Genomic DNA, 56,711 nt, shown 5'->3' with positions numbered 1-56,711 from the left:
GCCGCTCCAGCGCCGGTGGCGTTGACGACGGTTCCGTTCTTGATGAGAGTCTTCATCGTCTTCTCCTCTGTGTCGTTTCCCGTGTGGGGCTGGCGCTACGGCTTGGGGATGGACGTGTAGGACTCCGGGCGACGGTCACGGTAGAACTGCCAGTCGTCGCGCACCTGGCGGATCATGTCGAGATCGAGGTCGCGGATGACGATTTCTTCGCTGTCTCCGCTGCCGTATTCACCCACGATGTTGCCCTGCGGGTCGGCGAACTGACTGTTGCCATAGAAGGTGACGGCGAGATCGCCGTACTCGTTGTCTTCCGTGCCCACCCGGTTGGGGGCTGCGACGAAGTAGCCGTTGGCCGCGGCTGCGGCCGGCTGCTCGAGCTGCCAGAGCCGGTTGGACAGGCCGGGCTTCGTCGCGTTCGGGTTGAACACGATCTGCGCGCCGTTCAGGCCGAGCTCGCGCCAGCCTTCCGGGAAGTGGCGGTCGTAACAGATGTAGACGCCGATCGGTCCGACGGCCGTCTCAAAGACCGGGTAGCCCATGTTGCCCGGGCGGAAGTAGAACTTCTCCCAGAACTTGTCGAGGTGCGGGATGTGGTGCTTGCGGTACTGACCGAGGATGCTGCCATCGGCATCGACCACAACGGCGGTGTTGTAGTAGACACCCGGCATGTCTTCCTCGTAGATCGGAAGAACCATCACGAGGTTCAGCTCCTTGGCGAGCGCGGCGAAGCGCTGCACGATGGGCCCGTCGGCCGGCTCCGCGTAGTCGTAGTACTTCTTGTCCTGCGTGATGCCGAAATATGGGCCGTAAAAAAGCTCCTGGAAGCAGATGATCTGGGCCCCGTCGGCCGCAGCATCTCGAGCGAACTGCTCGTGCTTGACGATCATCGATTCTTTGTCACCCGTCCACGTGGTCTGGGTGATGGCGGTTCGTACTACGGTCATGTGTTGTCTCCACTTCGTGCTCGGCGCTGAGCGAGTGCAGTATGCAGGTTGCAGTGCAGCGCCGAAATTAGTTGAGTCGAACCGAACTGCGTTGTCCGGTTTTGTTATTATTCGACGTAAACATTTCTGATGTGTTTCTGTGTATGACGCACGCGTTAATCATCCTGTCGAGCAGAACAGGTAAGAGCAAGAGAATATGCAGACTTTCCTCGACGAGATCGAGCACCGCACGCCGGCAGGGATTGCCGCGGCACTCGGCCGACTCATCGCCGCTGGCCGTCTGGCACCTGGCGACCGTTTGCCGACGGTCCGCGAACTGGCCGCGGCCCTCGGCGTGAGCCCAGCCACCATCAGCCACGCGTGGCAGGCACTCGCCTCCGTCGGGCTGATCGAATCGAAGGGGCGCAGCGGCACCTTCGTGCGCGACCTGACGCCGCACTGGCTGCCGGCGAGGAGCCAGTCGATGGCCGGGCACCAGCAACAGACCCGCATCGACCTGTCGAGGGGAACCCCTGATCCAGAACTGTTGCCACCGCTCGGGCCTGCGCTGTCACGGGTCTCAGAGCGCGCGGCCACCCCGACCTATCAGGACCTGCCGGTCATTCCGGAGCTGCTCGACCTGCTGACCACGTCGTGGCCGTACCCGGTGGAGTCCATCACCGTCGTCGACGGCGCCCTTGACGCGATCTCGCGGAGCCTTGAGGCCGTTACCCGCTTCGGCGACAAGGTGATTGTCGAGAGCCCCGGCTTCCCGCCGTTCTTCGATCTGCTCGACCAGCTCGGCCTGGAGCGCATCCCGGTCGAGGTCGACGAGTTCGGGATCGTGCCAGCCTCCTTCAAAGCTGCGCTCTCGGCGTCACCGACGGCCATCATCCTGCAGCCACGCGCCCACAACCCGACAGGGGCGTCGATGACGCCAGAGCGGGCAGAGCAGCTGGCGCAACTACTCACGGCGAACAAGCGCAATGCCACGACCGTCGTGATCGAAGACGACCACTCCGGCGCAATCAGCATCTCGCCAGACGTGAGCCTTGGCCAGTGGCTGCCTGAACGCACCCTGCATGTGCGCAGCTTCTCGAAATCGCACGGACCTGACCTGCGGATCGCAGCCCTCGGCGGCCCGTCTGCCCTGGTCGACCCCATCGTGGCCAGGCGGATGCTCGGCCCCGGCTGGACCAGCCGGATGCTGCAGAAGATCCTCTACGACCTCCTCACCAACACCGACTCGATCGAGCAGATCAACGACGCCATGCGCATCTACTACGCGAGGCAAAAGGCGCTGGCAGATGCGCTCTCTGGGCTCGGAATCGACGTCGTGCAGGGCGATGGCATCAACATGTGGCTCCCCGTCGACGACGAGCGTGACGCGATTGTGCAGCTGGCGGCATCGGGCATTCGTGTCTCTGCCGGCTCCCCCTTCTGCGCCACCGACCCAGCCCAGCCCCACGTTCGCGTGACGGTGGGGGCGCTGGCCGACGACATCGGCCCTGTCGCCCAGGCGCTGGCGAGCGCGGCTGCCGGACCCCGCCCCGGCGTTCACACGTTGGAAACGAGATGGGCCTAGGCTGGAAGAAGACCACCGGTTAGATCTGACCGGATGAGCAATCCCGGATTTGGGTAGCGGGTCACGTTGTTAGCCGCCTCTTCTGCGGCATCCGTACCTGCCGGCGTGCCCGGCCCCACCCCGTCACTGTCGGGCAGCACGGCGCATGCATGTCCCGCCGGCACCCCGTCACAGACCGACCATCATCCAGAGGACTCATGAAGCGTCGTCACATCGTTAGCCTGGCTGCAGCATCCGCTCTGCTTCCCGCGCTCCTTTTCAGCGGATGCGCATCGACCGCCGCGCCAGGGCCTGACTCGGCGGCCCCAGCCACGGCGCCCGCAACCGCGAGCTATCCGGTCACCGTTGACAACTGCGGCACTGACGTGACAGTCACGGCCGCGCCGAAGCGAATTCTGACGGTGAAGTCGACGACCACCGAGCTGTTGCTGGCGCTCGGGCTCGGCGACAACATCGTGGGAGCAGCCTTCCTCGACGGGCCCCTGCCCGACGCGCTGGCCGACATGCCAGGCGGCTCATCGCTCAACGTCGTGAGCGATTTCCTGCCGAGCCAGGAGGCCGCACTCGCGCTCACCCCCGACTTCATCTACGGCGGCTGGGAGTCGAACTTCAGCGCGGACGGCGTCGGAGAGCGCGACCAGCTGGCCAGCATGAATGTTGGCACGTACGTGTCACCTTCCGCGTGCAAGGAAGAGGGCTACGCTCCAGACCCGCTCACGTTCGACACGGTCTTCGCAGAGATCACGGAGGCCGGCGCCCTGTTCGGGGCAACGGATGCCGCGGCCGCGCTCGTCGCCGACCAGGAGGCACAGCTGGCCGCACTGGAGCCGGCCGCCGACAGCCCGACAGCCCTCTGGTACTCGAGCGGGACCGACACCCCCTACGTCGGGGCAGGCACCGGTGCCCCCGCCATGATCATGAACGCCGCCGGACTCACCAACATCTTCGGCGACGTGCACGACAGCTGGACGTCGGTGGGCTGGGAATCGATCGTCGCAGCAGACCCGAGCGTGATCGTGCTCGTCGACGCCACCTGGAACACCGCCGCGTCGAAGATCGCCTCGCTGGAGTCGAACCCGGCGACCTCTGGCCTGTCGGCCGTGCAGAACAAGCGCTACATCGTGCTGCCGTTCGCCGCGACCGAAGCCGGCACGCGCAATGTGGAGGCTGCGGCATCCGTTATCGACCAGCTGAACGAGCTCGACGGCGAATGATGACCCACAACGCCGAGAGTCGCCCGTACGACCGAGAATCGCCGTTGCACCAGCGATTCTCGGCGGAAACGGCGACTCTCGGCGGTGAGCGCGGGGCCGCTGGCACTGGCACTGGCAGGGGCACGGGCACCGGCCGACGCGGCGGCTTCGGCTGGTTGCTGGCTGCAGGGGTCGCCCTGCTGCTGCTGGTGATCGGCGTTGCCGTCACCATCGGCCCGGCCGACATTTCACTGGCGGATGTCTGGGGCAGCGTTGCCGGACACCTTGGATTGCCGAATGCCGCCGCTGGGATCCCGCCGCTGACCGACTCGATCGTCTGGCAGCTGCGACTGCCGCGGGTGTTGACCGCCGCCGCCGTCGGAGCCGGACTCGCGCTGGCCGGCGCCGTCATGCAGAGCGTGACACGCAACCCGCTGGCCGACCCGTACCTGCTCGGGCTGTCGTCTGGGGCCTCGCTCGGCGCCGTGGCCGTGCTCATTCTCGGCGTCGGCTTCGCCCTGCCAGCCGCCGCCTTCGTTGGGGCACTGCTCGCGCTCGTTGCCACCCTCAGCATCGCGCGAGTCGGCGGCACCATCACGCCAGGGCGGGCCGTGCTCTCCGGGCTCGCCATCGCCCAGCTGGCTGCGGCCGGTACCTCGTTCGTCATTTTCTGGGCGGCGAAGGGTGATTCCTACCGCGAAATCCTGAACTGGCTGCTGGGGTCTGTTGCCGGTGCGTCGTGGCAGAGCGTCGCGATCTCCGTCGGCGCGCTAGTGGTCGTTGGCACCGGCATCCTCTTCACCGCCAGCCGCCTCGACGCCTTCGCATTCGGCGACACGGCCGCGGCGTCGCTCGGCATCAACGTGAATGCCACCCGGTGGGGCCTCCTGACCGCGGTGGCCCTGCTGACCGGCGCCATGGTCTCGGTGAGCGGGGCGATCGGGTTCGTCGGGCTGATCCTGCCGCACCTTGTGCGCGGGCTCACCGGCCCCGGTCATCGCCGCCTGCTTCCGCTCGTGATCGTGGCCGGAGCGATCTTCCTCGTCATCGCGGACACCCTGGCCCGCACGGTGTTCGACCCGCGTGAACTGCCCGTCGGTATCGTGACGGCGTTCATCGGGGTGCCGGTCTTCATCGTGCTGATCAAGCGCAAGCGATCGGCGGCCTGGGCATGAGCGCCGAAACCGTGCGCCACGCACACACCGGCGAGTTCAGAGGCGCGCACGGTGAAGCGGATGCCGCCACGACCGCCACCCGTACCGCCTCCCCTACTGCCGCTGGAACGGCGGTGACCATCGACCGGGTCTCGTTCGCCATCGGCGGCTCCCCTGTGCTGCAGGAGGTCTCTGGACACCTCCCCGCCGGGGCGGTCACCGGTCTGCTCGGCCCGAACGGCGCCGGCAAGTCGACCCTGCTGCGGTTGATCGCCGGCATTGAAACCCCCTCAGCGGGGTCGGTTCTCCTGCAGGATCCGGCCAGCGGCGCTAACGCCGGGGCTGCTGCTGCAGGCGCTGGCGCTGGCATCGCCCTCACGTCCCTCCCGCGCCGCGAGGTGGCCAAGCGCATCGCACTGCTTGAGCAGACAGCCTTTCCGAACGTTGACCTGTCGGTGCTCGAGGTGGTGCTGCTCGGTCGGATCCCGCACCGCTCCCGCCTGCTCGGCAGTTTCGGCGGAGACGACGACCGCCAGCTCGCCCTCGATGCCCTCGCCGCTGTCGGCTCTGTCGATCTGGCCGAGCGCGGCTGGCACACCCTCTCTGGCGGACAGCAGCAACGCGTGCAGATAGCGCGGGCGTTGGCCCAGCAGCCGACGATCCTGCTGCTCGATGAGCCGACCAACCACCTCGACATCAGCGCCCAGCTCTCGCTGCTCGCGCAGGTGCGCGGCCTCGGGCTCACCTCGGTCGCGGCCCTGCACGACCTCAACCTCGCTGCTGCGTACTGCGACCACATACTGCTGTTGCAGGAGGGTCGCGTCGTGGCCGCCGGGCCGCCGGAGGATGTGCTGCGACCGGAGATCATCGCATCCGTTTATGGGGTGGACTGCGATGTGATCCCGCATCCGCGGGGCGGGCACCCGGTGATTGTGTACTCGCCGACCGCTGCGTCGTAGGCGAGCACCCCGCACCCCCCGTGCACCCTTCGAGCGGGTGCTGCTCTGCGTCTGCTCTACTTCTTCGTCAGGTCGAGCAAGAATTCGACGAAGCCGGTGTCTTCGACCTTGACGAAGTTGAGGTTGGGTGCGGTGACGTTGAAGTCGGAGAAGGTGATCGGGATCTGGCCAGCCACCTTCACCGTGTCGCCGTCGAGGGCGGCCGTGATGTCGACCGTCACGTCGCGGCTCACCCCGTTCAGCGTGAGGGTGCCGGTGGCGGAGACCGTCTGCGGCTGACCAGACGTCGGATCGGTCTCCGATGTGATCGGCTCTGTCAACACGAAGGTGGCCGTTGGGTACGTGGCTGTGTCGACGGCCTGGCTGCGGAAGTACGCATCACGCGGCGGCTGGTCGGTGGAGATGGAGGCGACATCCACCTCAACGGATGCGGCCGTGATCTCGGTCGTCGTCGCGCTGGTCGTTGCCGTGACCGTTCCGGTGACGGTTTCGGTGCGGGCGGTGACCGTGACATCCGTGCCGTTCAGTACCTCGTCAACGCGATAGCCGGCATATGACCCTGCGCCCACCGCCCAATCGCCAGTGAGTTCGGCGGCGGTGAGGGTGCTGGGTTCGAGAGTGCCGAGGTCGTCGACAGGATCGGCGGCGGCAGGACCGACGATGACATCACGGTAGAAAGCAGGCCCGAAGACCAGGGCAGCCCCGCCCAGCACGACAATGACCGCCGCGATGCCGGTGAAGACCTTGGCCCTGGTGCTCATGCGCTTCATCGTGTCTTCTCTCTTCGTCTTCACTCTCGGAGGCAGAATGCGAGTGGCGATCATCCAATGTAACCGGCTCGCATATGCATCCGCTATGGATTGGCCATGAGGGTCCGCGAGCAGCGACCCGGCCGCGAAAGCGGATGCCGCCCCGTACGTGAGCGGATGCCGCCCCTCCCGGTGGGAGAATCGACGGCATGCAGAAGATCACGGTTTTGGCCGGCGGCGTTGGCGGGGCGCGGTTCAGCCGCGGGCTGCTGCACCTGCTCGGGGAGCGCACCGAGGCAATCACCGAGGCGGCATCCGTCACGGTCATCGTGAATACCGGCGATGACATGTGGTTGAACGGCCTGCGCGTCTGCCCCGACCTCGACACCGTGATGTACACGCTCGGCGGCGGAATCAACGAGGAGCAGGGCTGGGGGCGGCCAGACGAATCGCGGCGCACCTCAGACGAGATCGCAGCGTATGGCCGCGGCTGGTCGTGGTTCACGCTGGGCGACCTTGACCTGGCCACCCACATCGTGCGCACCGACCTGTTGCGAAGCGGATCGACGCTGACCGAAGCGACCCGATTCTTGTGCGAGCGTTGGCAGCCTGGTGCACGGCTGCTGCCGATGAGCGACCAGCCCGTCGAGACCCACGTTCGCCTGGCCACGGCCATCGATGAGCATGCGGCAGGTGACCTGATCCACTTCGAGGAGTGGTGGGTGCGCTACCGCGCCCACGCCGACGTGACCGAGTTCGTGCAGGTCGGACTCGAGACGGCAACGGCGGCGCCGGGCGTGATCGAGGCGATCCTGGAGGCCGACCTGGTGGTGCTGCCGCCGTCGAACCCCGTGGTGTCCGTGGGCACAATCCTGGCCGTGCCCGGTGTTCGTGCGGCCCTCCTATCGACGAGCGCGCGTGTCGTCGGGGTGTCGCCCATCATCGGCGGCGCCGCCGTGCGCGGCATGGCGGACCACTGCCTGCAGACGATCGGTGTCGAGACGTCGGCCGAGGCCGTCGGGCTGCATTTCGGCTCGCGGGCAGCCGACGGCGTGCTCGATGCCTGGCTTGTGGACGAAACGGATGCCGCAGCCATTCCGGCGTTGGAGGCCGCCGGCATCCGTGCTGCTGCCGTACCGCTGTGGATGCGCGACGTCGCGACGACGGCGGAGATTGCCAGGCAGGTGCTCGCGATCAGCGGGCGAGACTAAGGGTTCGGTAGAGGCGCGATCGCCGGCGCAGTGCTCGCGATGAGCGCACTCGTGTAGCGGCCAACGCCGAGGCGCAGCGCATCGGCCAGGTTCGCCACGGTGTCGACGTCGCGCCGGATCGAGGCGGTGGGCGGCACATCCAGCGGAACGTGTCCTGCCGCTTCGTGGGCCTGACGCGAACCGCCGCCAAAGCGCGGAACCAGCGATTTCCCGGCCAGGGCGAGCAGGGTTGTCGTTCCGGTGCCCTCCTGATCGGGAATCATCGACAGCTCATGCGTCGCGGCCAGGGCAAGGGCGGCTTCGAGATCGGGGACGCTCAGTGCGGGCAGGTCCCCCGTGACGACGAGCAGGTTGAGCTGCGGCCATGCCTCGCGCGCCGCATCCACGCCCTGGCTGATCGCCCAGTTCAGCGGGTCGATGGGCGCGGCATCCCCTGCAGCGGATGCCGCGCGCTGCCTGGCCGCCCGCCCGGAGTCCTCTGGGATGACCATGGCGCCGAGGTGCAGCATCCGAGCGGCCACGACCTCATCGGCCGTGACGACACAGACGCGGGAAACGGAGGGCGCCGCCATCAGCGCGGCGACGGTATCGAGGGCGAAGGCATCGGCAAGGCGGGCCCGCTCTGGATGATCGCCCAGTCGGCTCTTGGGCGCTTCGGAACCGGCAGCGCCCTTCACCGGCACAATGGCAGCCCAGCTCACGCGGGTGCGTCCCCAGACTCAGGCTTGTCACCAGATGCGGGCGAGTCGGCGTCGGTCTCAGCTTCGGGGGCACGGGCGCTGTCGCTCCCTGGCGTCGACGCCTGGCCGAGGCGGGCGCTCGCGCGTGCCGCCGCCATTCCGGCAGTGAACCCCGCGGCCTGGCCCTGGGAGATGCCCTCCTCGAATCCGGCCGCATATCCTTCGGCGTGCGCTTCTGTGCTGCCGAGCCGGAACATGTCCTTCTCACTCGGCCGCTGCAGAATGCGAGCGTCCTGGCCTCCCGCCGTCGCATCGGCAACAACCAGTCGCGCCAGGCCGCGCACCACGGCGACCGGGTTCTGGCTGGTCTTGCCCTTCACGAGGTCGGCGGCTCCTGCGATCTCGTCGCCGGCGGCAGCGGCCGTCACGTCGAGTGGGCGACCGAAGGCATCCGTTGTGCCGCGTAGGTCGTCGAGCACGAGCACGCCGGCCGACCCGATGGCGATGTCGGTCTGACCGTCGCGCCAGGCGCGCCCGGCGGTGTCGGTGATGATCACACCGAGCAGCAGGCCTGTCGACACCCGCAGGGCGTAACAGAGCGCGCGAGCGGAGGCGTTCGGATCCTCCGGCAGCAGCAGCACGGTGCCATCGGCGGTATTGCTGGCGTCGACGCCTGCGGCCGCCATGACGAGCCCCTGCCGATTCTCCACGATGCGCGTGATGCCGTTCGGCGTCGCCCTCGACGCGACGACCCGAACTGTCTCGTCGGTGATCGCCCGTTCACGATCGGCGGCCGCCACAATCCTGCCCTCAGATTTGGACACGATCTTGCTGGTCACGGCGAGAATATCGCCATCACGCAGTACGGTCCTGGCGGCAGTACTTGCAGCGGCAGCACTAGCGCCAGCACCTTCATCGCCCGCCGCAGCGGCACCGAGAATCAGCGCCGCAAGGTCATCCCCCGGTGCCACCTCACCGATACCCGTGAGCACGAAGACCTCAAGTCCCGCAGAACCCGTCATCGCGGTCTCCCCACTCATCAGCGCACCAGCTTTGGCAGCACATCGCTACCGAACACGTCAATCCACTCACGCTGGTTGCGGCCAACGTTGTGCAGGTAGATGCGGTCGAACCCGAGGTCCACATACTTCTGGATATACGCCCGGTGCACATCGGGGTCGGCAGACACCGTTAGGCGCCCGCTGAAATCCTCCGGCCGCACCATCTTGGCCATCTGCTCGAACTCATACGGCGAGCGGATGTCGGACTTCGGAAACCGCATGCCACCGTTCGGCCACTCGTGCATGGCATTGGCCATCGCGAGCTCATCGGTTTCGGCCCAGCTCAGGTGCAGCTGCAGCGCCTTGGGCATGGTCGATGGGTCTTTGCCAGCATCACGCGCGCCCTCGCCGAATTTGGCCAACAGCATTGAGATCTTCTCCGGTGCGGCTTCGACGGTGATCAGGCCGTCGGCCACGCGTCCGGCGCGCTTGGCGGTGAGAGGGCCGGCCGTGGCCACGAGAATCTCCGGTGCCACCGGCGGCATGCTCCACAGCCGGGTCGATTCCAGCTTGTAGTACTGCCCGGAGTGCTTCACGTCTTTGCCGGCGATCGAGGCCGAGAACAGCTTCGAGATGATCTCGATGGCCTCGAACATCCGGTTGATGCGTTCGGGCGCCTCTGGCCAATACGTCGCCATGATGTGCTCGTTCAGCGCCTCGCCGGAGCCGAGGCCGAGCCAGTGCCGGCCTGGGTACATCGAGGCCAGCGTTGCGGATGCCTGCGCCACCATCGCTGGGTGCCACCTGAACGTCGGGGCGGTCACCCCTGGCCCGAAATTGCCTGCGGTGCGCTCTCCCACCGCCGCCAGCACACTCCACACAAACGACGATTCACCCTGCGCTGGGACCCACGGCTGAAAGTGGTCGGTCGCCATCACACCGACGAAACCGTGTGCCTCTGCGTATGCCGACAGCGCCACAGCCTCTGCCGGCGCGAATTGCGCGAGCATGGCGGCGTAACCGATCTCAACGTTGGTCATGTCTCCATTTTCGTACGTATTGACAACCGGTGGTTGAGGAGCGACCGAGGAACGAGGCCGCGTCTCGAAACCGGCAGTTCAGGGCTGGCGTGCTGGGTCTCGAGACGGCCCTGGCGGGCCTCCTCGACCACCGGGGAACTACCCCAGCGCGCGCAGGCGCGGGGCCAGGTCGCGCTCGAACAGGTCGAGGAAGCGCTTCTGGTCTGCACCTGGACCGTGGAACACGAGGTGGTTCAGGCCGGCATCGATGTACGGCTTGATCTGCGCGACAGCCTCGTCGGGGTCTGAGGCGACGATCCAGCGCTTGGCGACCTGTTCGATGGGGAGGGCATCCGCTGCCGCTTCCATTTCGATCGGGTCGTCGATCGAGTGCTTCTGCTCAGGAGTGAGCGACAACGGCGCCCAGAACCGGGTGTTCTCCAGGGCGACGGCGGGATCTGTGTCGTAGGAAAGCTTGATTTCGATCATGCGGTCGATGTCATTGACGTCGCGGCCGGCCTTCTCTGCGCCTTCAGTCACGGCCGGCAGCAGCTGCTCGGTGTAGAGCTCCATGCCCTTGCCGGAGGTGCAGATGAATCCGTCGCCGGCGCGGCCGGCGTACCGGGCAACGACGGGGCCGCCCGCTGCCACGTAGACGGGGATGCCGCCCTCCGGTACGTCGTAGATCGATGCGCCCTTGGTCGTGTAGTACTCCCCCTCGAAGTCGACGCGGTCGCCGTTCCAGAGCTCGCGCATCAGCGTGACGGCTTCGCGCAGCCGGGCGAAGCGTTCCTTGAAGTCGGGCCATTCGCCGACGAAACCGGTGGCGATCTCGTTGAGGGCCTCTCCGGTACCGACGCCGAGCATGATGCGTCCAGGGTAGAGGCAGCCCATGGTCGCGAACGCCTGCGCCACGACGGCGGGGTTGTAGCGGAACGTCGGCGTCATCACCGAGGTGCCGATCTGAATGTTCGAGGTTCGCTCACCGACGGCCGTCATCCAGGCGATCGAGAACGGTGCGTGACCGCCGTTGTGCCGCCACGGCTGGAAGTGATCGCTCACCGTGACGCTGTCGAACCCGTGTTCCTCGGCCATGACACCCAGTTCGACCAGCTCGCGTGGCGCGAACTGCTCTGCCGATGCCTTCACTCCCAATTTCAGCACTTCATGCCTCCGCTTTCGGGACGCCCGGTGTCCCATCCGATTCCTGACTTGTGCCCTGCACGCACTCGCGAACGAGTACAGGTACTACTTTCCCACTCCGAACGCCCGCGCAGAACCGCTACTGGCCGGTGCGCGCCGCGAGGAAGGCGAGCGTCTCGGTGAGCGCGTGCTGCGCTTCATCGAGCCGCAGGTGGAACTGGTACTCGTGCGGCAGGGCCGGCTCGTGACTGGCGGGCCAAAACAGCTCGGTGACATCCACTCCGTTCTGCTTGAGCGCATTCGACATCGGGACCGACTGGATCCACGTGAGGGCGTCACCGTTGCCGCCGCTGATGAATGTGGGCGGAAAAGTCGCAGAAGCGAAGCGGATGCTCGACATCGTCGCGCCCGCATAGGTGGCCGACCATTTCTTGGTGCCGGTGTAGCCCCACAGCGCGATCTTGAATCCCCACGCCTCGATGCCGGTGAGGTCGGCCATGGCCTTGAGGTCATAAACGCCGCAGTGCAGGATGGCCCCTGCCAGCTGCTCAGGCTGGAGCGCCGGCGTGATGCCAAGCAGGTGCGCGTACTCACGGTTGGTGCTGAGGGTGGCGAGTTGGCTGGCCAGCTGGGCTCCGGCGGAGTCACCGGCGATGACGATCCGGCTGCTGTCGATGCCGAGCTCTGCAGCGTTTTCGTTGAGGTAGGCGAGGGCGCTATTCAGCTGGTTGATCGCAACCGGGTAGATCGCTTCGGGAGAAATCGTGTAATTCACGCCCACCGTCGTGTAGCCGTGTGAGGCCAGGATGCGCAGGTACGGGGCGACGTCTTCTTTGGCGCCAGAGATCCACGCTCCGCCGTGAATCCACACCACGGTCGGCAGCGGCACCGTGGCACCGGCGGGGCGGAAGACGTCGAGTGTGGTGTTCTGGGTGCTCTCGCTGCTCGCCGCGTAGCTGAGACCGAGCTTTTCATCGAGAGCGATATCGGGCACGAACGGTTCCATCTCGGCGATCGTCGCCTGTGCCCCCTCCTCGAACACCGAGCGAATGAGCATGGCAGACGGCCTCGGCGTGAACGTCGACAACATGGCGCCGACCAGGCCAGCGGATGCCACGCGCAGCGTTTTGAGGAGGGGCGGACGATTCTCTGAGGTCCGTGGCACGCCGGGGCCAGCATTGGGATTCGGCGACTGCTCGGCATTCGAAACTACGTCGACCATTGGATGACCCTCCCTACGCGTCTACGCGATGGCGCGGGCTGAGGACGCCGCGCGCTGGCTCGCCCATCCTATGACGTTGGCGGACTACTCGTCAGGGAACGGTTGCCGGTTGCCGGTTGCCGGTTGCCGGTTGCCGGTTGCCGGTGCGACCATACGGGCATGGCACTGATTCGGCGCATCCGTCCCCTGGCGATCACATCGAGCGCGGCCGTCACCGAACGCTGGGGACGCTAATGCCGTCCTATGTCGCGTTGCTGCGCGGGCTCAACGTTGGCGGACGCAACCCGGTTGGCATGTCGGACCTGGCTGAGTGCTTCCGCGAGGCCGGATATCAGGACGTGCGCACCTACATCCAGAGCGGAAACGTCCTGTTCACGACGAACAGGACCGCCGGGGCAACACTTGAGGACGCGATTGAGCGGATGCTTGAGGATCGATTCGCGATTCCGATCCTCACCGTGGTCCGGTCGCGCGACGAACTCGCCGCCACGATCGCCGCCGCCCCCGCAACCCATGGTTCCGCTGAGCTGCGCAGCGATGTCTTCTTCCTGAAGCATCCGCTGACGGCTGAAGCGACGTTTGCCGAGCTGCCTGAGCTGCGAGATGGCGTCGATTCGGTGGCGCTCGGGCCTGGCGCGATCTACTTCTCGCGTGTGGCGGTGAATGCCACGAAGACGCGCATCACACGCGTCCTTGGCATGCCTGTCTTTCAACAGATGACCGTGCGCAACTGGCGTACGACCACCCACTTGCTTGAGATGCTTGATGGCAGCTGAGCGATGTGAGCCGACTTCGCGTGGCGGTTAGGGCACTCCGAAAGGACCGACGATGCGCTCGACGCGATCGCCCGCCCTGGCGGTCACCGGGTGAGAGTCATGGCTATCGCCCTGATCTCCGCCAGGACTGCCTTCGCGTTGTTGCGCTCAAGAGTTTCAGGTCGAGCCAGGCAATCGATGTGGCGCCCAAGGCCGGGGTAAGCCAGCGGACGCAGAACTAGCTCCGGGTGGTCGCGGATGTCGGTCGTGTACCGGGGCATGAGCGCGATGCAGCCACTCGCTTCGACAACCGCAGCAGCAACGGAGAACTCGTTGATCCGGTGCATGATGCGCGCCTCACTCCCCCCGATTCCCGCAATCACGGAGAGAGCCTGCTTGAGCGGGAAGCCTTCGTGTACTGCGACCCATGCCTCGTCGTGAAGATCAGCCGGTTCGATCGCGGCTTTCGCCGCGAGTCGGTGATCGCGTCGGACAGCGATATCCAGGGGCTCGTATAAGAGCGGTTCCACACGCACCGACCCCGGCCACGACGGGCTACCGACCAGCCTGTGTGCGAGCACAAGATCATGATCGGCTGTGAGAAGGGGGAAGTCTTCTTGGGCCACATCGAAATCGCTCAGACGGATGTCAGGCCGCTCAGGACTCGTGCACGCGGTTATCAGCGGACCGAAGACGGCCAGGCCCACGCTGTGAAACGCCGCCACTGAAACGGTGCCCAATGGATCGCCTTGGAAAAGTGCCACCGCCTGTCGGGCGCGTTCGAGCGCCACTTCCACGTCGATCGCCGCCATCGCCAGGGCGTGCCCGGCGTCGGTAAGCGCAGTCCGTCGTCCGTCCTTGAACGTCAACGGGGCGGGCGAGTGACGTTGCAGGGCGCTGATCTGCTGCGAGACCGACGAGGGCGTGACGTGCATTGCCGCTGCGACGGCGGCAATACTGCCCCGGTCGCCCAACTCTCTCAATGCGCGTAGCTGACCGAGTTCCATAAGTTCAAACTAAAGCATTCGACAGCAAACTGCTCTCTTGTCTTACGCGATGCCGCGCCGGACCATGGAGGAGTGACTGTTCTTCTGACCCGATTTCGTGTTGATCTTCTGTTGCTCCTGGTTGCCGCATCGTGGGGATCTACGTACCTCGTGGCCAAAGAACTGGTCTCTCCGAGTTCTGTGGTGGCACTCATGGCGGTGCGCATGCTGCTCGCCGCTGCGATCATGGCGGCAATCGTGGCCGCTCGGCGGAACCGCGTGACGACAGCGGAACTGCGCGTGGGTGTGATCCTCGGCATATTGCTGGCTGCTGTGTTCGCTTTCGAAACCTTTGGAATAGCCCACACCTCCGCCACGAACGCCGGACTCATCATCAGCCTGACGATCGTGTTCACTCCAATTCTCGATTCCGTCGCAACCGGGCGGCGGCTGCCCGCCCGGTTTTTCCTCGCGGCCACGATCGCCGTCATCGGGGTCGTACTTCTCGCCGGCAACGGCGCCTTCCAGCCGCCGACGCTGGGAGACCTGCTCATTCTCATTGCCGCAATCGTTCGCGCCATCCACGTCACGTCGATGCACAAGCTCACTGCCGACAGACCGATGGACTCGCTTCACCTCACGACAGTGCAACTGGCCACCTGCGCGGCACTCTTCTCGGCGGCCTCACTGTTCTACGGCGACTCGATACCGCACTTTCTTGCCCAGCTCGACCCCGGACGAGTGGTCCTGTTCCTCTATCTTGTGCTGGCCTGCACAGTCTTCGCCTTCTTGGTGCAAACCTGGGCGGTCCGGCGCACCTCGCCATCGAGAGTGAGCCTCCTCCTCGGAACCGAGCCCATCTGGGCCGCAATCATCGGAGTCTCGATCGCCCATGACAGCGTGACCCTTGCCGGATATTGCGGTATCGCCCTCATCCTCGCCGGAACAGCGTGGGGTCGCTCCGTCGAGCAAAGCCACCGCCTCGCGCCGCACGTCCACCTAACGAGACGATGAACGCTCTTGATGAGATCATTTCCGCGACGAACACCGGCGCATAGGGACAATCGATCGAGCCGCCGGCCATCCACCAAATAGGCTGGCTTCATGCGCATTGCCACCTGGAACGTCAACTCCATCCGTGCCCGATCCGGCCGAGTCGTCGACTGGCTGGTGCGCGAAGACATCGACGTGCTCGCCATGCAGGAGATCAAGTGCAAGCCGGAGCAGTTCCCGGCAGAGCCGTTCGAAGAAGCTGGCTACGAGCTGGTCATCCACGGCCTGAACCAGTGGAACGGCGTCGCGTTTGCCAGCCGCCTCCCCATGACGGATGTCGCCACCAGCTTCCCCGGCATGCCCGGCTTCCTGAAAGGCCAGGAAGGACCAGACCAGCCGCTCGAGGCGCGGGCCATGGGTGTGACCGTTGAAGACATCCGCTTGTGGAGCCTGTATGTGCCGAACGGCCGTGCGCTGGGCGACCCGCACTACGTCTACAAGCTCGACTGGCTGGCCAGGCTCGACGCGCACGCCCGCGACGAGCTCGCCAAGAACCCCGACCTCGCGCTCGCCCTGATGGGTGACTTCAACGTCGCCCCGACGGATGCCGATGCCGGCGACCCCTCGTTCGTGCCTGGGGTGTCCACCCACATTTCTGCGCCGGAGCGCGCCGCGTTCGAGGCCTTTGAGGCCGCAGGACTCACCGATGTCGTGCGGCCGATCGTGCCGGAGGGCTTCACGTTCTGGGACTACAAGCAGCTGCGCTTCCCGCGCAACGAGGGCATGCGCATCGACTTCATCCTGGGCTCGCACGCGTTCGCCGACCTCGTGACGGATGCCAGCATCCACCGCAATGAGCGGAAGGGCGATGCCCCGAGCGACCACGTGCCCGTGGTCGTCGACCTGGCCCTGGATGGCGAGGACGACGACCGCCCGATGATCTTCTAGGTCAGGGCCAGGTCTGGCTTTAGCCCTGGCTCCAGCTCCAGCCTCGGTTGTGCTGCGCCGCGCCGCTTTCTGCATTCGGGAATGCATAACTCCTGCAGATTGCTCGGACCCCGACCGCGGCCCGCGGATTTACGGGGCGCCAGTGAACGAGCCGCACCGAATTGCAGGAGTTATGCATGCGTGCGCCCGGACTCGGCACGATGCGGTGCATCGCATCGTATGGCATCGCGACGCTGCGGCCACGTGGAGAGCGCAATGCGAGGGGCACGACGCGGGAATGGCGAAGTGCGGTTAGCCGCCCAGGCGCTCGTCGAGCTCACGCACGACGTCCCAGGCGCCCTCTTCAGAGTTGCTCAGCACCACGACGTCGAGCCCGGCCTCGTAGTAGTGCCGCAGGATGCCGCTGGCGCCTGACGCGACGCCATCGGTGAAGTATGAGCGCACGGAGTTGTCTTCTTCGAGGTCGAATTCGAAGCCGAAGCCGTACCGGGTGGCCTCATCGAGCTCAACCTGGGGGCTGAAGAACTCCTCGGTGAGCTCCGCGTTCAGCAGTTCACCATTGCGCAGCGCCTGCAGGAACACGATGAGATCGCCCGCGGTGGCGTGCGCGCCCTCGTGCGGGGCGCCGACGGGAAGCGCGCTGTACAGGTTCGAGGTCCACAGCCCGTTCTCGCCCTGGTCCCAGCCCTCTGCGACGTGAGGGGCGACATCCGTTCGCTCATAGAAGGCAGCGTTGGACATGCCGGCGCGCGTGAAGATCTCGTCGTAGACGTACTGGCGGAAGCTCTGGCCGGTGACCTTCTCGAGGGCGAGACCGGCGAGGATGTAGCCCGCATCGGAGTAGTTGCTCTCGACGCCGGGGCCGGAAATCGGCTCCTTGTGCGCGAACAGCGGCAGGAAATCGGCGGTGTTGCGCAGTGTGTAGATGGGGGTCTTCGCCCAGAGCGCCGCGTAGTCTTCGCCGGCTTCCTCGTCGACGATGTCGGCGATACCGCTCGTGTGGGTCAGCAGGTGCAGCAGCTGGACGTCGGTGCCAATCGTCGTGCCCGTGAGGTCGACGTAGTGGTGAATCGACGTTTCGAGGTCGAGACGACCGGCTTCTACCTGCTGCAGCACGGCGACGCTGGTGAAGAGTTTGGTGATCGACGCGATGTCGAAACGGGTGTCAAGCGCGTTCGGGATGCCCCAGCGCTGGGTCGCGAGACCGGCAGCGGCCTCGAAGACGGTCGCGTTGCCCTTCTTGACGAGAACAACCCCCGAAAATTCGTTGTCGGCGAGAAACTCGTTCAATCCTGTTGTATCCACTCCCTAAGTTTACGTAAGTACCAGCCGGGTTAGCATCGTCGGGTGCCCTCGTCCTCGCCGCCCAACTCATTCCGGCCAACGCTGGGCTCGCTCGATGACGTCGTTTCAGTGATCGGGGCGCGGGTCGCGTCGGCCTCCCCGCAGCATTCCCGCGTGATTGTAGGGATCGCCGGGTCGCCGGGTTCGGGGAAATCCACCCTCGGCGCCGACCTCGTGACGCAACTGAACCGGCATGCGGGCGCGCCAGACTCCCCCGGCGCCATCTTGCTGCCCATGGACGGTTTCCATCTGCCGCAGGCCAAGCTCGTCGAACTCGGGCGCCGGGACCGCATGGGAGCACCGGACACCTTCGACGCCCCGGCCCTCGTACGCGTCTTGCTGGCGATCCACGCAGATTCAGGCCCTGTGCTGGCACCCACCTTCGACCGCAGCATCGAGGAGCCGGTAGCGGATGCCATCACCATCGACCCAGCGCATCGGCTCGTCGTTGTCGAAGGCAACTACCTACTGCTCGACAACACCGGTTGGGAGCCCATCGCACCGCTTCTGGACGTGAGCCTGTTCGTGGACGTTGGCTACGACATCCGCTTGGCCAGGCTCGTTGCCCGGCACGAGCGCTACGGCAAGAGCCCAGCGGATGCCCTGGCCTGGGCGACAGGGCCAGACGAGGCCAATGCCAGGGTGATCGAGGCGACGGCGGCGGCCGCGACGTACCGGGTGACGCTGACCTAGCGGGGCCGCACCGACGGAGTGGGGCGAGCCCAAATCACGACAAGGGCAGTGGCGATCGGCCCGAAGAGCAGCCCGAGGACGAACCAGATCCAGCGCCGGCGCCCCTTCGTTTCGGCGAGGCCAGCCGTGACGATGGCGAGCGCAAACCACCAGCCGCTGTTGTCGTAGATCGTCGTTGTATCCATCAGGGCAGCCTACGGTGTCGGCGGACGTCGACTGGATTTCGAGACGCGGCCTCGTTCCTCGGGCGCCCCTCAACCACCGGAGAGGTCCCCGGTGGTTGAGGAGAGAGCGCCAACGAGCGTCTCGAGACCTCGGTTAGGCGCTGCGGCGGCGAAGACGCACGCGGATGAGCACACCGGCGAGTCCGGCCAGGATGAGCGCGCCTGCTGCGCCCAGCCAGGGCACCAGGTTCTGCACACCGGTGGATGCCAGGCCATCTGCCGCGCTGCCCGCAGCGGCAGGCGCGGTGACCGTCACCGCGATTCTGGCAACCTCGACACCGCCGACCGATGCCACGATCGTGTGCAGGCCTGCCGGCGTTGCTGCCGGAATCTGCAGTGTTCCCGTCACGACACCGGCCGCGGAGGCCCTGAGCGAGCCGAGGCTCACCGGGGCGGAGTAGAGGACGAAGTCAACATTGGCACCGGGGGCGAAGCCCCCACCGGAAATGCTCACCCGGCCACCGGCAGCGACGGTTCCCTGTCCGAGCGAGATCGATTCCGGCGCCTCAGTCGGCGTCGGGGTCGGCGTTGCAGTCGGCGTCGGGGTCGGAGTCGCAGTGGGCGCTGGCGTCGGCGTCGGTGTTGCAGCCGGGGTCGGCGTCGGAGTCGGCGTCACCGCGCCGGTACCGAAAATCGCAGCTGCGGTACCGATGTTCAGGAACACCGTCTCACCGGTGGCATCCTTCAGTCCGTCGTTGTCCGTGACGATGTAGACGTTTCCGTCGGCGCCGATGGTCAGGCCTTCGAGCTTCTCCTGGGTCCAGCCGTTCAGGGCACGCAGGGCCCGAAGGGCATCAAAGGCTTGGGTCTTCTTCAACACCTGGAGCGGAGCGCCTGCAACCGGATCGGTTTCTGGCAGCTCGACGGTGTAGATCCGCTTGTTGACGGCGGCAGGACCGTTGAGCTTGTCACGCTCGATCACGGCGAGGGTGTTCGAATCGACGGCGACGATCTCAGAGAGACCGACCCAGTCGGAGGACGTGCTGGGGGCCTCCAGCTGGTAGCCGAACCAGGTCCAGCTCGACGTCGTCACGTCATAGCGGCCGATGCGGGTCACTCCGTCGCCGTCAACCGTCGAGGCAGTGGATGCCGGGTCGGTCCAGAGCGGACGCTGGATGGCGACGAATACCTGCTCGTGTCCGTTTGCATCCGTGATGGCCGTCACACCCTCGTAGCCCCACTTGTTGATGTGGTCAGAGATCTCGGTCGGCAGGTTGACGGTCTCGGCGACGGCGCCGGCGGCATCCGTTCGGTACAGCTTGTTCGCCGCACCGGTCGCGCCCTCTGAGGCGAGCCAGAATCCGCCCTGTGGACGGGCGAAGAGTCCCTCGATGTCGAAGTTCGCCGGCGTTCCGGCCTGCGTCACGACAAGCCCGGTCGTGATGCGGGCGGGCTTCTTTGTGGTGTCAACGGTGAAGATGGTGCTCGGCTTGAGTGCGCTGTCGCTCGCCGTGTACAGGGTGCCTGGCTTGCCGGGCGCTGCGCTGAGGGCGCCGAGGGCGCTCCAGCCGATCGGTGCGCCAGTCGCAGTGCCGTCGACGGTGTCGGAGATGATGGTGGGCGCCTGGGCGACAGCGGATCCCCGCTGGTAGATGGCAACGGATGCGCGCACGCCGACGCTTGCGTCATCGGTCTCGCTGGAGACGACGAGCAGATCCCGCGACGGAATGCTGAGCACGCCCTCAGGGCCATTCGTGGTGAACAGCAGCTGCTGGAACACCGGGTTGACCGGGTTGCTCAGGTCGTAGACGGCGACGAAGTTGCTGCGCTCACTCGCGACGAAACCGTAGCGGACCCCGTTGACCGTCGATACGGCCAGGCCCTCAGGCTCTGAACCCTTCTTTGCTGCCCGGTCGTCGTTGTAAACACCGTGTTGCACGGCGAGGCGCTCGAACGTGTTGCCGGCGTCCCAGCTGACCGTGCCGCTTGTGGCGTCAAAGATGGTCCAGCCCCTGGTGCCGCCCTTCCAGTCGCCCTCATTGGCCGTGGCGACGTGAGTGTCGTCGACCCAGGCGATGGAGTCTGGCTCGCGGGGCGTGGCGGCAATCGAACCTGTCAGGTCGATCTTGCCGTCCTTCTTGCTGTCAATGCCGGAGACGGCAACGGATCCGGCGCTGAACACGTTCTCGATCGCGCGCGTCGCCAGGTCGATCACGACGATGCCGTTGTTCTCCTGGAGCGTGAGCGCCAGCTTGTTCTTGCTGTTGATCGCCACGTATTCCGGCTCTGGGTCGGTGGCCTCGACAATGCCGGCGGTGGTGAATGCCGGCAGCGCGGAGCCGTCGTGCGCGACCAGGTCGATGGGTGTGGCCACCCAGCTGGTCGGGCTGGCGTTCAGGTCGATCACCTGCACGAATCCGGCGGGGAGCTGCGGCAGATCGCCCTTCGCGCGGCCGGCCGGGGTGGCATTCTCGTCGCGCTGGTTCTCGATGGCGATGGCCGCGTACTGCTTGTCTGCGCTAATGGCAATGGAATCTGGCTGGCCGTGCAGGTCGATCGAGGCAACGCGAGTGCGGTCGGAGATCCTCAGCACGTCGAGCCGTCCTGACGGGTTTGCGAAGTCGCCGCCGGATTCGTCGATCACCACGAGCACGTAGTCGCCATAGACAGCGACAGACGTTGGCTGGTCGTCTGCGTGACCGAGGGTGGCCAGGGAGATCGTGCCGAGGCCGGTGGGCGCCGCAGGATCGGTGATGTTGAGGAAGCCGATCCGTTTGCCGAGGGCGTCCGTGTAGATCACCGTGTTGCCGTCATCGGTGACGGCGGAGATCTCGGCGACCGTCGGCAGCGCGGCATCCACACCGGCGGGCACATTCTGGAAAACGGGGTAGGTAGCAACCCTGTTGTAGGCAGATGCGGCCGGCGCGGCCTGGGCGGCATCCGCTCCCTGCCCAGGAATGGTACCGAAGGCCCCGACCACGATCGCCCCGGCCAGGAGCGCGGTGGCTCCTCGGGTGAACGTTGTCTGACGCTGAGATGTGGTGGCAGTGGGTGCGCGCATGCACTCAACGTGGCAATGACGTCCAAACCGGAGCGGGCTCGCAGATGGACGACGGATTGCGTAGAGGTGAACAAGGGGTGTCTGGGGCGTCGGCTGGATTTCGAGACGCGGCCTCGTTCCTCGGTCGCTCCTCAATCAGCGGGAAGCCCGATGATCAGCGCCCGGTGAACTTCTCCATCGAGCGGTAGACACCGAAGACGTTGCCGGCGACGGCATCCCACACCGGCAGCGGAAGGGTGCCACGGAGAGCCTGGGCGAGGCCAACGCTCCAGGGCATCCGCAGCAGTGGACTGCCGGCGAGCATCGACTTCCACACCCGGTTGACCACATATTCGGGCGTCATGATCGGGGTGAGCAGGGGGCCTCGTGCCCCAGCGAACATACCGGTCGAGATGTAGCTCGGGCAGACTGTGGTCACCTTCACGTACTCATGACCCTGCTGCACCAGTTCGAGGCGCAGCGAATCACTCCACGAGATAAGTGCAGCCTTCGAGGCCGCGTACACGCTCATGCGAGGATTCGACAGGGTGCCGGCAGCGGATGCGATGTTCACAATCCGCGATTCCCGGTTCGGGTTCTCCATCATGGCCGGCAGGAACTCACGGGTGATGTACATCGGGGCCAGCGCGTTGATCTGCATGGTCGGGCGGGTGTCTTCGCCGTTGTCGTGTTCCCAGAAGTACTTGCCGCGGATGATGCCGGCGTTGTTGATCACGATGTCGGGGTTGCCGACCTCCATGCGAACGCGCTGGGCAGTCTGGGCGATCGCGCCCATGTCGGCAATGTCGACGACGTATGGGGCGATGCGGGTTCCTGGCCAGGCCAGGTCGTTCAGCTCTGCGGTCGTCGCGGAGAGCGCCGCGGAGTCACGGTCCCAGAGGATGACGGCTTTGGCGCCTTCTGCAACGGCGCGCTCTGCGTAGAGCCGCCCCATTCCCATCGCAGCACCAGTGATCAACACGCGGGCTCCGGCAACGGTTCGAGTCATAGTTCCATCATCCCAACAGTTGCGGGAAACACCGCACCGAGTGCGCTGTTACTTTGCGTTGCACTCCGAGTGGCCAGCACCCAGTGCTGCCGTCATGCTGCTGGAGGAGTCGCCTCTCGATAACACGCGACCGCCTGCACCACACCAGGGATCACGAGGAACATCATCATGACGTCGACCAGCCCGACAATCTCCAGCCTGGCGACCGAGAACCGTCGCTATCCCGCCGATCCCGCGTTTGCCGCCCAGGCCAACGTGGACGCAGGCTGGTGGGAGAGAGCGGATGCCGACCCGGTCGCCTTCTGGGCGGAGCAGGCCAGACGCCTCGACTGGGAAACGCCGTGGCACACCGATCACAGCTGGCGTCCGGCCCGTCAACCGGGCACCGATGGCGTCCGTGCAGACGGTGCCGTCACGCTCGGCATCCCCCGCGCCGAGTGGTTCGCCGGCGGCACCCTCAACGTGGCGGTCAATTGCGTCGATCGGCACGTGGCCGCTGGCAAGGGCGACAAGGTGGCGTTCTACTTCGAGGGTGAGCCGGGCGATCGGCGCACGCTGACCTACAGCGACCTGCAGAGCGAGGTGAACAAAGCAGCCAATGCCCTCACCGCGCTCGGAATCGTGCAGGGCGACCGGGTGGTGCTCTACCTGCCGGTCATCCCAGAGACCATCATCATCACCCTGGCGATCGCGCGCCTCGGCGCCGTGCACTCGCTGGTCTTCGGCGGATTCTCGGCCGAAGCGCTGCGCTTCCGAGTTGAGGACACCGGCGCGAAACTGCTGGTCACCACAGACGGCCAGTTCCGTCGCGGCACTGCGGTGCCGGTGAAGGCAGCCGCCGATGAAGCGGTCGCCAGTGTCGCATCCATCGAGCACGTGCTCGTCGTGCGACGCACCGGCGAACCGGGCGCCCATGTTCCCTGGACCCCGGGCCGCGACGTCTGGTGGCACGACATCGTCGATACAGCCTCGGCGCAGCACGAGCCAGAGTTCTTCGACGCCGAGACGCCGCTTTTCATCATCTACACCTCTGGCACGACCGGGAAACCCAAGGGCCTCGTGCACACCAGCGGCGGCTATCTCACCCACGCCTCCTGGAGCCATTGGGCGATCTTCGACGCGAAAGTCGACGACGTGCACTGGTGCACGGCCGACCTCGCCTGGGTCACCGCGCACACCTACGTGCACTACGGACCGCTTTCGAACGGAACGACGTCGGTCATCTATGAAGGCACCCCGAACACCCCGCATCCGGCCAGACACTTCGAGATCATCGAGCGCTACGGCGTCACGACCTATTACACGGCGCCGACACTCATCCGCACATTCATGACCTGGTTTCCGAACGGGCTGCCGGCCGAACACGACCTGTCGAGCATCCGCTTGCTTGGCTCGGTGGGTGAGGCAATCAACCCGGAGGCCTGGGTGTGGTTCCGCGACACCATCGGAGCGGGAACCGCCCCCATCGTCGACACGTGGTGGCAGTCAGAGACGGGAGCAGCGGTGATGGCGCCGCTGCCCGGCGTGAGCACGCTGAAACCTGGCTCTGCCCTGCGCGCCATCCCCGGCCTCACCACTCGCGTCGTCGACGATGCCGGGGTGCAGGTGCCGAACGGCTCAGGCGGCTACCTCGTCATCGACGGTACCTGGCCGGGCATGGCCCGCACCGTCTGGGGCAACCCTGAGCGCTATCGCGACTCGTACTGGGCGAAATTCGCTGAACAGGGTTACTTCTTCTCCGGCGATGGCGCCAAATATGACGACGACGGCGACATCTGGCTGCTTGGCCGAGTGGATGACGTCATCAACGTCTCAGGCCACCGCCTCTCGACGATCGAGATCGAGTCGGCGCTGGTCTCGCATCCTGCCGTCGGTGAGGCTGCGGCGGTGGGCGTCGCCGATGCCACGACAGGCCAGGCCATTGCGGTGTTCGTGATCCCGACCGATGCGTCGATCCTCGGCCACGCACCGGATTCGGATGCCGCCACCGCGCTGGCCAGGCTGCTGCGGGCTCACGTCACGCGGGAGATCGGGGCGATCGCCAAACCGCGCGACATCTTCTTCGTTTCTGACCTGCCGAAGACCCGATCGGGAAAGATCCTGCGACGCCTGCTCGGTGATCTGGTCGACCAACGCCCCCTCGGCGACGTGACCTCGCTGCAGGACGATACCGTTCCCGGCCACATCGAGGCAGTCGTGGCGGCGTCTCGCGGCGGCATCCGCGGGTAATTTCGGCCGCCACACACCCCGGCACGGCCTCACTTCGGAGTGTTACGCCGGGTTTCGTTGCCCGCAGACGAACTGCCCAGCGCTGGATAACGTCGAAGAATCTTCCAAACCGATTGTTGATTCCCACCATGTCCATTCACACCGCATCTCGTCGGAACGCCGGCGCTGACACGACCGCCGCCGCGCCTGCGTCCGGGTCCGCGTCGAGCGGCACTGACAGCGTCGCCCAGGCCGCCCACCTGAATGGCAGCGGAACAACCACTGCGGCGATCCCGGCCGACAACACCTCATTCACCATTGAGTTCGCCGGGGTCGGCCGTGACTTCGCCGCCGACCCGAAGCGCGCAGCCACGAAACGCGCGGCCACTACGCGCGGGCAAGCGGGAAGCCGCGGTGCCGGGGCGGCCACCCGCGGAACGCAGAGCTCGCTGAGTGTGCTGCAAGATGTCTCACTCACTGTGCATGCCGGCGAGATCCTCGCGATCCTCGGTACCAGCGGATGCGGCAAGTCGACGCTCTTGCGCATTGCCGGTGGGCTCGATCGCCCGACATCCGGCCAGGTGCTGATCGACGGAACCCCTGTCAGCGGAATCGACCCGCGCTGCGCCGTCGGTTTCCAGGAGCCGCGGCTGCTGCCCTGGCGCACAGTTGCCGACAACATCGCTCTCGGTCTGCCTCGCGGCTCTGGTCGCGCCGCAGGTCGGGCCCGCGTCACCGAGCTGCTCGAACTTGTCGGCCTTGCCGACTTCGCCGGGCACCGTCCCCGCGAGATCTCCGGTGGCATGGCGCAACGGGCGTCACTGGCCCGCGCGCTGGCCCGCAACCCCGGTGTGCTGCTGCTCGACGAACCGTTCGGCGCGCTCGATGCACTTACCCGGCTCAAGATGCAGGACCTGTTGCTTGAGGTGCATCAGGCGGCCCCGACAACTGTGCTGCTCGTGACGCACGACGTCGACGAGGCACTCCAGCTGGCCGACCGGATCATCCTGCTCGGACGCCCAGACGCCGACAGTGCCGCCGGCATCCGCCAGGAAATCGTTGTGCCTGGCCACCGCCCCCGCGACCGCGGTTCAGCAGAGCTCGCCGAGCTGCGGGCAGACCTGCTCGCCGGACTCGGAATCGACCGGCACAGCGGCGCCTAGCCGAGGCACACCGCATCCGTCCCACACACTCACCGCGCGACACCGCATCCGCTCCACACAGCTTCCGCCCCACCCAGCTTCCATCCCACACTGCATCCATAGCCCCACCCAGCCGAGAGAATCCCATGACAACACGACGCGTGACAGCATCCGCCCTCATCGCAGCCGCAGCGGCCGCCAGCCTGCTGCTGACTGGCTGCGTTGCCGGTGAGAACCAGTCGGCCAATGCCGATGCCGCCTCTGAAGATGCCACCGTCACCCAGGGCGGCACCCTCAACATCGACTTCGCCACCTACAACCCGCTCAGCCTGGTGATCAAGGACCAGGGCTGGCTCGAGGATGCCCTCGCCGAGCAGGACATCACGGTCAACTGGGTGCAGTCGGCCGGCTCGAATAAGGCCAACGAGGCTCTGCGTGCCGGTGCGATCGACGTGGGCTCGACGGCCGGGTCAGCCGCGCTGCTCGCCCGCTCGAACGGGTCGCCCATCCAGGTGATCGACATCTACTCCCAGCCGGAGTGGGCAGCCATCGTGGTCCCAGACGGCTCGGCGATCACCTCGGTCGCCGATCTCAAGGGCAAGCACGTCGCAGCCACCAAGGGCACCGACCCCTACTTCTTCCTGCTGCAGTCACTGGAAGAGGCCGGCCTCACCCAGGATGACGTTGTGGTGGAGAACCTGCAGCACGCCGACGGCTGGGCTGCCCTGCAGAGCGGAGCTGTCGATGCCTGGGCCGGACTCGACCCGATCATGGCCGGCGCTGAAGAGGCCGGCGCCCAGCTCATCTACCGCAACGTCGACTTCAACAGCTACGGCTTCTTGAACGCGACCGAGTCGTTCCTGGAAGAGAAGCCAGATGTCGCCCAGACAGTCGTCAACGCCTACGAGCACGCTCGTGAGTGGGCGCTGGCCAACCCAGACAAGACAGCCCAGATCCTGTCGGATGTCGCGGGTCTCGATATTGCCGTCGCCACCAAGGTCATCGCCGAGCGCACGAACCTCGACGTCGACAACGTTCCCGGTGACGCCCAGCTGAAGGTGCTCACCACGATCGGCCCGATCTTCGTCGAAACCGGCGATGTTCCCAACCAGGCTCAGATCGACGAGGCGCTGGCCAGCCTGATCAACCCGACCTTCGCCGCGAAGGCCGACGCCGGAGCGATCAAGTAGTTCCCTCTGGGTGGGGTGGCCCGCGCCGCCCCACCCAACTCACCAGGACCTGCACCCACCAGGACCTCCTCTCACCAGGACCGGAACAATGACTGACACCAACGCCCCAACGGATGCGCTCACGCTGAGCTCGTCGGCCGCGCCGGCTGCGTTTGTCGGCGGTCCGACACACGGCTCGACACACGTGCCGACCCCACAGGGTGGGCAGGACTCGTCCACGACCGATCGCTCGCCCCGTGCGTTCAGCCAGCGTCGTTGGGTCATCATCCTCGGCGGGCTGCTGCTGCCCGTGCTGATCCTCGCGGTCTGGCAGTTCGTCACGACGACAGGTCTGGTGCGCACGTCGCAATTGCCCTCCCCCGTGATGGTCTGGGATGCCGGAGTCGACCTCTACAACCGCGGGCAGCTCACCCTGTACGTTGCGATCTCAACCCAGCGGGTGCTGATCGGTTTCGCCATCGGAGCCAGCCTCGGCCTGGCCCTCGGCGCGCTCGTCGGCCTCTCGCGGGCCGCAGACATCCTGCTCGCCCCGAGCCTGGGCGCGATCAGGGCCGTGCCGTCACTGGCCTGGGTGCCGCTGCTGCTGCTCTGGATCGGGATCGGCGAAGACTCCAAGATCACGCTCGTCGCGATCGGTGCGTTCTTTCCCGTCTACACGACCGTCGCGCAGGCGCTGCGCCACGTCGACACGCACCTCGTCGAGGCAGGCCGGGCATTTGGCCTGCGCGGGGTGAAGTTGTTCAGCACTGTGCAATTGCCGGCCGTCGTGCCCACTGTCATTTCCGGCCTGCGCCTCGCTCTCGCCCAGTCGTGGCTGTTCCTGGTGGCAGCCGAACTGCTGGCGGCTTCGATGGGTCTCGGCTTCCTGCTCACCGAATCGGGCGGCAACGGCCGTATTGATCGCATCCTGCTGGCCATTGTGCTGCTCGCCGTGCTCGGCAAGATAACGGATGCCCTCATCGGCGTGCTCGAACGCTGGGCGAACAAGCGCTGGGCGTAGCGCGCGGCGAACGAGCGGCCGGTCCCGTCCCTCTAGGCTGATCGCATGCGATTCGGACTCTTTGTACCCCAGGGCTGGCGACACGATCTGGTCGGAATCGACCCCGCAGAGCAGTGGGCCGCCATGAGTGGCCTGGCCGCGCACGCGGATGCCGGCCCCTGGGAATCGATCTGGGTCTACGACCACTTCCACACCGTTCCGGTGGCAACGGATGAGGCCACTCACGAAGCCTGGACCCTCATGGCCGCCTTCGCCGCCACCACCTCGCGGGTGCGTCTCGGCCAGATGTGCACGTGCATGAGCTATCGCAACCCGGCGTACCTCGCGAAGGTCGCGGCCACGGCCGACCTCATCTCTCGAGGACGCGTTGAGATGGGTATCGGCGCCGGCTGGTACGAGCACGAGTGGCGCGCATATGGCTACGGATTCCCGCGCGCCGGCGAGCGCCTCGCCCGCCTCGATGAGGGCGTGCAGATCATGAAGCAGGCCTGGACCACCGGTCGTGCCACCCTCAACGGCGAGCACTACCAGGTGGACAACGCCATCGTGCGGCCGCTCCCACTGCAGGAGGGTGGCATCCCGATCTGGATCGCCGGCGGCGGCGAGAAGGTGACGCTGCGCATCGCAGCGCAGTACGCGAACTACACGAACTTCGACGGCACAGCGGCTGGCTTCGCGCACAAGAGCGCCATCCTGCGCGGGCACTGCGACACGCTCGGCACCGACTTCAATGCCATCACCCGCTCGGCGAACTACAACACCATCGTCGCGTCGACCGAGGCCGAGGTCGCCCAGCGGATCGACGCCATCGAAGCCCGCGTGACGCCGTACCTCGGCGCAGAGACGGCCGCGGAGTTCGTGTCTGAGTACCGCAGTGGCACGGCGATCGGCGTCGGCACCCCTGAGCAGGTCGTTGAGCGCCTGACCGAGCTGAAGAACCTCGGCCTTGGCTACGCGATCCACTACTTCCCCGAGGCGGCGTACGACCGCTCCGGCATCGAGCTCTTCGAGCGCGAGGTCATGCCGGCGCTGCAGTAGCCGGATGCGGGGTCTCGAGACGGCCGTGGCCGGCCTCCTCGACCAACGGACAACGCGCATCCGCTCGCAAAAAATCGACCCAAAAATTCACGTATAGGTCGATTTCTTGCGAGTGGATTGCGTGGAACCACCCGGTTACCTTGACACTCATGTGAAGGTAGGGTGATGGGGACGCGCTGACCGTTGCGCGAGCTGAGATGTGAGACGTGAGAGGCGGCATCCGTGAAGATAGGCGAACTGTCGGCCCGCACAGAGGTCTCCACGCGGCTGCTGCGGTACTACGAGGAGCAGGGCCTCCTCGAGTCGACCAGGGGCAGCAACGGGTATCGCGACTATGCGGAGTCAGCCGTCGACCGCGTGACCCAGATCCGCGGACTCATCGATGCCGGCATCCCCACCGCACTGATCAAGGACATGATCCCCTGCCTGCGCGGCACACAGTCGACCCAGGTAGAGCAGGTCACACCTGAAATCATCGAGACGTTGAGCCTGCGCCGCGAGCAGCTCGCCCGCAAGATTGCGTGCCTCACCCGCAACCATGATGCGGTCGATGCGTACCTCACCGATGCGGTGAAGACGCTCAACTAGCGCGCAGAACGCCCAGGCGCGGAATCCCCAGGTGCAGCCGCGAAACCACGCCGGGAGCCCAGCACTACGGCGATGCTGACCACAACCAGGCCGAGGGCAACCCACGGCACTGTGCTCTCCCCCGCGCCATCGAGCACCAGGCCCCCAAGGAAGGCCCCTCCCGCGATCGCACCATTCCACGCGGTGACGATCAGGGATTGCGCGACATCCGCTGCGGGTCCGGCCACGCGGGCAGGGGCGTTCTGCAGCAGCGACGGCGCACCGCCATAGGCCGCACCCCAGAGGCCGACAGCGACGATCGTGGCGATCGGGTTCCCGCCGAATATTCCGATGGCGAGCATGGCAACACCGAGGGCAGCGGATGCGACAAGCACCAGCATCCGCAGGTGGCGGTCGATGAGGATGCCGACCACCACGAGTCCGGCGATGGCGCTCAGCCCGAAGACCAGGAGCACGACGTCGACCCGGTCGGCCCAGCCGGAGGCCCGCATCAGCGGAGCGATGTACGTGTACGCGACATTGTGGCCGAGCACGAAGGTCGCCGTGACGACCAGAATTGCGAGAATCCCAGGAGTGCGCAGCACCTGGCCGAGCGTTGCACGGCCTGCTGCCCGTTCGCCAGGGAAGCGCGGAACAGCGATCAGCACCCACACGATAGCCGCCACCGTCGTGACGGCAATGAGGGCGAAGATCATCCGCCAGCCGAGGAGCGAGCCGAGCAGGGCGCCAAGCGGCAGGCCCAGAGCGAACGCGATGGGTGTGCCGGCCATGGCGACCGACAGCGCGCGTCCGGCCTGAGCCGCCGGCACCATCCGCATCGCGTAGCCAGCCATCATCGCCCACAGCAGGCCGGCCAGCGCTCCACCGACCATGCGCGCGATGAGGATGACCGTGTAACTGGCCGAGATGGCCGTGACCACGTTGACGGCGAAGAATCCGAGCGCGACCGCGATGAGCAGGGCGCGGCGCGGAACGGCGCGGGTCGCCGCAATCAGCGGGATGGCCCCCAACGCCGTGGCCAGGGCGTACACGCTGACCAGCGACCCGATCTGAGATTCGGAGACGCCGAGCGAGCTGCTCATCTGGGGCAGCAGCCCGGCCGGCAACGTTTCGGTGAGCACCACGAGGAAGATGATCGACGCGAGGGCGAGCAGCCCGCTGAGCGGGAATCGGGTCGCGGGAGGGGTGGGTGAGGCTGTCATCGCAGGCGCCATCGCGGGCGCTGGATCGGACTTGACACGATCGATCGGAAGCCTGGATGGGGTTGCTGAAGGAGACATATCTGCAGTGTGCAACCTTCACACTAATGTCAAGGTCAAGGGCAGGCGGAGCGCATTCAACAGGGGGCGCATCCAGCTGAGGCTGCGATACTGGAGCAGACAGCGACGCGTTCCGCCCGCACCGTCCCGCGTGCACGAACGGGGGCTGGGTTGTCCCCGTAGTGTCGTGTCACAGGAACGGGCACCATGTCCAGCACACCCTCCTCCGCAGCAGCATCGCAGCCCGACTCATCCGTCGCCGCGACAGCCGCTCCCTCGGCATCCGCTCGCCCATCCGCTCCTACTTATGTCGAGTGGGACGAGACCGACGGCCACCACCGGGCCCTCTGGCGTTCAGAGGGCGGCTGGCCGGCGCCGACTCGCGTCGTCATCGCCGATGACACCACCACAGCGGATGCCGCATACCGCCTGGTGAAGTCGGGCACGTCGCTGCTCTGGCACGGCGACTTCAACAACGCCCGCCAGCTGCTGAGCGCGCTGGCCAGGCGCATCGACCAGCGGAAGCGCTCGTCACGCACCGACCTGACTACCGCGTTCCACACCCACCGAACGGATGCCGTCACTCGCGCCCGCCTGCTCGGCATGCTGCTCGTTCCCCTCGACACCGGTTACGTCGTGCCACTCCGTCGGGCACCGGACGTCGCAGCCGCCTGCATTGAGACCTTTGGCGCGGTGGGCGAATCCGAAGACTCCGTGCTGTCGCTGCGCGAACTCCTCGGCGTGATCGGCGCCCACGAGTGGCGCACCAAGGGCGTCTTCGTTGAGGCGCTCGGGGCCAAGATCCACCCGCACTACGGGGTGTTCTCGCCCATTCGCGGCGAATACCTCGACCTGGTTGCCACGGCTCCGCTGCCGGCCGCCGCGACCGCGCCAACCGGAACCGCCTTCGACATTGGGTCGGGAACTGGGGTGCTGGCCGCCATCCTCGCCACCCGCGGTGTCACCAGGGTGATCGGCACCGATCTCGACGATCGGGCGCTCAACTGCGCCCGCGCCAACGTGGCCGACCTGGGGCTCGGCGACCGCGTCTCGATTGTGCGCGCCGATCTCTTCGCCGAGGGCCGCGCCGACCTCATCGTCTGCAACCCGCCGTGGATTCCCGCCCCGGCAACCACCTCAACCGACCACGCCGTCTACGACCCAGACAGCCAGATGCTGCGCGGTTTCCTCAGCGGACTTGCTGCGCACCTGAATCCGGGCGGCGAAGGCTGGCTCATCATCTCCGACATCGCAGAGCGCCTTGGACTGCGCTCGCGCGACGAACTGCTCGACCTGATCGACGCGGCCGGACTCGAGATCGTGGCGCGCCTCGACACGAGGCCGACGCATCCGCGCGCCTTCGATGCCACCGACCCGCTGCACGCGGCTCGGGCGGCAGAGGTCACGTCACTGTGGCGGCTCCGCGCGGCTGGCTGAATAGGCCGCAGCACCGCCGCGGGTCGAACGCAGCCGTGCGGGTGTTGTAGCTACCGCGACGCTGCGTTCAGCCCGCGCAGGTCTCGAGACGGCCTGGCGGCCTCCTCGACCAGCGGGGACGGCAGCCTCCTCGACCGACGGAAGGTTAGCGCTGGCGATAGGCCAGGCGCTGCTCCGGCGACAGGTGCTCTGTGGCGTAGCTGAGCGCCGTGCGCGGCATCCGCTTGGCGTACTCGTCGAGAAAGCCGGTGAGCAGTTCCCGGTCGATCCGCTTGCCCACTTCGCGCAGGGCCCATCCGACGGCCTTGTGCATAAGGGGTTCTTTGTCGTCGAGCAGCAGGGCGGCCAGCTCAAGGGTGGTCGTGGCGTCGCCCGCCTGAATCAGCCAGAGCGTCGACACCATCGCCACCCGGCGTTCCCAGAGCACGGCACTCGCCGCGAGCTCGAACAGCACATCACGAGGCTGGTCGACGAGGTAGGCGCCCAGGATGCCGGGTGCTGAGGCATCCACGAGATCCCAGTTGTTCACCCGACCACGTCGAACGAGCGTGAGGTAGTAGTCGACAATGGCTGCGCGCTTGGCGTCGTCGCGGGTGCGCGCGGCACTCGCGCGCTCGAATTGGGCGAGCAGGATGAGAAGCCCGGCGACGCGATGCTCGTGAATCTCGCTGTTCATCAACGCGTCGATCTCTGACTGGGGCAGTCCTGCATACCGCTTGACGACCTGTCGAGTGTCGGGAACCCGCACGCCGATGAAGATGTCGCCCTCGCCATATTCGCCCGGCGCCGTCTTGAAGAACCGCATGGCGCCGACGGCCCGCTCTGGATCGGCCACGGCGGCGAGCGCCGCCTTCACATCGTCTGCAGTCGGCATCCCGCGAGTCTATGCGCCGGCGGCCATCTCACGTGCGCGTATCCTGCGCCCGCGACACCCATCGGCAGTGAAAGAACGCGCCCGCTGAAATGTGACGCAGATTCCTTGCGGACTCACGCACGAAAACGCGGGTTAGACCCCGATACGCTGGAGGTGATGCGCACACCGCGCTGTCAGTGCCGATCCACGTTCACACACGGGCGGCCGATTCACGAGGACGGGAGGTTCCCATGTCGAATTACATTGCAGAAGCACTGGTCGGTGAGCCCGAGGTCGTCGAGGATGCCCGTTCCCTGTCCGCCGGTGTCGAATCACATCCGGCCTGGCTGCGCCTCAAGGAAGCCGCCACAGCGCTGCAGGCCGTACAGGTGCAGGATGGCTCGATTCCGGATGCCGCCGACCACGCCAACGCGCAGGCCAACGTCGAGACGATCACCGGCGCCATTGCCGAACTCGCCCCGATGTTCCCGCACGATGCCGCCTATCTCGACGCGCTCGTGGTCGACTTCGACCGCTGGGCCGCCGGATACGACGAGACGGCCGCCTTCGGTGTGCCCGACTTCCTGGATGCGCTGATGGCTTTCCAGCCGCAGGAGCACCGCGCTGACGGCGTCCGCCACCTGGTCGTCTTCCCGATGTACACGCAGAACGGCAGCTCAAACCGGTTCGTCGAGGCCGTGCTGGTCGAGGTCATCTGGCCAGAGTTCATTGGCGAGCTGGAGGAGGAGTACACGAACGGCTTGTTCGTGCCCATCCGCTTCCTTGATTTCACGCCAGGCTACGACACCAACTCGGCTGTGCTGTTCCCGGAAAGTGTCGCGATGCGCCAGATTCCGACCTTCACGTGGGGAGCGATCTTCCAGGATCGCGAAGCCGCGAGATTCCGTCGGGTCGTGCGCGCTGCATCCGAGATCACGCGTCTCGACCTGCCGGAGGATGCGGCAGCCATGCTCGACGACCAGCACCTCACCGAGGAAATGTTCGTCATGTGGGACCTCATCCACGACCGCACGCACATGCGCGGCGACCTGCCGTTCGATCCGTTCATGATCAAGCAGCGGATGCCGTTCTTCCTCTATTCACTCGAGGAACTGCGTTGCGACCTCACCGCGTTCCGCGAGTCGGTGAAGATCGAGCATGACGAGAACGCCAGCCCCGAGGCCCGAAAGCACGCCAAGCTCGTGCAGTACGGCGTGATCTTCGACCGGATCTTCCGGTTCTCGATCACCGGCAGCCGGGTGCGCAACTACGACGGGCTCGGCGGCCAGCTGCTGTTCGCGTGGATGCACCAGCACCATGTGCTGCACTGGACCGACACCAGCCTCAGCTTCGACTGGGACGCCGTGCCGGACGTCGTCATCGCGCTCGGAGCCCAGATCGACGAGCTGTACTGGAAGTCAATCGACCGGCCGAAGAAGGCACACTGGCTGGCTGCGTACGAGATGCTCACCGAGACACTCACTCCCAATCCCGCATCCGTGTGGGCGCGGGGTCTGAGCGACGACGTGCTCGCCGGGCTGCCGAAGGGCTACACGGATGCCGTGCTTGACGACGAATTCCCGCTGTCGATGTTCTTCGAAGCACTCGACAAGAAGATGAAGCCCGTCATCGAATCCACCATTGGAATCACCGGCCGTGACTAACGTCCGGCCCAATTCAGCCGCTGGTCGCACCGTGCTCATTGCCGGTGCGACCAGCGCTGCTGGAATCGCGGTCGCGAGCGCGCTCACGGCCGCCGGCGCGCGCGTGATCGGCGTCGGCTCGAACGCCGAGCGTTTGTCCGCGTTCGCCGAGCAGGTTCCGGGCGCCATCACCCGCGTCTGCGACCTGGCAGACTTCGCGGCGGTGACCGCGCTGGCCGCCGAGGTTCGCGAGACGGCAGCCAAGCACGCGCATGGCAGCGTCGACGGACTGATTCACCTGGTGGGCGGATGGCGCGGTGGCGGCGGACTCTCCGGCCAGAGTGACGACGACTGGGACTTCTTGCACCGCAACGTCGTCACGACGCTGCGCAACACGACCCGCGCGTTCAACGCCGACCTGCTGGCCTCTCCGGCCGGTCGGCTGGCGATTGTGTCGAGCGTGTCTGTCGACAAGCCGGCGCCGGGCGGCGCGAACTACGCAGCGGCGAAAGCCGCGGCTGAGACGTGGACCCGCGCGGTCGGGCAGGGCTTTGCGAAGACCGCCCCCGAGGCCGCCGCGGTCATCTTCGTTGTGCGCTCACTTGAGGGGCTCGAAGCCGAGCTGGCAACCCAGGTAGTCGGACTCTGGGACGCGGATCCGGCATCCGTCAACAACTCACGGGTGCGGCTCGGCGCGTAGCTACCCCCACTTCGGGGCTTGGGTCCGTGATACCGGCGCCCTCGCCGATAGGCTCACGACGGAGCCTTTTCGGAACAATGTGTAGCGTTCATTTGTCGTCAGTCTCCGTTTACAGACAACTTTCACCAGTGAATGAGGACCAAGACACGTGAAGAACAATCCCATCAGCAGGCTGCGCGGCATTGCCGCCATCGGCCTGAGCCTCGCCATGGTCGGCGGTCTCTCCCTCGTCGCCGCCGCGCCCGCGTCGGCTGTGCCCGTGCCTACGACGTACGCGGTAACCGGAACAGTCTCCAGCGTGACCGTGGCTGGCCATGGGCCCCTGGCCGGAGCTGAGTTCGCGGTCGACGGTGGCCCGACCGCCGTCACGGACAACGCAGGCGCTTTCGCTCTGTCAGTCGAAGATGGCCACTACACCTACACAATTTCCGCAGTCGGCTACCTCCCCCACTCAGGAGATTTCGACGTGGTTGGCGCAGCCATTGATTTCGGCGAGTTTAATCTCACGCAGGACCTGCCTCCCGCACCTGCAACGTTCTCGATCAGCGGCGTAGTCACGGCCAAGGACGCCAACCCGGCGTTCGCCCCCACTGTTCTGCTCAGCGGCATCAAGGACTCCTCCCCGTGGCAGACCCCGCTAGACGCAGACGGACACTTCACGTTTCAGTACCTCAACCCGAGCGCCGACCTGTCGCTGACGATTTCAGCAGCGGGATACGGCACCGAGGTCGTGGCTGTCCCGATCGCCGACGCGGACGTCACTGTGGCGATCGAACTCCTGCCCAATTTGGTGGCCGGCACCGTCTCACTCTCCGGCACCCAGACCCTGGGCAGCACGCTCACTGCGAGCGCCGCCGGTTGGCCTGCAGGCACCACGTTCACCTACAACTGGGGCGCCGTTGCTCCGGGCCAGCAGAACTCCGGCGACATCTTCGGGTTCGACGCAGCGGCCCTGCCCGTGACCGCCGACATCGTGAACAAGCGAATCTGGGTAGAGGCCGTTGGCCACCTGGACGGCTTCGCAGACAACTACTCTGCCCCTGCCTTCGCCGCCACCCCGCAGATCCCGATCGCAGCCGCTCCGGTCGCGAACTCAGCCGATCTGGCGGCATTCCTGGCGGCCAAGGGCTCCACGCCGGCGTCCCAGACCTCCGTCGGCCTGCCGGCCGGTAGCCTGGACCCGAACAAGGGCCACACCGCCAACGTCCCGTTCACGGGATCTGACACCTTCGTCGACGCGTACCTCTACTCGTCGCCCATCAGTGTCGGCACGTTCCCGGTCGTGAACGGCGTCGTCAAGGTCACCCTGAGCGCCAGCGTGCTCAGCCAACTGACTGCTGGCTCGCACACGCTCGTCGTCGTCGGACAGTTCGACGGTGACGTGTCGAGCGTTGCGATCAATGTCGCTGCCACTAGCGCCTCCCTCGCAGAGACCGGATTCAACCCCGCCGTGCCGTTCGGCGCCGCTGCGCTGATCCTGCTGCTCGGCGCCGCACTGGTACTGCGTCGTCGCAGCCTGCACGCCTAGTCTGCAGTCCTAGTCTGCAGTCCTAGTCTGCAGTCCTAGTCTGCAGTTCCGAACGAAGGGCACGGCCGAAAGGTCGTGCCCTTCGTCGTGCCGCTGCCACCCAGATTCCCCCGCAGATTCCCCCGCGCGACGGATCCGCCACGGCGCCTCAGCCGCTAGCGTGTCAGCATGACCGACAGCACCGCCGATCTGCGCCATCTCGATCTGCGCGGGCCCGATCCGCGCGATTCCGACTCGCTCGGCGCCGACTGGGTGCGCCCTGCTCCCAGCGCACGCGGGTATCGAACGGATGCCTGGGCAGCGCTCGCCCTGCTCGCCGGCACCGCCGTGAGCGCCACTCTCACCCGGGTGGCAGGCGTCTTCGACGAATCACCCACCTGGCTGGTCGTCATCTGGGTCGCCGCCATCACCCTTCCCCTGGCTGTGCGGCGGCGCTGGCCTGAATTCGTTGGCGTCGTCATCGCTGTGGTGTTCAGCGGCGGCGCAATGCTCGGCAGCATGGACCTGCTCTTCGCGAACATCTGCCTGTACGTCGCCATCTATTCGGTCGGTGCCTGGTCGCGCAATCGCACCCGCGCAGCCTGGGTGCGCGCCCTGATCATCGCGGGCATGTTCATCTGGCTGTTCTGGAACCTGCTCATCTCTGCCAACCAGGTGAGCACCATGCCCGACCTGTCGCGTGACGGATTCTTCTCACCGTTCGCCGCATACGGCCTTCTGCAGGTGCTCATCAACCTGCTCTACTTCAGCGCGGCGTACTACTTCGGCGACACCGCGTGGCGCTCGGCCAGACAGTCTGCTGCCCTGAGCGCCCGCACGCAGGAGCTGGCTGACGAACGACAGCGGAGCGCCGGCCAGGCCGTGACGCTGGAGCGCGTGCGCATCGCCAGAGAGCTCCACGACGTTGTGGCGCACCATGTCTCGGTGATGGGCGTGCAGGCCGGCGCGGCCAGGCGCATCCTGGCCCGCGATCCTGAGCAGGCCGTCGTGGCTCTCGAATCGATCGAGCGAAGTGCCCGCACGGCCGTCGATGAACTGCACACCATGCTCGGGACTCTCCGCTCCGCCGACGGCGATGACGCCAACCGCGCCACCACCAGTACCCACGGAATCGCCCAACTCGCCGAGCTCGCGGACGAATGCACCGCCGCAGGCGTGCCGGCCACTGTGACGGTCGTCGGCTCGGCTCGCGATGTGTCGAGAACCATCGAACTCTGCATCTATCGGATAGCCCAGGAGGCGCTCACCAACACCCGCAAACACGCCGGTGCCGGTGTCCGCGCCGATGTGCGGCTGCGTTACGAAGCGGATGCCATTGAGCTCGAGGTGACGGATGACGGCAGCGGCAGCCGGGCCGCGTCTGCCAGCGGGCTCGGACAGCTCGGCATGCGTGAGCGGGTCGCGGCCGTCGGCGGCGATATTGAGCTCGGTCCCCGGCCCCGCGGCGGCTATCTCGTTCGCGCCCGCTTCCCGACGCATCGTGCGGTCCCTGGTGACAGTGCGAGTGGTGACGCTGTGACCGACCCCCCGGTCGACCCTTCGTCCGACGCACCGACCAACGCGCCGACCAACGCCGAGACCGACGCTCCGACCACCACCACCACCACCACCACCACGACCGTCCTCACCTCGCCGGGAGCCACCTCATGACCGCCGACGCGATCCGGGTCCTGCTGGTCGACGACCAGGCGCTGCTGCGCGCCGGATTCCGCACCATTCTCGAGTCTGAACCTGGCATCGTTGTCGTCGGCGAGGCATCCGATGGCCAAGGCGCCATCGACCAGGCTCGTCTCCTCAACCCCGACGTCATCTGCATGGACGTGCAGATGCCCGGCATCGACGGCCTCGCTGCAACCCAAGTCATAGTGGCAGACCCCGCCATTGCCTCTGCGGTGCTGGTGCTCACCACGTTCGACCGCGAGGACTACCTGTTTGCCGCCCTGCAGCATGGCGCGAGCGGTTTCATCCTCAAGAATTCGACCCCTGAGGCCCTCATCGAGGCGGTGCAGGTGCTCGCCCGCGGTGATGCCCTGCTGGCACCGGATGTCACGCGCAGGGTCATCGAGAGATTCACCGGCACCCTGGCGCCCGGCGCGACGCCTGTCCACATACCCGTCGCCGGTGGCACCTCCGTCGGACGCGCTAACGCTGCCACTGCCGCTGCCACCGCCGAGCTCACTGCCGAGCTCACTGACCGCGAATCAGAGGTGCTCGGACTGCTCGCACTCGGCCTGGCCAATGCCGAGATCGCCGGGCGCCTCTATCTCGGCGAGGCCACCGTCAAGACGCACGTCTCCAAGGTGCTGATGAAGCTGGGCCTGCGCGACCGCATCCAGGCGGTGGTCTTCGCGTACGAACATGGCATCGTGGTCCCGGCTGCCGGAACCGCCGTCGGAACCGCTGTTCAGGATGTGCACGAGCACACGCAAATCAACGGCAGAATTGATCCATGACCATCCCCCTCTCCGGCACCCAGTTCGAGCTCACCAGCGGCGAGTACACCGCCTCCATCGCCAGTGTCGGCGCCTCCCTGCGGGCGCTCCGCCACAAGGGGCGCGACCTCGTCGTTCCGTTCGATGCCGATGAGATGCGTCCGGCATACCGCGGCGCCACCCTCGCTCCGTGGCCGAACCGCGTGGTCGATGGCCACTACAGCTTCGACGGCAACGACTACCAGCTTCCGTTGACCGAGCCCGGCCGCGGCCACGCCCTGCATGGCCTCGTCGCCTGGCACGACTTCATCGCCCTCGACGAAGCCGACGACCGCGTGATGCTGGCCACCACCATTGAAGCCCAGGACGGCTATCCGTTCCGCGTGCAGGTGCGCGTCGAATTCTTGCTCGACGCCGACGGCCTCCACACCACGGTTGCTGCCCGCAACACCGGAAACGCCGCCGCTCCCTATGGCACAGGACCCCACCCGTACCTCGTCGCCGGCGAAGGCACCGTCGACGACTGGACCTTCCTCCTCCCCGCCGAGAAGGTGCTCACGGTCACCGAAGACCGCCTGATTCCGGTTGCGCTAGCGGATGTCGCCACAGAGGCGGCCGGATCGTTCGACTTCCGCACGCCCCGCGTCATCGGCGACCTCTTCATCGACCACGCATTCACCGGCCTGGTGCGCAACGAGAACCGCACAGCAGAGGTGCGCCTGACCGCGCCATCCGGCACCGGCGTCGTGATGCACTGGGACTCCTCCTGCCCCTGGGTCCAGGTGCACACGGCCGACCAGCCGACCCCGGAGACCAGCCGACGCGGCCTGGCGATCGAACCGATGACGTGCCCGCCCGACGTCTTCAACTCCCACGACGACCTGATCGTGCTGCAGCCGGGCGAGGTCACCTTCGCCTCGTGGAGCATCGCCGCCCTGTAGCATCGCCGCCCTGTAGCCGCCGCGCCGTAGCCGCCGCGCCGGCCTAGTAGCCGTCCTAATAGCCGTCCAGTAGCCGGCCGTGTCTGCCATAGCCACCCGTGTCGCATAACTCCTGCAAAACGCATCCACTCTCTCCGGCCGACCCGGACTCACGGGCCAGCCCCGCACAGGACGCGCGTTCTGCAGGAGTTATGCAAAAGGGAGGGGGTTGACTGCGGGCTGCGACCGACTTACGTTTAAGCAATTCATTAAATAAGGAGTTGGTTACGTGGCTGGCGCAAAAGACGAGTTGAGTCTCGTCTTCTCTGCTCTCGCCGATCCGACCAGGCGTGCGATGCTGTCGCGTCTCGCGCAGGGTCCGGCGACGGTGGGAGAGCTGGCCGCACCATTCTCGATCAGTCGGCCAGCTGTCTCCCAGCACCTGAGGGTTCTGGAAGCCGCTGGCCTGATCGAACGAACGACCGAAGCGCAGTGGCGCAGGTGCACCATACGCACCGAACCATTGGACGAGGCATCCGTCTGGGTCGACCAGCATCGGACCGCGTGGAACGAGCGCTTCGACCTGCTCGATGAACACCTGCAGGGTCTGCAGCAGAATCAGCAGCACCAGCAGCAGCGCCCGCACGCCAGCGGCTGACCTTCGGCACCCGCGGCCACGTCGGCAACTCCTGTCGAGTTGAGAAGGAGGCCATCCCATGGATGACCAGACGGGCACGACAACAGCGCCCCAGTTCACCATCACCCGCGTCTTCGACGCACCCCGTGACGCCGTGTGGCGGGCCTGGACAGACCCGGTGCAGGCATCCGTGTGGTGGCATCCACGCGGCATATCCACACCGGCGAATTCCGTGCACCTCGACCCCAGAGTCGGAGGCCACTACTCGTACACGATGGTCAACGACGCGACGGGTGAGGAGTACCCGACGGCTGGAACCTACATCGAGATCTCGGAGCCAGAGCGCCTCGTCTTCACCTGGGGCAACCCGGGCGATGAGGACGCGCCCGTCATCTCGATCACCCTGCGCGAGGTGGGCGAGCAGACCGAGATGACGTTCCACGTCGCTGGCATCGCAGGGGCGCCAGGCGACGGGTCCGTTTTCGACGGCTGGTCGAGCGCCTTCGACATCCTGACGGACGAGTTCGACTAGCGGCCGGCGGGGGTCTCGAGACACTCGCTGGCGCTCGTTCCTCGACCAACGGCGCGGCATCCGTCGTGTGGTTGAGTGCATGCCCCCTGCACGTTCACCCGCGCGACGGATGCGCGTGGCCGGCTGGTTTTGTAGCGTGGAAGCACCAGCGACGAAAGGGCGCCCATGCTCGAGATCAGAGACGTCAACAAGCACTACGGGAGCCGCCAGGTGCTCCACGATGTGAGCTTCACCGTCGGCAGCGGCCGCATGACCGGCTTCGTCGGGGGCAACGGTGCGGGCAAGACCACGACGATGCGCATCATCCTCGGCGTGCTCGACGCCGACTCAGGCACCGTGCTGCTCGACGGCACGCCACTGACGGCGAGCGACCGACGCCGCTTCGGCTACATGCCGGAGGAGCGCGGGCTCTACCCGAAGATGAAGGTTCTTGAGCAGCTCGTCTACCTGGCCAGGCTGCACGGCCTCACGCCAGCGGCGGCCAAGCGAAACGCGACCACCCTGCTCGAGCGGCTCGGACTCGGCGAGCGCAGCAACGACGCCGTCGAAGCGCTCTCGCTTGGCAACCAGCAGCGCGCCCAGATCGCCGCAGCGCTCGTGCACGACCCTGAGTTCCTGGTGCTCGACGAGCCGTTCTCCGGTCTCGACCCGATGGCGGTCGAGGTGGTGCAGAGCGTGCTCACCGACTACGCAGCGCAGGGTGTTCCCGTGCTCTTCTCCTCGCACCAGCTTGATATCGTCGAGCGCCTCTGCGACGACCTGGTGATCATCGCGGCCGGCGAGATCAGGGCGAACGGCGAGCGCGACGCCCTCCGCGACCAGTACAGCACCGCCCGCTATGAGATCCACACCGCTGGAGACACCGGCTGGATCCGCGACGTCCCCGGCATCTCCGTGATCGACTTCGACGGCGGCTACGCGGTCTTCGAAGCTGAAACGGATGCCGCCAGCCAGCACGTCCTGCAGCGCGCCATCACCGGCGGAGCCGTCGAATCCTTCGGGCTGCAACGCCCGTCGCTAGCCACCATCTTCAAGGAGGTCGTGAAGTGAGCACCCAGACCCACTCCGAAAACCAGCCGCAGGCCGGGAACACGGCAACTCGGGTCGCACGCCACCCAGCACCCACCTTCTGGCAGAGCGTCTGGCTCGTCGCCGTGCGCGAGATCATGGCGCGGCTGCGCAGCAAGGCGTTCCTGATCTCGACGGGCATCCTGCTGTTCGCGGCCATCGCATCCGTTGTGGTCGGTGGACTGGTCAGCGCGAATCCCACGCTGCCCAAGGTCGCCGTGGTCGGCAGTGCAAGCGAGATCGCCCTGAGCACGAACTCGTTCGAGATCGTCGAGGCGGCCGACGTGGCCGCGGCCGAAAAGCTGGTGAGAAGCGGCGACGTGTCTGCCGCCATCATTCCAGTCGAGCCCACCCCGACCTCGCCCCTGGCGGTGTCGGTGATCGCCCTCGACTCGCCGCCCTCTGATGTGCTGGGGGCCCTCAGCGTGAGCCCGGAGATCACCCTGCTCGAACCCGCGAGCCAAAGCGGGATGCTCGCCTATCTCGTTGCCCTCGGCTTCGGCCTGGTCTTCTTCATGTCGGCCATCACCTTCGGCTCGACCATCGCGCAGAGCGTCGTCGAAGAGAAACAGACGCGCGTCGTTGAGATCCTGATGTCGGCGATTCCGGTGCGCGCGCTGCTCGCCGGCAAGATCCTCGGCAACAGCATCATGGCGTTCGGCCAGATCGTGCTGATCGGGCTACTGGTCTCAGCTGGCATGGCGATCACCGGCCAACGGGTCTTGCTAGCGGATGTCGGCCCAGCCATCATCTGGTTCGCCGTCTTCTTCGCGTTCGGCTTCGTGCTGCTGGCGGGCATGTATGCGGCGACGGCATCGATGGTGTCGCGTCAGGAAGACGTTGGCTCTGTAACGGCGCCGGTGATGATGCTCGTGATGATTCCGTACTTCCTCGTCATCTTCTTCAACGACAACCCAACGGTGCTCGCGATCATGTCGTACGTGCCATTCTCAGCCCCGGTGGGCATGCCGATGCGGATCTTCATGGGCACCGCAGAGTGGTGGGAACCGCTGCTCTCCCTGCTGATCCTGCTCGCGACCACCTTGGTCGTCATCCTCCTCGGCTCGCGCATCTACTCGAACTCCCTGCTGCGCATGGGCACCCGGGTGTCATACCGCGAGGCGCTGCGCGGCTAGGCCCGGCCCGGTGAGCGGATGCCCGGCGAGCATCCGCTCACCGGCATCCGCTTGCCCGCCCGCAGCTTTCATGCAGCGCACGCACAGAATCGGCGTGCCGATGTGCGGGAAGATAGTGGGGTGACTGATGAACTCCACGACCTGACTTCCCGCGGCTTCGCCTCCGACAACTACTCGGGCATCCACCCAGACATCCTGGACGCGATTTCCCGCGCAAACGGAGCGCACCAGATTGCGTACGGCGAGGACGTCTACACGGCGAAGTTGCAGGATGTGTTCGCTCACCACTTCGGCGAGGGCGTCGAGGCATTCCCGGTGTTTAACGGCACAGGCGCCAACGTGCTCGGACTGCAGTCGATGCTGCCACGCTGGGGCGCGGTCATCTGCGCCGCAACCGCGCACATCAACACGGATGAGGGTGGCGCCCCAGAGCGCATCGGCGGCCTGAAATTGCTGCCGATCGTCACCCCGAACGGCAAGCTCACCCCCGAACTCATTGACCAGGAGGCCTGGGGATGGGGCGATGAGCACCGCGCACAGCCCCTCGTCGTCTCCATCACCCAGACCACAGAGCTCGGCACCGCGTACACCGTCGACGAGGTCAAGGCCATCGCAGACCACGCACACGCGCTCGGCATGAAACTGCACATGGATGGCGCCCGCATCTCCAACGCCGCCGCCAGCCTTGGTGTGCCGCTGCGTGCATTCACGCGCGACGCCGGCGTCGACGTGCTGAGCTTCGGCGGCACCAAGAACGGCCTCATGCTCGGCGAATGCGTCGTGGTGCTGAACCCCGATGCTGCGACCGGCCTCAGCTACCTCCGCAAGCTCAACATGCAGCTGTCCTCGAAGATGCGCTTCATCTCCGCGCAGTTCATCGCCCTGCTCGAGGGCGATCTCTGGCTGCAGAACGCCAGCCACGCCAACGCCATGGCGCAGCGCCTGCGCGGCGCACTCGAAGCTGGCGTCGCGTCCGGTGAGATCCAGGGCGTCTCGTTCACCCAGGCCACCGAATCCAACGCGATCTTCGTCGTGCTCCCCACCGGTGTCGCCGATCGCCTGCGCGAGCACTTCCGTTTCTACGATTGGAATCCGGCCACCGGTGAAGTTCGCTGGATGTGCGGCTTCGACACCACAGAAGACGACATCGACGCGTTCATCGCGGCCCTGAAGCAGGAGCTAGCTGTGTAATGAATGTTTTCGAGAGCAAGCCGTGGATCGCCTCGTACGCCCAGGGCGTGCCAGCAACCATCGACCCGCCCACCGAAACGCTCATCGACATGATGGATGCCTCCATCAAGCGATTCGGGTCGTCTATCGCTCTCGAGTTCTTCGGCGCGACCACGACGTACCGTGACCTCGGCGACGAGATCGCCCGCGCCGCGAATGGACTGCGGAAGCTCGGCGTGAAGGCCGGCGATCGCGTTGCTCTCGTGCTGCCGAACTGCCAACAGCACATCGTGGCCTTCTACGCCATCCTGCGGCTCGGCGCCATCGCAGTCGAACACAACCCGCTGTACACAGAGCGTGAGCTGCGCCACCAGTTCGAGGACCACGGCGCCCGCGTCGCGATCGTCTGGGACAAGGTGCACGCCACGGTCTCCGATTTCCCGTCCGACCTCGGCATCAACACCGTCATCGCCGTTGACGTGACCAAACGGATGCCGCTCAGCACGCGTCTGGCCCTCAAACTTCCGGTCAAGAAGGCAAAAACGTCACGGAACGCGCTGACCAGCGGCCCGCTCGGTCGCGACGCGCTCATCTGGGAGTCTCTCCTCGAGAACCGACGCCTCAAGCGGTCTCATCCCCGGCCTCGCCTCCACGACACAGCCGTTCTGCAGTACACCAGCGGCACGACGGGTACGCCGAAGGGCGCCATCCTCAGCCACTTCAACCTGCGCGCGAATGCCCGTCAGGGCCAGGCATGGGTCCCCGGCCTCCGCCCAGGCAAAGAGGTCTTTTATGGGGTGTTGCCCATGTTCCACGCCTACGGCCTCACCCTCTGCCTCACCACAGCGATGAGCATCGGCGCACGTCTGGTGTTGTTCCCGAAGTTCGATCCAGAGCTGGTGCTCACCGCCGCCAAGCGCACCCCTCCGACGTTCCTCCCCGCGGTTCCGCCGATCTACGACCGCCTCGTTCGCGCCGCAGCCGAGCGCAATGTGAACCTGTCTGGCATCCGCTACGCCATATCCGGCGCCATGAACCTGCCCATCGCCACGGTCGAGCGGTGGGAAAGCGCCACAGGGGGGCTGCTGGTCGAGGGCTACGGCATGACGGAATCCTCACCGATTGCTGCCGGCAATCCGATGGGGCCAACGCGCCGACCTGGCACTGTTGGCGTCCCGTTCCCCAGCACCGAGATCAAGGTTGTCGACCCAGAGAACTCGGCCATCGAGCGCAGCTACGACGAGGAGGGCGAGCTTCTCATCCGCGGCCCACAGGTCTTCTCCGGCTACTGGAATCGGCCGACAGAGACCGCCGCCGTGCTGCTGGCCGACGGGTGGCTGCGTACCGGGGACATCGTGCGCGTCTCACGGGATGGCTTCATCACGATCGTCGACCGGATGAAGGAACTCATCATCACCGGTGGATTCAATGTGGCCCCGACCGAGGTGGAAGAGGCGTTGCTGTCGCACCCCGACGTCAAAGATGCAGCCGTTGTCGGTCTGCCAGCTGCCGGCGGCGGCGAGAACGTCACGGCCGCTGTGGTGTTGCGGCCAGGCGCCGTACTCGACGTCGATGCGCTGCGGGACCACTGCCGATCCCGACTGTCGGCCTACAAGGTACCGAAGCAGATCATCGAAGTGCAGGACCTGCCTCGCTCCATGATCGGCAAAGTACTGCGCCGCCAGGTGCGCGAGCACCTGAAGGGCGCCTAGCCCGCCGCCACGGAGCGTCTATGTGGCCGACATCCGTCAGGTCTGTGCGATTGCATGGAATAGCCGCGCCCTGACGTCGGTTGTCTGCTGATGGGTCAGCGTTGCCCCCAGCCATATTCCTCGCATTGAAAGAAGCAGCACTTGACCCTCATCACTGACACGATCAGTCGCGCCGCGAACACCGACGCTCCCCTCCTCGCCACGCTCGCTGAGCGTTGGAGCCCACGCGGCTACGATGCGAACGCCGTCATCGACGACGACGTCCTCACCACCATCCTCGAGGCAGCGCGCTGGGCGCCGTCAGCCGCCAACTCGCAGCCGGCCCGCTTCATCGTTGCCCGCCGCGGATCTGAGAGCTTCACCGCGATCCACGCAGCACTGCTCGGCTTCAACCAGGCATGGGCCGACTCGGCATCCGTGCTGATAGCCAACGTCGTCGAGAGCGGCGAGACGCCCACCCCATGGGGTGCATACGACCTCGGCCAGGCCGTTGCCCACCTCACCATCCAGGCGCAGCACGAGGGCATCCACACCCACCAAATGGGTGGATTCGACGCCGCTGCACTCGCCAGGGCGTTCGAGCTCAAGGAGAACCAGGTCGTGGTCTCCGTCACCGCACTCGGTGTGCTCGCCGCGGTCGAGACCCTGACTCCCGAGATTCTCGAGCGCGAGTCAGCACCCCGCACGCGCAAGTCGCTCGCGGAACTGCTGCTCGTCAACGACTAAGCACACGCGCCACAAGGGCCGGCGCTCGTCACCTCACGGTGATGAGCGCCGGCCCTTCTGCGTTAAGTGCGGCTGTTGTTCAGATGCCCCGTTGATTGAGGAGCGAGCGCCAGCGAGTGTCTCGAAATCCCACCGGCCAATTACCTCACTGTGGGTCTCGAGACGGCCGTGAACGGCCTCCTCGACCAACGGCGTGGAGGTTCGCGCGTCCGACCGGCCTCCTCGACCAACGGCGTGGAGGTACGCGCGTCCGACCGGCCTCTTAGTTGGTGCCGACGCGAACGACCATCTTGCCGATGTTGCCACCGCGCATGAGGTCGAGGAATGCGTCGACGGTGTGGTCGATGCCGTCGACGACGGTCTCGTCAAAGACGACCTCGCCGTTCTGGAACCAGCCGGTCATCTCGCGCATGAACTCGGGGAAGTGGTGCACGTAGTTGCCGACAGTGAAGCCCTTGAGGGTCAGGCCGCGCGTGATGATGTTGACCATGTTGTCGGGGCCGGGTGTGCGCTCGGTGGTGTTGTAACCGACGATCGCGCCGCAGAGTGCTGCACGCCCACCGTCGCTGAATGCCGCGAGGGCTGCTTCGAGGTGATCGCCGCCAACATTGTCGAAGAACACGTCGATACCGTCTGGTGCAGCAGCGGCGAGCTGGTCGCGCACCGGTCCGTCGTTGTAGTTGAACGCGGCGTCGTAGCCGTACTTCTCGGTGAGAAGCGCGACCTTCTCGGCCGTTCCCGCTGAGCCGACGACCCGCTTGGCGCCCTTGAGCCTGGCGATCTGGCCGGCTGCGGTTCCCACGGCGCCGGCAGCGCCGGAGATGAAGACGGTGTCGCCTTCCTTGAGCGCGGCGACATCGAGCAGGCCGACATAGGCGGTGAGGCCGGTCATGCCGAGGATGCCGAGGTAGGCAGACAACGGCACACCGGGAATCTCGGAGACGACGCGGAATTTCGCTGCGTCTTCCTGAGCGACGTCGCGCCATCCGAAGTCGTGCACGACAACGCTGCCGACGGCGACAGTCTCGCTAGCGGATGCGACGACGCGGCCGACCGCGCCACCGGTCATGGTCGCGCCCAGCACGTATGGCGGGGTGTAGCTCTTGACGTCGTTCATCCGGCCACGCATGTACGGGTCGACGGAGACGAACTCGTTGACAACACGAACCTGGCCGGCCGCGAGTTCCGGCAGCTCGACGGTGACCGTGCGGAAGTCGTCGTGGGTCGGCCAGCCGACCGGGCGGGTAACCAGCTGAATCTGGGTGCTGATGGCGGTGCCGGAGTTGCTGGTGTTGCTGGGTGTTGCTGAATTCATGGTTGAGCTACTTCTTTCTTGTTCTGTGCAGCTTGTTCTGTGGATCTAGTTCAGTGCAGCGCGGTGCTAGAGGCCGATCACGAGTGCGATCAAGCCCAGCGCCGGTGGGACGAGCTGCACGAGCGCCGGGCGCGCCTTGTCTGGGGACGAGATGATCAGCACGAGGCCGGCGAGCACCATCGAGCCGGCTCCGGTGAAGAGCAGCGCCACGCCGGCGACGGTGGCACCAGTGGCGAACAACACGATTCCGATGACCGACACGATCGCAAGGAACAGGTTGTAGAAACCCTGGTTGAACGCGAGCGCCTTGGTGGTGTTTGCTTCGCCGCTTGTGGTCCCAAAGGTTTTACGGGCGCGAGGTGTTGTCCAGAGGACGGACTCGAGCACGAAGATGTACACGTGGATGAGGGCAGCCACGCCGATGAGGACGAGTCCGAGGATGGTCATGGGCGCTCTCTCTGTGTTGGGCGAACAGCATGTCGTGGCCAATAGTGTGTTGTGGCCAATAGTGTGTCGTGGCCGACGCCGTGTGGGAATGCCCTGCACGGCGTCATCCGTTTGTGTACCGTTCGTTCCAATATATACTGGATCGAACGATACGCAACTCTTGAGAGGCAAACTGATGGGCCGAACCCAGACTTTTCGCACGAGCGAGGTGGTTCATGCCGCCCGTGACGTGTTCTGGGACAAGGGCTTCGACGGCGCATCTCTGCCCGACCTCGAAGCGGCCACGGGCCTCAGCCGGTCCAGCCTGTATCACGCATTCGCGAGCAAGCGAGGGCTGTTCGATGCCGCCGTACAGGACTACCTCGACACCATCATTCGCCCGCGACTTCGCGTACTCATCACGGAGCCGATCCCAGCGGATGCCGCCCAGCGCTATTTTGCCGGGCTCATGCAGGCGATTGACACGCTGCCCGATGATTCACCCCGCCGCGGTTGCCTGCTCGTGAACAGCTCGGGCATCGCGTCGCATGACGACGCACTTCGCGCCGTGATCGAGGATTACCGCGCTGAGCTGACGGGGGCAATGGAGCAGGCGTTGCGCAGCAGATTCACGGATGCCCCCGCCGAGACGATCGCGGAGCGTGCGCGACTTCTCACATCGCTCTCCGTCAGCGCACTGGTGATTGCGCGCATTAATCGGGGAGAGGCCGTCGCGATCCTGCAGAGCGCCCTGGATCTGCTTGCGACCTGGGAGTGACTCCCGCGCCGCGCCAGACGCCCGGCTGCCGTCGCATCAGGCCGCGTTAACGACTGAAGGCCGCAGTGACCGGGATGGTCACTGCGGCCTTCAGGGTCGCGGCGCTGGGGATTAGCCCAGGGCGATGCCGTGCTCGGCCATGAACGGAACGGCGTCGATGGCTACACCATTCACGCGTACTTCGAAGTGCAGGTGCGGGCCAGTGGCTGCGCCCGTCATGCCGACGGCTGAAATGACCTGGCCAGCAGAGACGGTCTGACCAACACTTACGTTGATTGAGCTGTTGTGGGCATATCCGGTCTGAACGCCGTTGCCGTGGTCAATGAGGATCCAGTTGCCGTATGAGCCCTGAGGGCCGGCTTCGACAACGGTTCCGCTGAAGGCCGCGACGACGGGCGTGCCGGACGCCGTTGCGATGTCAGTGCCCTTGTGGTTCGGGTTCACGCCAGCAACCGGCTTGTCCGGACGCGGGCCGAACGGGCTACTGATGTGCCCAACGGTGGGCAGCATCCAGCTGACGACAGGTGCGGGAGCGGGCGCCGGGGCGGGAGCAGGAGCCTCCTCGACAACCGCAGCCACCTCAGCCACGGGGGCTTCCTCGACAACGGGAGCAGCTTCCACCGGGGCTGCAGCCACCGTGTATCCATCGCGCTGGATGGCGGACGCTGCGACCGAGCCGGTCACCTCAATCGTCTGGGCAAGCGGGGCGACCGAACTCACGGTCTCCATCGGGGCCACTGCTTCGGATTCCACGGCACCGGCGGGGGTGGACGTGCTTACTGACATCACACCGACAGCAAGCATCGAGGTGATACCGAGAACGGTGGACTTACGGGAAAGGAGGTGGGACAAGCGGGTGCTGAGCAAAGAATCATCCGAAATCTCGCCGGAGACGGCGTCATTGAGGTGGGAATCCTCGCCCGTGGGGAGAATTCGGGGCACGTGGGGGACGCGCCCACCCGAACTTCGCTGGAGTACCGGGCCATGTGCGGGAATCAGGCCGAATCTGGCCGGCCTTTCCCGCAACACATTCGAACTAGCGTAAGTTGCACGACTGTAAGAAACCCCGAAGATGAATGTATTTCACCTGTGTACTACGCCTAAAGCGACTTCTCTGCCCGCTTTAAAATGGCGGCTGACCAGCAATTAAGCGGACTTGTGAATCAAGCTGAACTATTTTCACATTGCCCGCGAACGCTTACGGTCTCGTGGCTCCGACCAGCCAATCGGCCCACATGGGCCAGCTCGTCAGTGCCACACATGACAAAGGCCGCAGTGACCGCGATGGTCACTGCGGCCCCTGTGGCCACTGCTGCCTGGCTTAGCTTCCCAGGGTCACGCCTCGCTCGCTCAGGAACGGGACGGAGTCGATGGCTTCGCCATTGACACGTACTTCGAAGTGGAGGTGCGGGCCGGTCGATGCGCCCGTGCTGCCCATCAATGCAACGAGCTCGCCTGCCGCGACAGTCTGGCCAATGCTGACGTTGATTGAGCTGTTGTGGGCGTATCCGGTCTGGATGCCGTTGCCGTGGTCGATGAGTACCCAGTTGCCGTATGACCCAAGAGCACCGGCCTGGACAACAGTGCCACTGAAGGCGGCATAGAGGGGTGTGCCGGATGCGGCTGCGACGTCTGTGCCCCTGTGGAAGGCACTGACACCTGGCACCGGCTTATTCGGACGCGGGCCGTATGGGCTCGTGATCGTCCCCGTGGCGGGGTTGACCCAGCTGACAACGGGAGCAGGGGCAGGAGCCTCTTCGGCGACAGTCTCTTCGGCGACCTCAGCGAGTGCAGCTGCCGCCGTGTAACCATCGCGCTGAATCGCAGAGGCGGCAATCGAGCCGGTCACGTCAATCGTCTGGGCCAGCGGCGCGACCGAGCTCACGGCCTCCATCGAGGCTGCTGCGTCGGATTCCGCAGCAGCGGCAGGGGCAGCCGTGCTGATCGACAGTGCACCGACAGCAAGCGCCGACGCGATGCCAAGAACGGCGGACTTACGGGAAAGGACAGAAGGGGACAAGCGGAAGTTGAGCAAAGAATCATCCTGAATCTCGCCGGGGACGGCGTGGTTGAGGTGGGATCCTCGCCTGTGGGAAAGAATCCGGGGCGCGTGGGGACGCACCCATCCGGACTTCGGTGAAGCACCGGGCATGCGCGGGAGCCAGACTCAGATCGGCCAGTACTGCCCGCAACACTTCAAGTACCCTAATTTGCAGGGCTGCAAGAAACCCCGAAGATGAGTGTATTTCACCTGTGTACTACGTCTGAAATATCTGGGCTCGCTGCCTCAAAAATGGCGCGGACCAGCACCAGAGCGTCCCCACTTCCCACAGGGATGCCGTCAATCGCCCTCGCTATGGGCGCAGCATCACCTTCACCGCACGACGCTCGTCCATGGCCGCGTAGGCCTCGGCGACCTGGTCAAGCGGGAGCAAGAGATCGAAGACTCGTCCGGGGTTGATCTCGCCAGCCAGCACCTCAGGGAGCAGCTCCTCGATGTAGCCGCGCACCGGCGCGACACCACCATTCACACCAACGTTGCGGTTGAAGAGTGTGCGAATGGGAAGCTCAGCACCGCCATTCGGCACTCCAACGTAGCCGACCATTCCCCCGGGTCGAGCCGAGCGAATCGCCTGGTCCATCGACTCCTTGGTTCCCACGCATTCGAGCACGAAGTCGGCTCCGATGCCGTCGAAGAGTTCCTGAACCCGCGCGACACCCTCGTCGCCGCGCTCTTCGATGATGTCTGTTGCACCGAACTCCCGCGCAATTTCCTGGCGGTCTGCGTGCCGGGACATTGCCACGATGCGCGATGCGCCCAGGCGCTTGCTGGCGATGATCGCGCACAGCCCGACTGCTCCATCACCGACGACGACGACAGTGCTGCCGGGAGTGACGCCTGCCGAGACCGCGGCATGGTGGCCGGTGCCCATCACATCGGAGAGGGCGAGGAGGCCGGCGATCTGTTCCTCTTCCGGCATCCGCGATGTGGAAACGAGCGTGCCCTCTGCGTGCGGAACCCGCACACGTTCGCCCTGGCCACCATCCGCGAATGCACCTGCGCGATCGGGGGCGCCCCACCAGCCGCCGTTCAAGCACGAGGTGCTGACGCCGTTCTGGCAATTGATGCACGTGTTGTCGCAGTGGTAGAAAGGCGCGATGACGAAGTCGCCTGGGGCGAGCAGCGTCACGTCGTGGCCGATCTCCTCGACGATGCCGACGAACTCGTGGCCGATGCGGTGCGGCTCGGTGACCGGTGTGACTCCGCGATACGGCCACAGGTCTGACCCACACACGCAGGCCGCGACGACTCGAACAATCGCGTCACTCCCGGTGGATAGTTCGGGGTCTGGGACTTCTTCGACTCGGACGTCTCGTTCACCGTAAATCACTGTTGCGCGCATGAAAACAGCCTATGCCTCTTAGCGCGAGTGCCGGTATCGCCGGGCGTCCGTGGCCAGTCGTGAGTCCGCGACCGGCGCGCCGATGGCTATGTCGCGCCTTCTGCACGGGAACAGGGGCAGGATGTGACCATGAGCGACTGGCAGAAGATCGCAACGCAACGCCCTCTCGTCCTCGTGGTGATGGGCGTATCCGGCTGTGGGAAGTCGACCGTTGCTGCCCTGCTTGCCGGTCGCTTGCACTGGGAGTTCGAGGAGGGTGACTCGTTACACCCGCCGGCAAACGTCGAGAAGATGGCTGCGGGGCATCCGCTCACGGATGCAGACCGGATGCCATGGCTCGAGAAGGTCGCCGACTGGATCGATGACCGCCACGCTGCCGGCGAGAACGGCGTGATCACCTGCTCAGCCCTCAAGCGCTCGTACCGCGAGCTGCTCAACCGCCGGCACGCCGGCGTGATCTTCGTGTATCTCTCCGGCAGCCGCGACCTGATCGCCAGCCGGATGGCCGCCAGGCAGGGCCACTTCATGCCGACGGCCCTCCTCGACAGCCAGTTCGCCGCCCTCGAAGAGCCCGCAGCGGATGAACCAGCGATCAGCATCGAAATCGGACGCAAGCCGAAGGCGATCGCCAAGGCGATCATCACCGAACTGCATCTCACCGATGTGCCGACTATCCCCATGCGAGCCCTGAAACAGCACGACTGACCAGGTTGGAGAAGGCGATGGACGTTCTGGATCGCGCAGTGACTGCGCTCACCTGGCTCGGAGCGCACAGCGCAACGGACCCCGTCGACGAACCGTGGAACGCCCACGACACGCAAGTGTTGATCGTGGCCGCAGTGGGTATCGCCATCGTGGTCGTACTCATTGTGTGGGCAAAGTTCCACGCGTTCCTGGCCCTGACCATCGGCGCCCTGTTCGTGGGCATCGGCTCTGGCATCCCGCTCGACAAGGTGACTGCCTCGTACGAGCTGGGCGTTGGCGGTGTGCTGGGCTACGTCGGGGTGCTGATCGCGCTCGGCGCCATGCTGGGCAAGCTGCTGGCCGATTCGGGAGGCGCCGACATCGTGGTGCGCACAATCCTGAAGGGCCGCCCGGCCACGCTGCCATGGAAGATGGCCCTGATCGCCGGGATCATCGGCATCCCGATGTTCTTTGAGATCGGGCTCGTGCTCCTGATTCCCATTGTCATGTTGGCGGTCCGCCGCACGAATTCGCCCGCGATGCGACTCGGTATTCCGGCGCTGGCCGGCCTGTCTGTGCTGCACGGTTTCGTGCCGCCCCACCCTGGCCCGCTCGCCGCGATCGGCATCCTGGGCGCCAATGTCGGGTTCACGCTCGCGATCGGGCTGGTCATTGCGATTCCCACGGTGATCGTTGCCGGGCCACTCTTCGGTCGTCTCGCCGCCCGCTGGGTGCCCGTCGGTGCCGGTGGCGCCGCACTGGCCGTGACCGAGTCAAGCGCGGAGGCCGATGCCGACAAGGGGACAGAGCACGCCGGCGCATCGCAGGACCCAACGGCCACTAGAAGCCCCAGCTTCGCCTGGACGATGATCACGATCCTGCTCCCCCTCGTGCTCATGCTCTTGAAAGCGGCCGCCGACATCTGGCTTCCGAAGGACACCCCCGCGCGCACCATTCTCGACTTCATCGGCGACCCCGTCGTTGCGCTGCTACTGGCCGTACTACTGGCCATGGTGACGTTCGGAACGACCGTGGGCTTCTCGGCATCCGTTCTCGCGGCCAAGATCGGGCAGAGCCTGCTGCCGATTGTGGGCGTCGTCTTCATCGTCGGCGCCGGCGGCGGGTTCAAGCAGGTTCTGATCGACGGCGGCACGGGAACAGCCATCGCCAAGATCGCCCTGGCCGCCAGCCTCTCGGCGTTGGTCCTCGGCTGGATGGTGGCCGTGCTCATCCGGCTGGCCACCGGCTCTGCCACGGTTGCCACGGTGACCGCGGCGGGCATCGTCGCGCCGCTGGCCGCCGGGCTTCCTCCTGGGCAGCTGTCCCTCGTGGTGCTTGCCGTTGGCGCTGGGTCACTGTTCTTCTCGCATGTGAACGACGCAGGGTTCTGGCTGGTGAAGGAGTATTTCGGCCTCACCGTCGGCCAGACCATCAAGACCTGGTCTGTGATGGAGACCATCATCTCCGTGATGGGTCTCCTGCTGACGCTGCTGCTCTCGCTCTTCCTCTAGCTGCCGGGCTGGTCCGCATCCGAATCTGGTGACTCCGGTGGCGGTCCCTGCCCGTGGCCAGAGTCGGCCCCGCTGATCCCCGTCACGTTGTCGATGCCAGGCCGCTCCGCGATCACGGGAAATGTGCCGGTGTGGCCCTCGCGCAGCAGAGCCGCCGCCAGGATGCGCGGTTTGGCGAAATGCCAGCCGATCAGCAGCGCCGGGATCACCACGATAAGTGACGCGACGGTGAACGTGCCGACCGGGTAGTCGAACGCCATCAGCACGAGTACGAACACGAGGAATGCCAACGTGAGGTACGAGCTGAACGGGGCAAGCGGCATCCGGAACCCCGGCCGTTCCATGCGTCCCTGGGCCGCCCAGCGTTGCAGCTTCATTTGGCACAGGATGATCGTCGCCCAGCTCGACAGGATGCCGAGAGCGGCAATGTTGAGCACGATCTCAAATGCCTGGGAGGGGACGATCGCGTTGAGGCCGACGCCGAGCAGCGCGATCCCCGCCGTCAGCAGGATGCCGCCGTACGGCACCCCGGACGAATTCATCTTCGCGGTGAATCGCGGTGCAGCCCCGTTCACCGACATGGAGCGCAGGATGCGACCTGTCGAGTAGAGCCCGGCGTTCAGGCTCGACATGGCGGCGGTGACCACGACGAAGTTCATCACCGATCCGGCAATGGCGGCCGTCTCTGGGGATCCGATATGCGAGAAGAACGTGACGAACGGGCTCTGCCCCGCCTGATACTCGGTGTACGGCAGCAGCAGCGAGAGCAGCAGGACCGAGCCGACGTAGAACACCGCGATGCGCAGGATGACAGTGTTGATCGCCTTGGGCATCACCTTGCGGGGGTTCTCGGTCTCCCCCGCCGCTGTTCCCACCAGCTCAATGGCCGCATAGGCGAACACG

At 65.9% G+C, this 56,711-nt stretch carries 54 protein-coding genes (2 of these 54 running past the window's edge); 32 read left to right on the top strand and 22 right to left on the bottom strand.

All coding sequences use genetic code 11. From position 1 onward, the window contains the following. Positions 1–56 carry the 5' portion of a dihydropyrimidinase gene (gene hydA, locus AC25Z0_RS16675; protein ID WP_488133901.1) on the bottom strand. The gene continues 1,405 nt to the left of window position 1, outside the view, so 56 of the gene's 1,461 nt are visible here — the first part of the coding sequence; it begins with the start codon at positions 54–56; its stop codon lies off the left edge, out of view. Between the two features lie 39 nt (positions 57–95). Further along, positions 96–944 carry a nitrilase-related carbon-nitrogen hydrolase gene (locus AC25Z0_RS16670; RefSeq protein ID WP_488121215.1) on the bottom strand — a complete coding sequence of 283 codons (849 nt, stop codon included), beginning with the start codon at positions 942–944 and terminating at the stop codon, positions 96–98. A gap of 196 nt (positions 945–1,140) precedes the next feature. Between AC25Z0_RS16670 and AC25Z0_RS16665 the strand changes: the two genes are divergently transcribed. From AC25Z0_RS16665 to AC25Z0_RS16650, 4 genes are all read left to right on the top strand, one after another. Further along, a complete protein-coding gene (locus AC25Z0_RS16665) occupies positions 1,141–2,508 on the top strand; it encodes an aminotransferase-like domain-containing protein (RefSeq protein WP_488121214.1) in 1,368 nt (455 codons plus the stop codon). Between the two features lie 197 nt (positions 2,509–2,705). After that, on the top strand, positions 2,706–3,722 hold the full coding sequence (locus tag AC25Z0_RS16660; protein ID WP_488121213.1) for a putative F420-0 ABC transporter substrate-binding protein: 1,017 nt from the start codon (positions 2,706–2,708) through the stop codon (positions 3,720–3,722). Continuing rightward, positions 3,719–4,876: a putative F420-0 ABC transporter permease subunit gene (locus AC25Z0_RS16655; protein ID WP_488121212.1), complete on the top strand. Its 1,158-nt coding sequence runs from the start codon at positions 3,719–3,721 to the stop codon at positions 4,874–4,876. Before AC25Z0_RS16660 ends, AC25Z0_RS16655 begins: the two co-directional genes overlap by 4 nt. Further along, positions 4,873–5,814, top strand: coding sequence for an ABC transporter ATP-binding protein (locus AC25Z0_RS16650; protein WP_488121211.1), 942 nt, complete (start codon positions 4,873–4,875; stop codon positions 5,812–5,814). The genes AC25Z0_RS16655 and AC25Z0_RS16650 overlap by 4 nt, the downstream gene beginning before the upstream one ends. Before the next feature lie 56 nt (positions 5,815–5,870). On the opposite strand, the gene AC25Z0_RS16645 is transcribed toward AC25Z0_RS16650, so the two are convergent. Continuing rightward, positions 5,871–6,584 (bottom strand): YceI family protein, encoded by a 714-nt coding sequence (locus AC25Z0_RS16645; protein ID WP_488121210.1) that lies wholly within the window; start codon positions 6,582–6,584, stop codon positions 5,871–5,873. 188 nt (positions 6,585–6,772) lie between these two features. Between AC25Z0_RS16645 and cofD the strand changes: the two genes are divergently transcribed. Further along, positions 6,773–7,774 carry a 2-phospho-L-lactate transferase gene (gene cofD / locus AC25Z0_RS16640; protein WP_488121209.1) on the top strand — a complete coding sequence of 334 codons (1,002 nt, stop codon included), beginning with the start codon at positions 6,773–6,775 and terminating at the stop codon, positions 7,772–7,774. On the opposite strand, the gene cofC is transcribed toward cofD, so the two are convergent. The 5 genes from cofC to AC25Z0_RS16615 form a co-directional block, all read right to left on the bottom strand. Next, positions 7,771–8,475 carry a 2-phospho-L-lactate guanylyltransferase gene (gene cofC / locus AC25Z0_RS16635; RefSeq protein ID WP_488121208.1) on the bottom strand — a complete coding sequence of 235 codons (705 nt, stop codon included), beginning with the start codon at positions 8,473–8,475 and terminating at the stop codon, positions 7,771–7,773. The genes cofD and cofC overlap by 4 nt on opposite strands. Then, positions 8,472–9,494: a coenzyme F420-0:L-glutamate ligase gene (cofE, locus tag AC25Z0_RS16630; protein WP_488121207.1), complete on the bottom strand. Its 1,023-nt coding sequence runs from the start codon at positions 9,492–9,494 to the stop codon at positions 8,472–8,474. Before cofE ends, cofC begins: the two co-directional genes overlap by 4 nt. Further along, positions 9,494–10,495: a TIGR03557 family F420-dependent LLM class oxidoreductase gene (locus tag AC25Z0_RS16625; RefSeq protein ID WP_488121206.1), complete on the bottom strand. Its 1,002-nt coding sequence runs from the start codon at positions 10,493–10,495 to the stop codon at positions 9,494–9,496. Before AC25Z0_RS16625 ends, cofE begins: the two co-directional genes overlap by 1 nt. A gap of 138 nt (positions 10,496–10,633) precedes the next feature. Continuing rightward, positions 10,634–11,638 (bottom strand): glucose-6-phosphate dehydrogenase (coenzyme-F420), encoded by a 1,005-nt coding sequence (fgd, locus tag AC25Z0_RS16620; protein ID WP_488133900.1) that lies wholly within the window; start codon positions 11,636–11,638, stop codon positions 10,634–10,636. Between the two features lie 118 nt (positions 11,639–11,756). After that, positions 11,757–12,839, bottom strand: a complete 1,083-nt coding sequence (locus AC25Z0_RS16615) for an alpha/beta hydrolase (RefSeq protein ID WP_488133899.1) — start codon at positions 12,837–12,839, stop codon at positions 11,757–11,759. A gap of 233 nt (positions 12,840–13,072) precedes the next feature. On the opposite strand from AC25Z0_RS16615, the gene AC25Z0_RS16610 reads away from it, so the two are divergent. Then, positions 13,073–13,615: a DUF1697 domain-containing protein gene (locus AC25Z0_RS16610; protein ID WP_488133898.1), complete on the top strand. Its 543-nt coding sequence runs from the start codon at positions 13,073–13,075 to the stop codon at positions 13,613–13,615. A gap of 83 nt (positions 13,616–13,698) precedes the next feature. On the opposite strand, the gene AC25Z0_RS16605 is transcribed toward AC25Z0_RS16610, so the two are convergent. Continuing rightward, positions 13,699–14,601 (bottom strand): LysR family transcriptional regulator, encoded by a 903-nt coding sequence (locus tag AC25Z0_RS16605; RefSeq protein ID WP_488133897.1) that lies wholly within the window; start codon positions 14,599–14,601, stop codon positions 13,699–13,701. 72 nt (positions 14,602–14,673) lie between these two features. On the opposite strand from AC25Z0_RS16605, the gene AC25Z0_RS16600 reads away from it, so the two are divergent. Together AC25Z0_RS16600 and AC25Z0_RS16595 are read left to right on the top strand one after the other, a co-directional pair. After that, positions 14,674–15,594 carry a DMT family transporter gene (locus AC25Z0_RS16600; RefSeq protein ID WP_488133896.1) on the top strand — a complete coding sequence of 307 codons (921 nt, stop codon included), beginning with the start codon at positions 14,674–14,676 and terminating at the stop codon, positions 15,592–15,594. 90 nt (positions 15,595–15,684) lie between these two features. Beyond that, positions 15,685–16,521 carry an exodeoxyribonuclease III gene (locus AC25Z0_RS16595; RefSeq protein WP_488133895.1) on the top strand — a complete coding sequence of 279 codons (837 nt, stop codon included), beginning with the start codon at positions 15,685–15,687 and terminating at the stop codon, positions 16,519–16,521. Between the two features lie 291 nt (positions 16,522–16,812). On the opposite strand, the gene AC25Z0_RS16590 is transcribed toward AC25Z0_RS16595, so the two are convergent. Next, a complete protein-coding gene (locus AC25Z0_RS16590; RefSeq protein ID WP_488133894.1) occupies positions 16,813–17,826 on the bottom strand; it encodes a serine hydrolase domain-containing protein in 1,014 nt (337 codons plus the stop codon). Between the two features lie 42 nt (positions 17,827–17,868). Between AC25Z0_RS16590 and AC25Z0_RS16585 the strand changes: the two genes are divergently transcribed. Beyond that, the gene (locus AC25Z0_RS16585) at positions 17,869–18,558 is read left to right on the top strand and encodes a nucleoside/nucleotide kinase family protein (protein ID WP_488133893.1); all 690 of its coding nucleotides are present in this window, start codon (positions 17,869–17,871) and stop codon (positions 18,556–18,558) included. On the opposite strand, the gene AC25Z0_RS16580 is transcribed toward AC25Z0_RS16585, so the two are convergent. From AC25Z0_RS16580 to AC25Z0_RS16570, 3 genes are all read right to left on the bottom strand, one after another. Continuing rightward, positions 18,555–18,743, bottom strand: coding sequence for a hypothetical protein (locus AC25Z0_RS16580; protein ID WP_488133892.1), 189 nt, complete (start codon positions 18,741–18,743; stop codon positions 18,555–18,557). The genes AC25Z0_RS16585 and AC25Z0_RS16580 overlap by 4 nt on opposite strands. 133 nt (positions 18,744–18,876) lie before the next feature. Then, the gene (locus tag AC25Z0_RS16575; RefSeq protein ID WP_488133891.1) at positions 18,877–21,783 is read right to left on the bottom strand and encodes an esterase-like activity of phytase family protein; all 2,907 of its coding nucleotides are present in this window, start codon (positions 21,781–21,783) and stop codon (positions 18,877–18,879) included. 154 nt (positions 21,784–21,937) lie between these two features. Continuing rightward, positions 21,938–22,771, bottom strand: a complete 834-nt coding sequence (locus AC25Z0_RS16570) for an SDR family oxidoreductase (protein WP_488121196.1) — start codon at positions 22,769–22,771, stop codon at positions 21,938–21,940. A gap of 168 nt (positions 22,772–22,939) precedes the next feature. Here AC25Z0_RS16570 and acs point away from each other — a divergent pair, with 168 nt between their 5' ends. From acs to AC25Z0_RS16540, 6 genes are all read left to right on the top strand, one after another. Beyond that, positions 22,940–25,000, top strand: a complete 2,061-nt coding sequence (gene acs, locus AC25Z0_RS16565; protein ID WP_488133890.1) for an acetate--CoA ligase — start codon at positions 22,940–22,942, stop codon at positions 24,998–25,000. A gap of 269 nt (positions 25,001–25,269) precedes the next feature. Continuing rightward, positions 25,270–26,142: an ABC transporter ATP-binding protein gene (locus AC25Z0_RS16560; protein ID WP_488133926.1), complete on the top strand. Its 873-nt coding sequence runs from the start codon at positions 25,270–25,272 to the stop codon at positions 26,140–26,142. Between the two features lie 125 nt (positions 26,143–26,267). After that, positions 26,268–27,311: an aliphatic sulfonate ABC transporter substrate-binding protein gene (locus tag AC25Z0_RS16555; protein WP_488133889.1), complete on the top strand. Its 1,044-nt coding sequence runs from the start codon at positions 26,268–26,270 to the stop codon at positions 27,309–27,311. Positions 27,312–27,399: 88 nt separating this feature from the next. Continuing rightward, entirely contained in the window at positions 27,400–28,311 is a 912-nt protein-coding gene (locus tag AC25Z0_RS16550; RefSeq protein ID WP_488133888.1) for an ABC transporter permease, read from the top strand. Between the two features lie 45 nt (positions 28,312–28,356). Further along, on the top strand, positions 28,357–29,349 hold the full coding sequence (locus AC25Z0_RS16545; RefSeq protein WP_488133887.1) for an LLM class F420-dependent oxidoreductase: 993 nt from the start codon (positions 28,357–28,359) through the stop codon (positions 29,347–29,349). 222 nt (positions 29,350–29,571) lie between these two features. Next, positions 29,572–29,937 (top strand): MerR family transcriptional regulator, encoded by a 366-nt coding sequence (locus AC25Z0_RS16540; RefSeq protein WP_488121190.1) that lies wholly within the window; start codon positions 29,572–29,574, stop codon positions 29,935–29,937. Here AC25Z0_RS16540 and AC25Z0_RS16535 read toward each other — a convergent pair. Beyond that, positions 29,934–31,139: an MFS transporter gene (locus AC25Z0_RS16535; RefSeq protein ID WP_488133886.1), complete on the bottom strand. Its 1,206-nt coding sequence runs from the start codon at positions 31,137–31,139 to the stop codon at positions 29,934–29,936. The two genes, AC25Z0_RS16540 and AC25Z0_RS16535, sit on opposite strands and share 4 nt — an antisense overlap. A 264-nt stretch (positions 31,140–31,403) precedes the next feature. Between AC25Z0_RS16535 and AC25Z0_RS16530 the strand changes: the two genes are divergently transcribed. After that, a complete protein-coding gene (locus AC25Z0_RS16530) occupies positions 31,404–32,633 on the top strand; it encodes a methyltransferase (protein ID WP_488133885.1) in 1,230 nt (409 codons plus the stop codon). A gap of 145 nt (positions 32,634–32,778) precedes the next feature. Here AC25Z0_RS16530 and AC25Z0_RS16525 read toward each other — a convergent pair whose 3' ends face one another. After that, positions 32,779–33,507, bottom strand: coding sequence for a DNA alkylation repair protein (locus tag AC25Z0_RS16525; protein WP_488133884.1), 729 nt, complete (start codon positions 33,505–33,507; stop codon positions 32,779–32,781). A 230-nt stretch (positions 33,508–33,737) separates the two neighbouring features. On the opposite strand from AC25Z0_RS16525, the gene AC25Z0_RS16520 reads away from it, so the two are divergent. From AC25Z0_RS16520 to AC25Z0_RS16475, 10 genes are all read left to right on the top strand, one after another. Next, the gene (locus AC25Z0_RS16520) at positions 33,738–35,150 is read left to right on the top strand and encodes a DUF6421 family protein (RefSeq protein ID WP_488133883.1); all 1,413 of its coding nucleotides are present in this window, start codon (positions 33,738–33,740) and stop codon (positions 35,148–35,150) included. Then, positions 35,143–35,829 (top strand): SDR family oxidoreductase, encoded by a 687-nt coding sequence (locus AC25Z0_RS16515; RefSeq protein ID WP_488133882.1) that lies wholly within the window; start codon positions 35,143–35,145, stop codon positions 35,827–35,829. Before AC25Z0_RS16520 ends, AC25Z0_RS16515 begins: the two co-directional genes overlap by 8 nt. 148 nt (positions 35,830–35,977) lie before the next feature. Beyond that, entirely contained in the window at positions 35,978–37,357 is a 1,380-nt protein-coding gene (locus tag AC25Z0_RS16510) for a hypothetical protein (RefSeq protein WP_488133881.1), read from the top strand. A 168-nt stretch (positions 37,358–37,525) separates the two neighbouring features. Continuing rightward, positions 37,526–39,007 (top strand): sensor histidine kinase, encoded by a 1,482-nt coding sequence (locus AC25Z0_RS16505; RefSeq protein WP_488133880.1) that lies wholly within the window; start codon positions 37,526–37,528, stop codon positions 39,005–39,007. Further along, the gene (locus tag AC25Z0_RS16500) at positions 39,004–39,810 is read left to right on the top strand and encodes a response regulator (RefSeq protein ID WP_488121182.1); all 807 of its coding nucleotides are present in this window, start codon (positions 39,004–39,006) and stop codon (positions 39,808–39,810) included. Before AC25Z0_RS16505 ends, AC25Z0_RS16500 begins: the two co-directional genes overlap by 4 nt. Continuing rightward, complete coding sequence (locus AC25Z0_RS16495) at positions 39,807–40,730, top strand: aldose 1-epimerase family protein (RefSeq protein ID WP_488121181.1); 924 nt, start codon at positions 39,807–39,809, stop codon at positions 40,728–40,730. The genes AC25Z0_RS16500 and AC25Z0_RS16495 overlap by 4 nt, the downstream gene beginning before the upstream one ends. Positions 40,731–40,998: 268 nt before the next feature. Further along, positions 40,999–41,367, top strand: coding sequence for an ArsR/SmtB family transcription factor (locus AC25Z0_RS16490; protein WP_488121180.1), 369 nt, complete (start codon positions 40,999–41,001; stop codon positions 41,365–41,367). Between the two features lie 58 nt (positions 41,368–41,425). Next, entirely contained in the window at positions 41,426–41,878 is a 453-nt protein-coding gene (locus AC25Z0_RS16485) for an SRPBCC family protein (RefSeq protein ID WP_488121179.1), read from the top strand. A gap of 165 nt (positions 41,879–42,043) precedes the next feature. Beyond that, positions 42,044–42,928 carry an ABC transporter ATP-binding protein gene (locus AC25Z0_RS16480; RefSeq protein WP_488121178.1) on the top strand — a complete coding sequence of 295 codons (885 nt, stop codon included), beginning with the start codon at positions 42,044–42,046 and terminating at the stop codon, positions 42,926–42,928. Beyond that, on the top strand, positions 42,925–44,082 hold the full coding sequence (locus AC25Z0_RS16475; RefSeq protein ID WP_488133879.1) for an ABC transporter permease: 1,158 nt from the start codon (positions 42,925–42,927) through the stop codon (positions 44,080–44,082). The genes AC25Z0_RS16480 and AC25Z0_RS16475 overlap by 4 nt, the downstream gene beginning before the upstream one ends. On the opposite strand, the gene AC25Z0_RS16470 is transcribed toward AC25Z0_RS16475, so the two are convergent. Further along, positions 44,056–44,220 (bottom strand): hypothetical protein, encoded by a 165-nt coding sequence (locus AC25Z0_RS16470; protein WP_488121176.1) that lies wholly within the window; start codon positions 44,218–44,220, stop codon positions 44,056–44,058. The two genes, AC25Z0_RS16475 and AC25Z0_RS16470, sit on opposite strands and share 27 nt — an antisense overlap. Here AC25Z0_RS16470 and AC25Z0_RS16465 point away from each other — a divergent pair. The 3 genes from AC25Z0_RS16465 to AC25Z0_RS16455 all read left to right on the top strand — a co-directional run bounded on the left by AC25Z0_RS16465 (position 44,203) and on the right by AC25Z0_RS16455 (position 47,690). Continuing rightward, positions 44,203–45,273 (top strand): threonine aldolase family protein, encoded by a 1,071-nt coding sequence (locus AC25Z0_RS16465; protein ID WP_488133878.1) that lies wholly within the window; start codon positions 44,203–44,205, stop codon positions 45,271–45,273. The two genes, AC25Z0_RS16470 and AC25Z0_RS16465, sit on opposite strands and share 18 nt — an antisense overlap. Further along, positions 45,273–46,964 (top strand): long-chain-fatty-acid--CoA ligase, encoded by a 1,692-nt coding sequence (locus AC25Z0_RS16460; protein ID WP_488121174.1) that lies wholly within the window; start codon positions 45,273–45,275, stop codon positions 46,962–46,964. The genes AC25Z0_RS16465 and AC25Z0_RS16460 overlap by 1 nt, the downstream gene beginning before the upstream one ends. 141 nt (positions 46,965–47,105) lie before the next feature. Continuing rightward, positions 47,106–47,690, top strand: coding sequence for a nitroreductase family protein (locus tag AC25Z0_RS16455; RefSeq protein ID WP_488121173.1), 585 nt, complete (start codon positions 47,106–47,108; stop codon positions 47,688–47,690). A 262-nt stretch (positions 47,691–47,952) separates the two neighbouring features. Here AC25Z0_RS16455 and AC25Z0_RS16450 read toward each other — a convergent pair whose 3' ends face one another. After that, positions 47,953–49,005 carry an NADP-dependent oxidoreductase gene (locus AC25Z0_RS16450; protein ID WP_488121172.1) on the bottom strand — a complete coding sequence of 351 codons (1,053 nt, stop codon included), beginning with the start codon at positions 49,003–49,005 and terminating at the stop codon, positions 47,953–47,955. Positions 49,006–49,071: 66 nt separating this feature from the next. Continuing rightward, a complete protein-coding gene (locus AC25Z0_RS16445; protein ID WP_488121171.1) occupies positions 49,072–49,452 on the bottom strand; it encodes a DUF1304 domain-containing protein in 381 nt (126 codons plus the stop codon). 175 nt (positions 49,453–49,627) lie between these two features. On the opposite strand from AC25Z0_RS16445, the gene AC25Z0_RS16440 reads away from it, so the two are divergent. Continuing rightward, the gene (locus AC25Z0_RS16440; RefSeq protein WP_488121170.1) at positions 49,628–50,209 is read left to right on the top strand and encodes a TetR/AcrR family transcriptional regulator; all 582 of its coding nucleotides are present in this window, start codon (positions 49,628–49,630) and stop codon (positions 50,207–50,209) included. Between the two features lie 111 nt (positions 50,210–50,320). On the opposite strand, the gene AC25Z0_RS16435 is transcribed toward AC25Z0_RS16440, so the two are convergent. From AC25Z0_RS16435 to AC25Z0_RS16425, 3 genes are all read right to left on the bottom strand, one after another. Next, positions 50,321–51,151, bottom strand: coding sequence for a M23 family metallopeptidase (locus AC25Z0_RS16435; RefSeq protein ID WP_488121169.1), 831 nt, complete (start codon positions 51,149–51,151; stop codon positions 50,321–50,323). 379 nt (positions 51,152–51,530) lie between these two features. Then, a complete protein-coding gene (locus AC25Z0_RS16430) occupies positions 51,531–52,229 on the bottom strand; it encodes a M23 family metallopeptidase (protein WP_488121168.1) in 699 nt (232 codons plus the stop codon). A 334-nt stretch (positions 52,230–52,563) separates the two neighbouring features. After that, entirely contained in the window at positions 52,564–53,613 is a 1,050-nt protein-coding gene (locus AC25Z0_RS16425) for a zinc-dependent alcohol dehydrogenase family protein (RefSeq protein WP_488121167.1), read from the bottom strand. A 129-nt stretch (positions 53,614–53,742) separates the two neighbouring features. On the opposite strand from AC25Z0_RS16425, the gene AC25Z0_RS16420 reads away from it, so the two are divergent. Both AC25Z0_RS16420 and AC25Z0_RS16415 read left to right on the top strand, forming a co-directional pair. After that, a complete protein-coding gene (locus AC25Z0_RS16420) occupies positions 53,743–54,318 on the top strand; it encodes a gluconokinase (RefSeq protein ID WP_488121166.1) in 576 nt (191 codons plus the stop codon). Between the two features lie 17 nt (positions 54,319–54,335). Beyond that, positions 54,336–55,808, top strand: coding sequence for a GntT/GntP/DsdX family permease (locus AC25Z0_RS16415; RefSeq protein WP_488121165.1), 1,473 nt, complete (start codon positions 54,336–54,338; stop codon positions 55,806–55,808). On the opposite strand, the gene AC25Z0_RS16410 is transcribed toward AC25Z0_RS16415, so the two are convergent. After that, positions 55,805–56,711 carry the 3' portion of an amino acid permease gene (locus AC25Z0_RS16410; RefSeq protein WP_488133925.1) on the bottom strand. Its footprint extends 647 nt past the window's final position, so only the last 907 of its 1,554 coding nucleotides appear in the window; its start codon lies off the right edge, out of view; its stop codon occupies positions 55,805–55,807. The genes AC25Z0_RS16415 and AC25Z0_RS16410 overlap by 4 nt on opposite strands.

The sequence above is a fragment of the Leifsonia sp. Y862 genome (assembly GCF_057669585.1).
Note: the sequence above shows the minus strand (reverse complement) of the source record. Positions and strands in the feature narration are given on the sequence as shown.

What these genes read in the sequence shown, in the direction of transcription:
- AC25Z0_RS16605 (WP_488133897.1), bottom strand. Translation starts at nt 14,601, where the DNA reads ATGGAACTCGGTCAGCTACGCGCATTGAGAGAGTTGGGCGACCGGGGC.
- AC25Z0_RS16670 (WP_488121215.1), bottom strand. Translation starts at nt 944, where the DNA reads ATGACCGTAGTACGAACCGCCATCACCCAGACCACGTGGACGGGTGAC.
- AC25Z0_RS16520 (WP_488133883.1), top strand. Translation starts at nt 33,738, where the DNA reads ATGTCGAATTACATTGCAGAAGCACTGGTCGGTGAGCCCGAGGTCGTC.
- AC25Z0_RS16525 (WP_488133884.1), bottom strand. Translation starts at nt 33,507, where the DNA reads ATGCCGACTGCAGACGATGTGAAGGCGGCGCTCGCCGCCGTGGCCGAT.
- cofD (WP_488121209.1), top strand. Translation starts at nt 6,773, where the DNA reads ATGCAGAAGATCACGGTTTTGGCCGGCGGCGTTGGCGGGGCGCGGTTC.
- AC25Z0_RS16625 (WP_488121206.1), bottom strand. Translation starts at nt 10,495, where the DNA reads ATGACCAACGTTGAGATCGGTTACGCCGCCATGCTCGCGCAATTCGCG.
- cofE (WP_488121207.1), bottom strand. Translation starts at nt 9,494, where the DNA reads ATGAGTGGGGAGACCGCGATGACGGGTTCTGCGGGACTTGAGGTCTTC.
- AC25Z0_RS16665 (WP_488121214.1), top strand. Translation starts at nt 1,141, where the DNA reads ATGCAGACTTTCCTCGACGAGATCGAGCACCGCACGCCGGCAGGGATT.
- AC25Z0_RS16415 (WP_488121165.1), top strand. Translation starts at nt 54,336, where the DNA reads ATGGACGTTCTGGATCGCGCAGTGACTGCGCTCACCTGGCTCGGAGCG.
- AC25Z0_RS16535 (WP_488133886.1), bottom strand. Translation starts at nt 31,139, where the DNA reads ATGACAGCCTCACCCACCCCTCCCGCGACCCGATTCCCGCTCAGCGGG.
- AC25Z0_RS16445 (WP_488121171.1), bottom strand. Translation starts at nt 49,452, where the DNA reads ATGACCATCCTCGGACTCGTCCTCATCGGCGTGGCTGCCCTCATCCAC.
- AC25Z0_RS16615 (WP_488133899.1), bottom strand. Translation starts at nt 12,839, where the DNA reads ATGGTCGACGTAGTTTCGAATGCCGAGCAGTCGCCGAATCCCAATGCT.
- acs (WP_488133890.1), top strand. Translation starts at nt 22,940, where the DNA reads ATGACGTCGACCAGCCCGACAATCTCCAGCCTGGCGACCGAGAACCGT.
- AC25Z0_RS16425 (WP_488121167.1), bottom strand. Translation starts at nt 53,613, where the DNA reads ATGCGCGCAACAGTGATTTACGGTGAACGAGACGTCCGAGTCGAAGAA.
- AC25Z0_RS16530 (WP_488133885.1), top strand. Translation starts at nt 31,404, where the DNA reads ATGTCCAGCACACCCTCCTCCGCAGCAGCATCGCAGCCCGACTCATCC.
- AC25Z0_RS16595 (WP_488133895.1), top strand. Translation starts at nt 15,685, where the DNA reads ATGCGCATTGCCACCTGGAACGTCAACTCCATCCGTGCCCGATCCGGC.
- AC25Z0_RS16460 (WP_488121174.1), top strand. Translation starts at nt 45,273, where the DNA reads ATGAATGTTTTCGAGAGCAAGCCGTGGATCGCCTCGTACGCCCAGGGC.
- AC25Z0_RS16660 (WP_488121213.1), top strand. Translation starts at nt 2,706, where the DNA reads ATGAAGCGTCGTCACATCGTTAGCCTGGCTGCAGCATCCGCTCTGCTT.
- AC25Z0_RS16580 (WP_488133892.1), bottom strand. Translation starts at nt 18,743, where the DNA reads ATGGATACAACGACGATCTACGACAACAGCGGCTGGTGGTTTGCGCTC.
- AC25Z0_RS16500 (WP_488121182.1), top strand. Translation starts at nt 39,004, where the DNA reads ATGACCGCCGACGCGATCCGGGTCCTGCTGGTCGACGACCAGGCGCTG.
- AC25Z0_RS16550 (WP_488133888.1), top strand. Translation starts at nt 27,400, where the DNA reads ATGACTGACACCAACGCCCCAACGGATGCGCTCACGCTGAGCTCGTCG.
- AC25Z0_RS16610 (WP_488133898.1), top strand. Translation starts at nt 13,073, where the DNA reads ATGCCGTCCTATGTCGCGTTGCTGCGCGGGCTCAACGTTGGCGGACGC.
- AC25Z0_RS16420 (WP_488121166.1), top strand. Translation starts at nt 53,743, where the DNA reads ATGAGCGACTGGCAGAAGATCGCAACGCAACGCCCTCTCGTCCTCGTG.
- AC25Z0_RS16650 (WP_488121211.1), top strand. Translation starts at nt 4,873, where the DNA reads ATGAGCGCCGAAACCGTGCGCCACGCACACACCGGCGAGTTCAGAGGC.
- AC25Z0_RS16480 (WP_488121178.1), top strand. Translation starts at nt 42,044, where the DNA reads ATGCTCGAGATCAGAGACGTCAACAAGCACTACGGGAGCCGCCAGGTG.
- AC25Z0_RS16645 (WP_488121210.1), bottom strand. Translation starts at nt 6,584, where the DNA reads ATGAAGCGCATGAGCACCAGGGCCAAGGTCTTCACCGGCATCGCGGCG.
- AC25Z0_RS16450 (WP_488121172.1), bottom strand. Translation starts at nt 49,005, where the DNA reads ATGAATTCAGCAACACCCAGCAACACCAGCAACTCCGGCACCGCCATC.
- AC25Z0_RS16545 (WP_488133887.1), top strand. Translation starts at nt 28,357, where the DNA reads ATGCGATTCGGACTCTTTGTACCCCAGGGCTGGCGACACGATCTGGTC.
- AC25Z0_RS16570 (WP_488121196.1), bottom strand. Translation starts at nt 22,771, where the DNA reads ATGACTCGAACCGTTGCCGGAGCCCGCGTGTTGATCACTGGTGCTGCG.
- AC25Z0_RS16495 (WP_488121181.1), top strand. Translation starts at nt 39,807, where the DNA reads ATGACCATCCCCCTCTCCGGCACCCAGTTCGAGCTCACCAGCGGCGAG.
- AC25Z0_RS16505 (WP_488133880.1), top strand. Translation starts at nt 37,526, where the DNA reads ATGACCGACAGCACCGCCGATCTGCGCCATCTCGATCTGCGCGGGCCC.
- AC25Z0_RS16575 (WP_488133891.1), bottom strand. Translation starts at nt 21,783, where the DNA reads ATGCGCGCACCCACTGCCACCACATCTCAGCGTCAGACAACGTTCACC.
- AC25Z0_RS16555 (WP_488133889.1), top strand. Translation starts at nt 26,268, where the DNA reads ATGACAACACGACGCGTGACAGCATCCGCCCTCATCGCAGCCGCAGCG.
- AC25Z0_RS16655 (WP_488121212.1), top strand. Translation starts at nt 3,719, where the DNA reads ATGATGACCCACAACGCCGAGAGTCGCCCGTACGACCGAGAATCGCCG.
- AC25Z0_RS16440 (WP_488121170.1), top strand. Translation starts at nt 49,628, where the DNA reads ATGGGCCGAACCCAGACTTTTCGCACGAGCGAGGTGGTTCATGCCGCC.
- AC25Z0_RS16485 (WP_488121179.1), top strand. Translation starts at nt 41,426, where the DNA reads ATGGATGACCAGACGGGCACGACAACAGCGCCCCAGTTCACCATCACC.